Raw genomic sequence first — 56,673 nt, 5'->3', positions numbered from 1 at the left:
TGATTTCGGCCGATGACCTGGATGACGCCGCCCAGAAGATCGTCAAGGCGGTGCAGGGCTAGCGCCATGCGCTGGTGTCCCGCCCTTTTGCTCCTCTTGGCCTGCGCGACGCCCGCCGTCGCCCAGGGCAAGACCAAGGTGCCCCAATCGGTGCAGGTCCTCGAAGTTTGCGAGGCCTTTGCCACCGATAATGTGCTGGCACGCGAAAATGCCGAAGAGCAGGGCTGGACCATCTATGAAGAGGACGGCGAAAGCCCCTATGTCCGGTTCTATTCGGGCGAAAAGGATGTGCCCGGCATTGGCTATGCCGAAATGACCGTGCTGGTCGAGGGCTATCCCGGCAAGATTTTTGGCTATTGCCGGGTCGACGTCTCCGAGCCGACCGGGGATGCCGTTGCCGAGATCGAGCCCATCGACGCGCTCGAGCGTTATGAGGGCATGACGACCAAGAATGACGACGGCATGTTCGGCAGCTTTACCGGCGCGGATGATCCCGACACCCTGCTGCTGGCCCATCACAGCGAAACCAGCTTCGTGATCCAGTTGACGGTGATCAAGCCGCAGACAGACGCGGTTGTGCCATGAGTGTACCCCGCAAGATCAATCTGGTGCAGGCCGCCACCGACACGATCAAGGGTGTCTGGCAGCCCCATATTGCCGGCGATATCAACGACAGCCAGGTCAAGATCGCCAAGTTTGGCGAGGTGTTTGACTGGCATGCCCATGCCAATGAGGACGAGGGTTTTCTCGTGCTCCAGGGCCGCATCGCCATCGACTTCCGCGACGGGGTGGTGGAATTGGGCGAGGGGGAATTCCTCGTCGTGCCCAAATCCGTCGAACACCGTCCGCGCGCACTGACCCATGAGCCGATCGTGCTTATGGTCGAGCCATCCACCACCATCAACACCGGCACTGCGACGTCCAGCACGCGCACTGTCACCGAACTCAACCGACTATAGGAAAATCCATGTCCATCCTGGTCAATAAAGATACCAAGGTTCTCGTACAGGGCCTGACCGGCAAGACCGGCACGTTCCACACCGAGCAGGCTTTGGCCTATTACGGCACCAAGATGGTGGGTGGGGTTAATCCCAAAAAGGCCGGCGAAATCTGGACCTCGGGCATTGATGGCTCGGCCAGCCTGCCGGTTTTCGCCACCGTTGCCGAAGGCAAGGAACGCACCGGCGCCAATGCCTCGGTCATCTATGTGCCGCCAGCCGGCGCTGCTGCTGCCATCGAAGAAGCCATCGACGCGGAAATCCCGCTGATCGTGTGCATCACCGAGGGCGTACCGGTGCTCGACATGGTGCGGGTCAAGGCCAAGCTCGACAAGTCCAAGTCGCGCCTGATCGGGCCGAACTGCCCGGGCGTGCTGACGCCAGAAGAATGCAAGATCGGCATCATGCCGGGTTCGATCTTCTCCAAGGGCAGCGTGGGCATTGTTTCCCGCTCGGGCACGCTTACTTATGAAGCAGTGTTCCAGACCACCAATGAAGGCCTTGGCCAGACCACCGCCGTCGGCATCGGCGGCGACCCGGTCAAGGGCACCGAGTTCATCGACATGCTCGAAATGTTCCTGGCTGACGAAGCGACCAAGTCGATCATCATGATCGGCGAAATCGGTGGCTCGGCCGAGGAAGACGCAGCCCAGTTCCTGATCGACGAAGCCAAGCGCGGCCGCAAGAAGCCGATGGCCGGCTTCATCGCGGGCCTGACGGCACCGGCCGGTCGCACCATGGGCCATGCTGGCGCCGTAATTTCAGGCGGTAAGGGCGGCGCCGAAGACAAGATCGCGGCGATGGAAGCCGCCGGCATCCGCGTCTCGAAGTCGCCGGCCCGGATTGGCCGGACCTTGGCTGAAGTGCTGAAGGGCTAAGATCGGAGTACCCCCTCCTAGCCTCCCCCTGATAGGGGGAGGGACAGGCCGGTGGGTGGCTGCGATGCGGGCAAGCCCCGATGCAATTCCTCCCCCTATCAGGGGGAGGCTAGGAGGGGTATCCCCTTCACGAATGCGACCAATGTCGGTCGCGCTTCGGACACAGAATGGTGCTAGCCGTTGCTGGGTTCGGATGACGAAATATTGAGCCGCGGCCCTGCTCAGGGGTCGTTACACTTAACAGGATACTAAGGATAAGCGGTCAGTATCCGACACGAAATTGAGGACCGCGTTGAGACCGGCTTGCCGGTTCGTTGAGAAGGATGGCGGGGCGTGGGCCTCGCGACAAAAAGCGATGACACGACAGGAAAAGAACGACACGTTCTTGCTGACCTCGTTCCTCTATGGTGGGAACGCCGACTACATCGAACAACTCTATTCCCGCTTCAAGAGCGACCCCGACAGCGTCGATGAGACCTGGAAGAGCTTTTTCGGGCGGCTCGATGATAATGACAGCGACGCGCACAAGAGCGCCGACGGCCCGAGCTGGGGCCGTAAGGACTGGCCGCAGAGCGCCAATGGCGAACTGGTCAGCGCGCTGGACGGCAATTGGGGCGAAGTCGCCATCAAGACCGAAAAGGCCATCGCCAAGAAGGCCGAGGCCATGGGCGTGGCCAAGGCCAGCGTTGCCGATGTGCTGCAGGCCACCCGCGATTCCATCCGCGCCATCATGATGATCCGCGCCTATCGCATGCGCGGGCATCTGCATGCCGATCTCGACCCGCTCAAGATGAAGGAAGACGAGCCGGCGCCCGAGCTCGATCCCAAGAGCTACGGCTTCACCGAAGCCGATTACGGCCGCAAGATCTTCATCGACAATTATCTGGGGCTGGAATACGCCACCATCCCCGAAATGCTGACGATCCTGGAGCGCACCTATTGCGGCACGCTCGGCATCGAATTCATGCATATCTCCGATCCCGAAGCCAAGCAGTGGATTCAGGAACGGATCGAAGGGCCGGACAAGGAAATCACCTTCACGCCCGAGGGCAAGAAGGCCATCCTCAACAAGCTGGTCGAATCCGAAGGCTTCGAGAAGTTCATCGACGTCAAGTATACCGGCACCAAGCGCTTCGGCCTTGATGGTTCGGAAGCCACGATCCCGGCGCTCGAGCAGATCATCAAGCGCGGCGGCGCGCTGGGCATCAAGGACATCGTGCTGGGCATGGCTCACCGCGGGCGCCTCAACGTGCTGACGCAGGTGCTACAAAAGCCGCATCGCGCGCTGTTCCACGAGTTCAAGGGCGGCGCCTTCTACCCCGACGACGTCGAGGGTTCGGGGGACGTGAAGTACCATCTGGGCGCTTCATCCGACCGCGACTTCGACGGCAACAAGGTTCACCTGTCGCTGACCGCCAATCCCTCCCATCTCGAGATCGTCGATCCGGTGGTGCTGGGCAAGGCGCGCGCCAAGCAGGACCAGCATATCGCGCCCGATGGCAAGCTGATCAACATCGCGACGGACGGCAAGCCCGACCGCTCGATGGTGCTGCCACTGCTCATCCACGGCGATGCGGCCTTTGCCGGCCAGGGCGTGGTTGCCGAATGCCTGGGGCTGAGCGGCCTCAAGGGGCACCGCACGGGCGGCTCGATCCACTTCGTCATCAACAACCAGATCGGGTTCACGACGGCGCCGATGTATTCGCGCTCCTCGCCCTATCCGACCGATGTCGCCAAGATGATCGAGGCGCCGGTGCTGCATGTGAACGGGGATGACCCGGAAGCTGTGGTCTTTGCCGCCAAGATCGCCGTCGAATACCGGCAGAAATTCGCCAAGCCGGTCGTCATCGACATGTTCTGCTATCGCCGCTTCGGCCATAACGAAGGCGACGAGCCCAGCTTCACCCAGCCGCTGATGTATTCCAAGATCCGCGCGCATAAGTCGACGCTGGATATCTATGCGGCCAAGCTGGTGGGCGAAGGCCTGCTGACCCAGGCTGATGTCGACAAGCTCAAGGCCGATTGGCGCGCCAAGCTCGACGCCGAATATGAAGCCGGCCAGGATTATCGTCCGAACAAGGCCGACTGGCTCGATGGCGTGTGGAAGGATTTCCGCCCCGCCGACCAGGAAGGCCCGCGCCGTGGCGACACCGGCGTCGAGATCGACCGACTGGTCAAGATCGGCACCGCGCTGACCCGCGTGCCCGAGGGCTTCAACGTGCACCGCACGGTCAAGAAGTTCATGGACAATCGGCTCGCCGCCATTGAATCGGGCGAAGGCATCGATTGGGCAACGGCGGAAGCTTTGGCGCTCGGCACGCTGGTCACCGAAGGGCACCCGGTGCGCCTGTCGGGGCAGGATGTCGAGCGCGGCACGTTCAGCCAGCGGCATTCGGTGCTGAACGACCAGCAGGTCGACAACAAGACCTATACCCCGCTCAATAACCTCGCCGAAGACCAGAGCCGCTACGAGGTCATCAATTCGATGCTCTCGGAAGAAGCGGTGCTGGGCTTTGAATACGGTTACTCGCTGGCCGAGCCCAAGGCGCTGACCATCTGGGAAGCCCAGTTCGGTGACTTCGTCAACGGCGCCCAGGTGGTGATCGACCAGTTCATCTCCTCGGGTGAGCGCAAGTGGTTCCGCATGTCGGGCCTCGTGATGCTGTTGCCGCATGGCTATGAAGGGCAGGGGCCGGAGCATTCCTCCGCCCGTCCCGAGCGCTTCCTGCAGCTGTGCGCCGAAGACAATATGCAGGTTGCCAACTGCACGACGCCGGCGAACTATTTCCATGCCCTGCGCCGCCAGGTGACCCGCGACTTCCGCAAGCCGCTGATCCTGATGACGCCCAAGAGCCTGCTGCGCCACAAGCGTGCCACTTCGGGCCTGGTCGAAATGGGTCCGGATTCCTGCTTCCATCGCCTGCTCTGGGACGATGCGGAAGCCCCCGGCGCCCCCAAGACCTCGATTAAGCTCAAGAGCGACGATCAGATCCGCCGCGTCGTGCTGTGCACCGGCAAGGTCTATTATGACCTCTTGGAAGATCGCGAGAAGAAGGGCATCGACGATGTCTATCTGCTGCGCATCGAACAGCTCTATCCGTTCCCGGCCAAGGCGCTGCTGGACGAATTGAGCCGCTTCCAGAATGCCGAGATCATCTGGTGCCAGGAAGAGCCCAAGAATATGGGTGCCTGGGCCTTCATCCAGCCCTATGTGGAATGGGTGTTCGACCAGATGGGCCGTACCGGCCAGCGCGTGCGCTATACCGGCCGCCCGGCTTCCGCCTCCACTGCTACGGGTCTGATGCGGACCCATCTTGCCCAATTGCAGGCCTTCCTCGACGAAGCCCTTGGCAGCTAAAAGGACACAATAATGTCGACAGAAATCCGCGTACCGACCCTGGGCGAAAGCGTGACCGAGGCCACGATCGGCCAGTGGTTCAAGCAGGTTGGCGACAGCGTTGCCGCCGACGAACCATTGGTCGAGCTGGAAACCGACAAGGTCACCATCGAAGTGCCGGCGCCCGCTGCCGGCGTGCTCGAAGCCATTTCCGCCCAGCCGGGCGAGACGGTGGATGTGGGCGCATTGCTCGGCGCCATTGGTGGGGCCGGGGCAGTTGTTACGCCCAAGCCGGCCGAGGCGCCTAAGCCCGCTGAAGCCAAGGCCGAAGTGCCAGCCGCCAATGCGGCCGGTCCCGAGCCGGTCAAGCCGGAACCTGCGGCCGCGACCAGCATGCCGCCCGCCCCCTCCGCGCAGAAGCTGATCAACGAGAAGGGCCTTAACGGCTCCGAGATCGATGGTTCGGGCAAGCGCGGCCAGGTGCTCAAGGAAGATGTGCTGGCTGCCATCGCCAAGCCAGCCGCCGCGCCTGCGGCCAAGGCTGTCGAAGCCAAGGCACCGGCCGCGCCCCGCGCTCCAGTTGCCGCGGACGACGCCGCCAAGGAAGAGCGGATCAAGATGACCCGGCTGCGCCAGACCATTGCGCGCCGCCTCAAGGATGCACAGAACACTGCCGCCATGCTCACCACCTTCAACGAGGTGGACATGAAGCCGGTGATGGACCTGCGTAATTCCTACAAGGAGCTGTTCGAGAAGAAGCATGGCGTTAAGCTGGGCTTCATGGGCTTCTTCACCAAGGCAGTCGTGCACGCGCTCAAGGAGATCCCGGCGGTCAATGCCGAGATCGATGGCGATGACCTGATCTACAAGAACTACGCCCATATCGGCGTCGCCGTCGGCACCGACAAGGGTCTTGTCGTGCCGGTGGTGCGCAATGCCGACCAGATGAGCATTGCCGAGATCGAGAAGGAAATCGGCAATCTGGGCAAGAAGGCTCGCGACGGTCAGCTCTCGATGGCTGACATGCAGGGCGGCACCTTCACCATCTCCAATGGTGGTGTCTATGGCTCGCTGATGTCGACACCTATCCTCAATGCCCCGCAGTCGGGTATTCTGGGCATGCACAAGATCCAGGAACGTCCGGTCGTGGTTGGCGGCCAGGTCGTCATCCGCCCGATGATGTATCTGGCGCTGTCCTATGATCACCGCGTGGTTGACGGCAAGGAAGCCGTGACCTTCCTCGTGCGCGTCAAGGAAAGCCTTGAGGCACCCGAGCGTCTGGTGCTCGACCTCTAATCGCCTTATTGAAATGCAGAGAGTAAGGGTCCGCTTCGGCGGGCCCTTTTTGTTGGCATTATCGTGATCGAGGTTGTTCTCGGTGCTAACAGTCTGTTAACGCCAAGGCCTCAGATGACACACTGTGCTGTTCAGATTTTTTCGGAGTAGACCGCCTGGTGCGTCCCCTGTTTTTCCCGGCCCTTTTTTGCCTTGCCGCACTTATCCCCGCTGTCCGGGCGCAGGAGAATGCCGACGCGGCACTGGTCGGCGAGCTGATGGCATTCCAGGGCTCCAAGGCCATTGTTTCGGCCATGACCACCCATTGCTACGAGACCACCGGGCTCAACAGCGCCTATAAAACTGCCAATGATAACTGGTACTTACGCAATATCGGCTTCCTCGATCTGGCCGATCGGGTGATCAACAAGCTGGGCGGCGCCAGCCCCGGCCAGATCGAAGCCGCCGAGACCTATGGCGGCACCCAGATCATGAGCGCCTTCAACCAGGCCGAAGACAAGGACGCCTTCTGCCGCTCCTTCCTCGAGCGGGTAGATAGCGGGGCGCTCGATATCGACAAGCAATTGTCCGGAATTCTCAAGCGCGCTCAAGACATTGCGGCCCAATAGCCCATTCCGGCAAGGGGCAATGCCGAGCACACGCGTTGCCCGGCGGAGCAGGCTGGTGTAACTGCTGTGGCACAATGACTCGGCGGTGCCCGTGATGGACTTTCCCTGGCTTGAATTTGCCGGCCTGATGCTGGCCTTCGGCATCAATGCGGTCATCCCCGGCGCCGATTTCGCCATGGTGCTGCGCCAATCCATCGCCCATGACCGCCGCGCCGCGCTCTTCACCTCGGCCGGGATAGCGACTTCAATCCTGGTCCATGGCAGCTATACCCTGCTCGGGGTCGGCGTGATCGTTGGGCAGTCGCTGCTATTGTTCAATATTCTCAAATGGTTGGGCGCGGCATACCTGGTGTACCTGGCCGTCTCGGCTCTGCGCAGCCCGCCACCAAAAGCGCCCGAAGCTAGCGATCTGACTGGCGCCAAGCGCGGCGATCTGGCGGCTTTCGCCCTGGGCTTTTTGACCAACCTGCTCAATCCCAAGGCGGTGCTGTTCTTTCTGGCGCTATTCACGAGTCTGGTTTCCGCCCATACCCATATGGACGTCAAAGTTATCTACGTGCTGGCGATGAGCCTTATGCTTTTTGCCTGGTTCGCATTGGTCTCGGTTTTCTTTACGACACCTTCTGTACGGCAAGGCTTTTTCCGGTTCGGCCGGTGGTTTAATCGGGTAACCGGCATTACATTCATCCTGCTGGCGGTTCGCGTGGCGATCGCACAGCAACACTAGGCACCTCTTTGTAATCGGGGCATCAGAATGGCAGACATCTTCGACCTCACCATCATCGGCTCGGGCCCGGGCGGCTATGTCGCCGCTATCCGCGCAGCGCAGCTGGGGATGAAGGTTGCCGTGGTTGAGAAATGGCCGACCCTGGGCGGCACCTGTCTCAATATCGGGTGTATCCCGTCCAAGGCGCTGCTGCATGCCTCCGAATTGTTCGAGGAAGCCGGCCACAGTTTCAAGGCGCTGGGCATAGATATCCCCGCCCCGGTGCTGAACCTGCCGCAGATGATGAATCATCGCATCGAAACCGTCGCCGCCAATGTCGGCGGGGTGGATTATCTCTTTAAAAAGAACAAGATAACCGTGTTCCGCGGCACCGGCACCATTGCCGCGCCGGGCAAGGTTCTGGTCACGCCGCAGTCGGGTTCTGCCCAGACTGTCGAGACCAAGAATATAGTTATCGCCACCGGTTCGGTATCGGCTAACCTGCCGGGTATCGAGATCGACGAGAAGCAGATCGTCAGCTCCACAGGCGCACTGACCCTGGACAAGGTGCCGAACAGGCTGCTGGTGATCGGCGCCGGCGTGATCGGGCTCGAGCTGGGCTCGGTCTGGGCGCGGCTTGGCGCCAAGGTGACGGTGGTCGAATATCTCGACCGAATTCTGCCTGGCATGGATAGCGAAGTGGCCCGCCAGTTCCAGCGCATGCTGCAAAAGCAAGGCATGGATTTCAAGCTGTCGAGCAAGGTTGCCGGCATCGACAAGCAGGATGACGGCTCGCTCAAGGTGCGGGTCGAGCCGGCCAAGGGCGGCGACATGGAAATCCTCGACGCCGATGTGGCGCTGGTGGCCATTGGCCGCAAGCCATATACCGAAGGGCTGGGGCTGGACATCGTCGGCGTGGCGCTGGACGAGCGTGGCCGTGTCCGCGTCGACGGGCATTACAAGAGCTCGGTCGACGGCATCTATGCCATTGGCGACGTCATCGCCGGCCCGATGCTGGCGCACAAGGCCGAGGACGAGGGCATTGCCGTCGCTGAAATCCTCAGCGGTCAGGCCGGCCATGTGAACTATGCGGCAATCCCCGCAGTGGTTTATACCAATCCCGAGATCGCCTCGGTCGGCAAGACCGAAGACGAGCTCAAGGCCGATGGCGTCGAATACAAGATCGGCAAATTCCCCTTCACGGCCAATGGTCGCGCCAAGGCGATGCTGGCGACGCAGGGCTTTGTGAAGATCCTGTCCGACGTCAATACCGATCGGGTGCTGGGCGCCCATATCGTGGGCAAGAATGCCGGCGAGATGATCCACGAACTGGTCGTGCTGATGGAATTCTCCGGTTCCTCCGAGGATTTGGCCCGGAGCACGCATGCGCACCCGACCCTGTCGGAAGCGGTACGCGAAGCGGCCTTGTCGCTGGGCGATGGCGCTATTCACATCTGATCGGCGAAATCTGGTCGTTTCAGAACCCCGGCACCTGTCGGGGTTCTTTTTTTTGCCCGCTGCATTCTTCCATACCAGATTGATGCAAGGTAGAAGGGCGGAGGTTCCGTTGCGTTTGGAGGATCGCGTGAGCACCGATTACGATATTTCGCTGACGGTCGAGGCGCGGCGATGAGCGACCTTTCGGCGTTCAGCCTTTCGGGCAAGACGATTATGGTGACCGGCGCCAATACCGGCATCGGGCAGGGCATTGCGGTGTCGATCGGACGGGCCGGTGGCCGGGTGATCGGCGTAGGCCGCTCCTCCATGGCGGAAACGGCGCGGCTGGTGGGTGACGGCTTTGTCGGCGTCGCGGCCGATCTGGGCTCGGCCAAGGCGGCGCAGACCATGTTTGAGACCGCCTGGGTCGAGCACGGGCCGATCGATGGGCTGGTCAACAATGCCGGCATCATTAAGCGGGTCGACGCAGTGGACTTCACCGAGGAGGACTGGGACAGCGTGATGGACATCAATCTCAAGACGATGTTCTTCCTCTGCCAATCCTTCGGGCGCAAGGCGCTGCAGCGGGGCCATGGCAGTGTGGTCAATATCGCCTCGATGCTGAGCTTTCAGGGCGGCATACGGGTCGCGAGCTACACCGCTTCCAAGAGCGGCGTGCTGGGCATTACCAGGCTCCTCGCCAATGAGTGGGCGGCCAAGGGCATCAACGTCAACGCCATTGCGCCGGGCTATATCGAAACCAACAATACCGAGGCGCTGCGGGCGGATCCCGACCGTTCGGCCTCGATCCTGGGCCGCATTCCGGCGGGCCGCTGGGGCGAGCCATCCGACATTGGCGATGCGGCGGTGTTCCTGCTGTCGCGGGCGTCCAAATATATGCATGGCGCCGTCGTCCCGGTGGATGGCGGATGGCTCGCACGATGAGGAGAGAGCGATGAGCAGACAGGCAGTTTTTGCGCAGCCGGGGGCGACGGACTGGACCGAACTGGCGCCGGGCAACAGGCGCCGCGTGTTGATCCACACGCCAGAGCTGATGCAGGTGGAATTCGGCTTCGAGCAGGGCGCAGTGGGCGCGTTGCATTCGCATCCGCACATCCAGGTGAGCTATGTCGCCGAGGGCCGGTTCGAGGTCACCATTGGCGGCAAGACCGAAGTGGTCGAGCAGGGCGGCAGCTTCATCGTGCCCAGCGGGATCGAGCATGGCGTAGTGGCGCTGACCGAGGGGCGCCTGATCGACGTCTTCACCCCGATGCGGCAGGATTTTCTGTAGCTTCTACCCAATTTCCGCCAGCATCGCTGCATAAGCCTGCTCGTGCTTCCCAGCCCAGTTCGCCTTGCCCGGTTCGGTCAGCCGGCCGCGCCGTGGTGGGATGAAGCTATAGATCCCCCGGATCGGTTCCTCGCGCCATTGCAGGTTGAAGGCGGCATATTTGGGGAAGAATTCCATGTCGGAATAGGGCAGGTGGTCATGCACCCACCAGGCCATGGCTTCCCAATCGCCGGTGCGCTGGTAACAGGGGATGAAGCGGTTGACCACGACGCAGGCCGTGGCGCCCATGCGGCCCTTTGCGTCGCGGCGGTCCCAGATATGGCCGGCGAAGTTGCTGTCATTGCTGCCGCAATTGAGCTTGTTGGCATTGCCGAAGCCATTGACCTCGGGCGAGCGATAGGACGAACGCACCGAAATGCGGCCGAAGCGGGCTTGCAGCGGTTCGAGCAGGGTTTCGCACAACACCTTGCCGGCGGCGATGGCAAGGTCGGGGTCTGATGGAATGTTCTGAAAACCATTGATGGCGGCGATTTCCGAATAGAGGAAGTCGCGCATGAAAAAACTCTCCGACAAGCGGATGCGGCCGAAGTCTTCGAGACCCCTGACGGATTTGGGCTGGCGCATGGCTCTGCCTCCGGTTGATGCATGCGGCATTGTCTTGAGGTAACGTTGGCGCGACAACCCGGTTTCGACGCCACTAGGACGATCCAATGCTTGAAGCGATGTTCTTTATCGCCATTGCCGCCGAGGCGATGACCGCAGCGCTTGCAGCCGGGCGGCGCAAGATGGACTGGTTCGGCGTGTGCCTATTGGCCTGCGTCACCGCATTGGGTGGCGGCACGGCGCGCGATATCCTGCTGGGGCATTACCCCCTCTATTGGGTGCACAATCCCTATGTGCTGCTGCTGGTGTGCGGGGCGGCGCTGCTGACCATTGCCATGGCGCGGGTGGTGGACCGCTTGCGCTGGCCCTTCCTGCTGCTCGATGCGCTGGGGCTGGTGGTGTTCACTATCGTCGGGTGCAACGTGGCCATCGAGATGGGCCAGCACCCGCTGATCGTCATCGTCGCCGGCATGGTCACCGGGATTGTCGGCGGCATATTGCGCGATGTGCTGTGCAATGACGTGCCGCTGGTGTTTTCGAGCGAGCTCTATGCGACCGTGTCCATCGTCACCGGCGTGATCTATTATTTTGGGCTCCAGGCTAATTTGCAGCAGGACCTGGTGATGCTGGTGGCGATTGCCGTCGGGTTTGCCTTGCGCGTCGTGGCGCTGATCCGGAAATGGGAAATGCCCAAATTCGTCTATGACAAGGATTTGCGATGATGCCACAACGCATCGTCCTGTCGCGCCGGGCTGGGTTCGACCTGCAGGCGATCTCGCACGCATTGAATGGACTGCCGGCCCAATCCGTGGCGCGGCCGGGGCGGTGGGGCAATCCGTTCACTATTGACGATGTTGCCACGGAACTGGGCGTTGATCGGGTCAAGGCACAGGCTGAAGCGATAGCACGCTATGGACGCTGGATACGCGGAGAATTGGTGACAGAGCAAACGCCGCCAGCTCTTGCGGAGATCCGCGGCGCACTGGCGGGGCGGAATCTGGCCTGCTGGTGCAAGGCAGGAACACCCTGCCACGCCGATACGCTAATCGCGCTGGCGAACGGCTGACCGGACTATTTTCGACGATTATTGCCGATTTTGTCCTAAATACTGCATCTGACCGCGGCATGATTTACCACTTGTCAAAGTGTTAAGATCACTGTCGGCCTTCGGCATCGGCCGGCTCGAGGCACCACCATGGATCCATTGGCTCTGTTCCAGCGAACGATGGCATGGTTCACGCCGCAGGAATTGCAGCGCGACCTGCATACGCGCAAACGCGTGCAGATGTTCGTCATGAGCCACATGTTCGGGCCGATTATCGCCACGCCGATCCCGCTGTTCCTGTGGTTCGCCGACCCGACGCCCATGCCGCATGTGCTGATCCTGGCGGCGTCGATCTATGCCTTCTGGCCATTCCTGGCGCTGCTGAAGCTGTTTCCGCGCGCCTATACGCAATTGGCCATGCTTTCGGTGCTGAACCTGACCTTCTGTATCCTGTGGGGCACCTATAATTATGGCGGCACCAGCTCGCCCTTCCTCGTCTGGCTGGTGCTGACGCCACTGCTCGCCTTCATGTATCTGGGCGCGAGCTGGACGGCGCGCATCTTCGTGTTCGCACAGTTCACGCTAGGGCTTGGCGCGCTTTATATCTTCTATCTTCTAGGGGATTTTCCCAGCCACATCCCGGTCGAGAACATGGTGGTGGCCGGCGTGCTGTCGGCGCTGGGCTGCAATATCTACGTGTTCATGATGGCGGCCTATTATTCGAGCGTGGTGGATAGCCAGTCCGAATTGATCCGCGAAGTCGAGCGCCACCAGGAAACGCTCAAGGCGCTGACCCTGGCCAAGGACGAGGCGGAGCGGGCCAATGGCGCTAAATCCGAGTTCCTCGCCAAGATGAGCCACGAGCTGCGCACCCCGCTCAATGCGGTGCTCGGCTATTCGGAAATCCTGCTCGAGGATGCCGAGCTTGACGGACGGGGCGAGCAGATTGCCGACCTGCAGAAGATCAGCGCGGCGGGCAAGCACCTGCTGGCCATGGTCAATGACATCCTCGATATTTCCAAGATCGAGGCCGGCAAGATGTCCCTGCATGTCGAGACGGTCGATCTGGATCTGCTGATCAACGAGGTGGAATCCACCGCAAGGCCGCTGGCGATCAAGAATGCCAATAGCTTCGTGGTCGAGCGCCATGGCGAATTGGGCACGATACGGTGCGATGCGACCAAGCTGCGGCAGGCCATTTTCAACCTGCTCTCCAATGCCGCCAAATTCACCCATAATGGCAGCATCACGCTCTCCATCCTGCGCCGCCCCGAGGCTGGGCAGGAATGGATCGAGATCGCGGTGGCCGACACGGGGATCGGTATCTCGGCACAGCAGCAGAAGGCGCTGTTCAACAACTTTGCCCAGGCCAATCCCAAGATTGCCGCGGTCTATGGCGGTACGGGGTTGGGGCTGTCGCTGAGCCAGAATCTGTGCCGGCTGATGGGCGGGCAGATCGATGTCGAGAGCGAGCTGGGCAAGGGGTCGTGCTTTACCATCCGCCTGCCGGCGCAAAGCGAGGAAGCGGCGCATGATCCGCTGGCCAATGTCCGCGGCGCCATCGTGCCGCTGCATGGCGAGCATGTGCAGGATTTCAACGATCGTATTTCGGGCACCGGAAGCAGCGAGCGGCAGCGCCTGCTGATCATCGACGATGATCGCAATTTCCTCGAAGTCGCCGAGCGCTTGTTTGCCAAGGAAGGGGTGACACCCATCTGCACCGATGCGCCGCAATCGGCGCTGCAGATTGCCCGCACGGTCAAACCCTCGGCGATCTTCCTCGATATCCTGATGCCGGGCTTTGATGGCTGGGACGTGCTGGCGGCGCTCAAGGCCGATCCCATCACGCGCGATATTCCGGTGCTGATGATTTCGATCCTGTCCGAGCGCAGCAAGGCGCTGGCGGCGGGGGCCGATGGCATTCTGCTCAAGCCGCTGGATGGCGACAAGGTCCGGACGGCCATTGCCAGCCTCAAGGCGGCGCGCGGGGCGAGGCCGCCGCGGGCGGTCAACGAATAAGCGGGAGAGCGCTGATGGCACTGGTGCTGATCGTTGAGGACAATCCCATCAATCGCGACGTGCTGGGCCGACGGCTGGAGCGGCGGGGCTATGCCATCCGCTTTGCCGAAGACGGCCCCAGCGGCATTGCCGCTGCGCTTGAATTGCTGCCCGACGTTATCCTGATGGATATGGGCCTGGGCGAGATGGATGGCTGCGAAGCCACACGCCGCATCCGCGCCAATCCCGAAACGGCGGCGGTGCCGATCATTGCGCTGACGGCGAGCGCGTTCGAAACCGATCGCGTCAAGGCACTGGCCGCCGGCTGCATCGATTTCGACACCAAGCCGGTGGACCTGCCGCGTCTATTGAGCAAGATGCAGGCCGTGCTGGGGCCGAAAACCCCGGCAGCGGCGTTTATCGAGGGGTAGGCTGACCTGCCTCCCGGTAGCCTCTATTACGGGGCCTCGGGTGGCTCTCATCCTCTAAATCCCTCCCCACAAGGGGAGGGATATCGATCGGGGCTCGCGTTGGAACCGGTTATTCTGCGGGAATGCTGCTGGCTTCTTCCATCCGCTCGCTGATGCGATGCGGAGCTTCGTGGCCGAGCCGGTATTCCATGTCCGCGTCATGCATGGCCTGGGCGAGGATTTCCACCACCTGGTCGATATCCTCGTGGGTATGGGCGGCCATGACCTGGAAGCGGAAGCGGGCGCCGCCCTGCGGCACGGCGGGGTATTCGACGAGGTTGGCAATGCCGCCCATGGCCATCAGATGGCGCGAGGCAAAACGGCCCACGCTTTCCAGACCCAGGCTGACCGGAACAATAGGCGAAGGATTGCCCAGCACTTCGAGGCCGGCAGCCGTCATTTCCTGGCGCAGATAGAGGATATTGTCCATCAGCTTGCGGCGCAGGGCGCGGCCTTCGCCGGAGGTCACGATATTGAGCGCGGCCAGGATGGTGGCCGCCTGCACTGGCGAGAGGGCGTTGGAGAAGGTGTGGGTGGCGCTGTAATATTTGAGATATTCGGCGGTCGCCTTGTCGCGAACGGCAATGAAGCCACCATTGGAGCCGAAGGTCTTGGAGAAGCTGCCGATGATGATGTCGGCGGCGTCGAGCATGTTCTGCAGGCCCAGATGGCCCAGCCCGTCTTCGCCCATCGAGCCCATGTCATGGGCGCAATCGACCAGCAGGGTGGCGTCGTATTTGTCGCAGAGCGCGCGCATGGCGCCCAGATCCGGCGTGTCGGAGTGCATGGAGAACAGGCTCTCCGTCACCACCATGATGCCGTTTTTGGTGTCGGTGGCGCGGATGCGGGACAGCTTGCGCTCCAGCGCCTGCAGATTGAGGTGGCCGTGATGGTGCACGTTCTGCGTCGCGGCCTTGGCGCCTTCCTGCAGGCACGAATGGGCCAGGATATCCATGACCACATGGTCATTGGCGCGCACAAAGCCCTGTACCGAGCCATAGCCGGCGGCCCAACCGGTGGGATAGAGCACGATTTCGCGGCCGCCGATGAAATCGGACAGAGCGCGCTCCAGGCGGAGCGAATTGGTGGTGTTCCCCAACAGCGCCGCGGAGCCGGCGCTATGGACGCCATATTCGCCGATGGCCTCGATGGCCGCCTGCTTCACGGCCGGATGGGAGGAGAGGCTGAGATAATCCTGGCTGGCGAAGTTGATGCCCGAAAATTTCTGCCCGATATCGCTGCGGGCTTCGCAGCGGGCCTTGGGGGCAGTGGAGGTCGAGCGGGCATAAGGCCACAATTCATGCTGGCGGCGCAGATTCTGCCACTCGTAAAAACCGGCTACGCGGCTGATGAGGCCGGGTCCGGCGGGGGCACGAAAATCTCGCAGGCTGCCCTTCAAAGCGGCCTCTGGCGCGGATTTATACTTACTCTCCATGACGCTCTCCTAATCTGACTTACAGGCCTTACTCTGGCGAAACTACGGAGGGCGCTTGAAAAACCTCCGCCACCACCTCTGGTCGAGTGCAGCGCAGCTTTTTAACAATTCTTTAACCTTTGTTTAAAATGCAATGTTTTGTTAACTTTGCATAGAGCCTGTCAGAGAGATTTTTAGTAAGGTTAACGCGCGTCAAAGCGCCCGCTCACTTGCGTTCTGCAAATGGCGGGGTCGGTTCTTCGCTATTTCGTGATCGGGCAGAAACCGTCTGTTTGGCGGGTGCTAGTCTTCGAGGAGATAGCCGCCGGCCCGGGTGGGCAGTATTTCGCCGCCGACAATCTTGGCGATTGCAGCGCCACGGGCGACATATTTGGCGCTGGCGCGCGACAGCACGAAACCCTCGGTGCCGGCCAGGATGGGGCGGCGGGCGAGGAAGGCCTGCGGGCCATCCATGGCGATCAGATCGGCGATAGGCTGGCCCTTGGCGACGCGGTCGCCCAGTGCGACGTGATAGGCGAGCAGGCCCGGCGCGTCGGTGCGCAGCACTTCGGTGGCTTCGAACGGTGTGGGCCGAGGCGCCGAGGGCGGGGCTTCGACATCGGCGGCGATGAGGCCACGGCTGGCGAAGAAGCCGAACAGGCCCTCGGCATCGACCTTGCCCAGCGCGTCGAAACTGTCGGCGCGGCCGCGATATTCGAGCGTTGCGGTTTCAGCGCCATTGGGGATGGGGTGGCCGGGATTGGCGAGGCGCGCCTTGCGATAGAGCGAGGGTAGCACTTCGTCGAACGAGCCGCCGCCGCTGTCTTCGGCGGTGAGAGTGGCGGCGACGCCCATCCAATCGGCCAGATCCTGCAGGCCCGGCATCAGTTCGGGCGAGGTGAAGATATGCATCAGGCTATCGTCGTCGCAATGCAGGTCGAGCACGATATCGGCGTCATGGGCGGATTTGAGCACGAAGAGGCGCAATTGCTGAGCGGCCGAGCCCGCTGTCTGCGATGCGATCCAGGCGCCGACGGCTGCGCGGATGGTGGCGATATTGGCCTTGGGATCAGTGCCGAGCTTGCCCGCGATGGCGTCGGCAACCAGCGGATAGAGGTCGGGCCAGCGGCGGTTGTAATTCACGCCGGTTTCGATGTCGTAGCGGCCGATATGGTGGCGCAGCGAGCGATTGGCGAGGCCCAGCGGATTGACCGAGGGGAAAATGACGAAGCGCGCCTTGAGCTGGCCCGCCGCGTCGGCTTCGGCCAGCATGGGCAGCAGATGATGCAGCGCCATGGTGCCGGGTTGCTCGTCAGCGTGGAGGGCGGCCTGCAGATGCACCTTGGTTTCAGCAGTTTGCGGGCCTGCCGTGTACCAATAAAGCTTGGTGGAGGTGCCGGGGGCGTCGCCGGCAAAGACCGTCTCGTGCAGTTGCAAAGTCATGGGCTCAGCGGATCCATTTTGGCTGGAAGCGCATGCGCGGCGGTGCCGGCATGTGTCGCATCAACCTCTGGTAGACCAGCCCGAACAGGAAGAAAACCACTAGCGAGACGGCAAGGAAATAGAGGGCGGCGACTGAAAAATGCAGGAACGCATTATAGTCGCGCTCGAACAATTCCTTGGCGGTGATCATCAGGTCCTTTTGCAGGCCGATGACCGGCAGGGCAAAATAGACGATGGCCGTGGCGTGGAACAGGAAAACCACTTCATTGGTATAGGCGGGCCAGGCGAGCCGGATGAGATTGGGCCAGATTACCTGGCGGAATTGCTGGGCGCGGGACATGCCATAGGCGCGGGCGGCCTCGACCTCGCCGCGGGGCACGGCGCGCAAGGCGCCATGGAAGATTTCGGCAGTATAGGCGGCGGTGTTCAGCGTCAGCACCAGCGGGCCGATAAACAGCGGATGCAGCACAAACCAGGACACGCCCCAGGGCTTCCACAGGCTGACATTGAACGAGAGCGCCAGCGAATAGAACATGAAGAACTGGATGAACAGCGGGGAGCCGCGAAAGGCATAGACAAAGGCGCGGCTGGGGCGCGACAGCCATGGATTGGATGATGCCTTGCCCAGCGCCAGTCCGATGGCCAGAACGAAGCCGATGGGGATCGATGCAGCGGCAAAGTAGATGTTGAACAACACGGCGGGGGCGAAGAGGGCCAGTTCCTGGATGAAGCGTTCCATCACTGCGCCTCGCTCAAGATGCCGCGCCCGGCGCGGCGCATGATGGCATTGAAGGCTTTTTCGGAGATCAGGGTCACCAGGATATAGAAGACGAAAAGCACGAGATAATAGCGCCAGCGCCAATCCTCATGCACCAGCCCCACCGTGGGCAGAAAGTTGGGCGCGCCGAGCCGGTCGGCCCACAGCACGATATCGGCGATCTGCAGCAGCGAAAGCAGGGACGTCGCCTTGACGATCAGCATCCACACATTGGACAGGCCCGGCAGGGCATAGACCCACATCTGCCTGATATGGACCCGCCACAACACCTGGGCGGCCGACATGCCATAGGCGCGGGCAGCCTCGAGCTGACCATGCGGCACCGAACGCAGCGCGCCGTGAATGACATTGGTGGCGAAGGCGCCATAGACCAGGCCCAGCGAGACGGAGGCCAGGATGAGATATTCGGGCGTGCCGAGAAACCAGTTGGCTTCCTTGCAGGGTGGCCAGGCGGCGGTCTGGGCGGCAATAGCCTCGGGCGAACAGACCTGGGTGGCGACGACCCATTCGACGGCCTGCTCGAAGGCGAGCGGGAAGAACAGGAAGAACAGCACGTCGGGCACGCCGCGGACGATGGAGGAATAAATGGTGCCGATCAGCCGCAACGGAAAGAAGCGCGAATTCTTGAGCGTGGCCCCGATCAGCCCGAAGACCACGGCGAGCGTGCCGCCGGCGAGCGCAGCGAAAATGGTGAACTGGAAGCTCGCATACCAGGTGAGATGCTTGCCATTGGTCAGGTAGGAGAACCAGTAGGCGATGTCGTCGGTCATGCGCGGTATGCACCAGCTTGCCTTCTCCCCGTGTGGGAGAAGGTGCCCCGAAGGGGCGGATGAGGGGGCTGCGGTCGTTCAGCAATCGGCATATGCGGAGATAATCCCCTCATCCGTCTCGACCTTCGGTCGATCCACCCTCTCCCACAAGGGAGAGGGAAGACCGTGCTTGTAGGCTAGCCCGGCTTACTCGGCGAAATAAGGCCCGCGGCCTTCGAACCACTTGGCGATCAGGGTGTCGAGGGTACCGTCGGCCTTGAGGGCGGTGATGGCGGTGTCGAACTTGCCCTTGAGTTCGGCTTCGTCCTTGCGCACACCGGCGCCCACGCCGTCGCCAATCAGGATGTCCTCGCCAACGAATTCGAGCGTACCGCCCGAGGCGGTGACGACGGGTTCCAGATAGGCGGCGTCAGCCAGAATGGTGTCGAGATTGCCGGCGGCAAGGTCGGCCATGGCCTGGTCGGCCGTGCCGAAGGACACGACGGTATTGTTGCCGGCCAGGTTTTCCTGGGCATAGGCGGCCTGGATGGTGCCGCCCTGCACGCCGACGCGCTTGCCCTCAAGGGCGGACGGATCGATGGCTTCGCCAGCGGTGGCGACGAATTTGGACGGATCGGGCGGGAAATAGTTCTGGGTGAAATCGATGGTTTCCAGCCGCTCGTCGGTGATCGACATGCCGGCCATGATCACATCGTAGTTGCCTGCGAGCAGGTTGGGGATGATGGAATCCCAGTCATTGATGATGAATTCGCAGGTAAGGGCGGCCTTTTCGCAAATGGCATTGCCCAGCTCGATTTCAAAGCCGGCCGGCTTGCCGGCATCATCGAGGAAGTTCCACGGGGCATAGGCGCCCTCGGTGGCGATGCGGACGGTTTCCTGGGCCTGGCTCGCCGAGGCCAGCGACAGGATTGCCGCAGCGGCAAGGATAATCTTCTTCATCTTCACGTCTCTCCGTTGAATGTTGTTATGGCGCCGCAATGGCTCAGGTGTGGCTGGCGGCATTGAGGAATTGTCTGAGGCGGGCCGATTTGGTGGCGCCGAATACCTGGTCGGGCGTGCCCTCCTCTTCGATCAGCCCCTGGTGCAGAAAGATCACCCGGTCGGACACCGAGCGGGCAAATTCCATGTCATGGGTCACCAGCACCATGGTGCGGCCCTCATCAGCCAGAAGCTTGATGACACGCAGCACCTCCACCTCCAGCTCGGGATCGAGCGCAGAAGTGGGTTCGTCAAACAGCATGACGCGGGGATTGATGCACAGCGCCCGGGCAATGGCGGCGCGCTGCTGCTGGCCGCCTGAAAGCTGGCTGGGGTAATTCGATGCCTTGGCGCCGATCCCCACCTTGTCCAGCATGGCCAGCGCTTCGGCTTCGACCTCGGCGCGGGCGCGGCGCTGCACGATCAGGGGCGCCTCCATGACGTTTTCGAGGATCGTCATATGGGCCCAGAGATTGAACGACTGGAACACCATGCCCAGTTCGGAGCGGATGCGGCGGATCTGGTCTTCATTGCCGATATGGCGGCGCTTGCCGCTGCCGCGCAGCTCGATTTCCTCGCCATCGATGGCGACACTGCCCTGGTCGGGCACTTCGAGCATATTGATGCAGCGCAGGAGCGTGGATTTACCGGAGCCGGACGAGCCGATCAGCGAGACGACTTCGCCTTCGCGGGCGGTGAAGGATATGCCCTTGAGAACTTCAAGGTCGCCGAAAGACTTGTGCAGGTCGTGAATGGCCACGACCGGCCACTTCTCAGCCCCTGCGGGCTTCGATTGTGCCATGCTCACCTGTTACCCGCTTGGGCGGGTTTCCTGACTGGTGACTGCCTTATTATGAGGCGGGCAGTCTTGACCGCCTGCAACAAAAGCAGAAGTGCGGCAGATGGCAAGCGAAATGCGCAAGGACGCACAATTGTGCTGGGATCAGACGGCGAATTGATCGGTGGGAACGCTGAGACGGTAGGAGACGTGGTCGGCATCGACGGTGAAGAGCGCCTCCCCGCCCACCGATAGCGGCACGACATGTTCGAGCACCATGGTGCCGAAGCGAGCCGGCTCGCGGCCCTTGGCATGCTCGATGCCGGTTTCCTGCCATTCGATGACCAATTGGCGGTCGTCGGCCGACAGCTTGGCATCGATCCAGATATGGCCCGCCCCGATATGGGCGAGGGCGCCGTGCAGGGCAGCATTGGCGGCAAGCTCGTGAATGGCCAGGCCAATGTGCAGCGCAGCATTGGGGCCGAGTACGGGGTTTTCCCCGGTCATGCGGGTCTTGCCCAAGGCCAGGGGGCCGATACGGGCGAGTTGGGACGTGACCAGCGATTGCAGATGTGTGCCGCGCCAATTGCTTTCGGTGACCAGGTCCTGCGTGCTGGACAGGGCATGCAGCCGTCCGCGGAAACGGTCGAGAAATTGCTGGATGCTGGTGCTGTGCCGGGCGGTCTGCATGGCGACTGACTGCACGATGGCCAGGAGGTTCTTGGAGCGATGGCTGACTTCGCGCAGCAATTCGTTGACCGCAGCTTCCCGACCGCGTTCTTCGGTGACGTCGGTCACGATGGTGGTAACGCCATCGGCGTCGGGCAATAACTGTGCTTGAAACTGCTTGCGGTGGATCGGATCGGACAGTTCGAACCCGACACGTTGGGATTGGCCGGAGCTGAGGCAGGCATCGAAGGCGGTGATGATCTGGCGGGCGAGCGGGAGGGCCAGAAAGTCGGCCTCCCGGTATCCAACTACATCGCGGCCGGTCCACTCTTCGGGCAGGTTCTCGGCGAGGTCGTAGGTATGATCGCGGCGCTGGTGCAGCACACTGATGCCGCGACCGTTCAACCCGGCCGAAAGCGCGCGCACCCACATTTGCAGCTGACGCTCGGTTGATGCCGAAGACATAGGGATGGTCCTTGCATTGTCAGCGGGATACAAAAGGCGGCTGCGCCGGAGCGGAGCCGCCTTTGGGTTCAGCGTATCGGTCGTCATGGCTAGACCCGGCGGATCAAGCCGATGACGAGCGAGATGACGAGGAAGGCCAGGAAGAGGAAGAACAGAATCTGGGCGATACCGGCCGACGCGCCAGCAATGCCGCCAAAGCCGAGAACGCCGGCAATCAGGGCGATGACGAAGAAGACAAGGGCATAGTAGAGCATGAGAACTCTCCTCTGATTAGCTTGTCAAAACAACGTGCAGGCCGGTGAAGCGGTTCCGATGGCGCAAATAAAAAGGCCGGGAAAACCCGGCCTTTAGCAGATATTGCCATGACGAAACGCCGTGCCTCACGCCGCGGCGCGGGAGCCTTCGTCAAAGAACAGTGCCTGGCTGATCAGGGCCTTGACCATGTCCGGATTGAAGGGCTTGGTGACGAGGAATGTCGGCTCCGGGCGTTCCCCGGTCAGCAGGCGTTCGGGGAAGGCGGTGATGAAAATCACCGGCACCGAATGGGTGTTGAGAATGTCGTTGACCGCATCGATCCCCGAGCTGCCATCGGCCAATTGAATATCGGCCAGGATCATGCGCGGATGGGTCTGGTTGAACAGGTTGACCGCTTCCTTATGGGTGCGGGCGACGCTGACCACCTTGTGGCCCAGGCTCTCCACCAATTGCTCAATATCCATGGCAATCAGCGGTTCATCCTCGATGATCATGATTTCGGTCGCGACCTGGCGGGAAATGTCGACCGAGGCCTCGTCGAGCAGATCGGCGAACTTGCTGTCGCTGACGCCGAGGATTTCGGCGGCCTGGGCATGGGTAAAGCCTTCCACGGCCACCAGCAGGAAGGCCTGGCGCGGCTTGGGGCCGAGATTGGCGAGGTTGCGCGCCGCGCGTTTTTCCCAGGCAAAGCTGGAGGCCGGCTCGGGCACGGGAATAGCTGAGGACGAGAAGAGGGCGGAGAACAGCTTATAGAGTGCGATACGATCGCTGGACGCTTCGGGAAACAGAGAAATGTCGGCGATGAGAGCTTCGAGAGTTGCCGCTACATAGGCGTCTCCGGACGTCTGCGATCCGGTTACGGCGCGGGAAAACCGCCGTAGATACGGCAAATGCGGAGCAATCCGCGTGGACAAAGTCATATAAGAACTCCCAATGACGCTTAGATCGTGGACCCACGAAACCCTTAAACGGGTGGAGAATGCAAAAGTTCCGCCAGTGTGGAACTTTTTGAGCGGTTGCACATTTAGCTCGCCAAAGGGCCAACTTGGACGGCAAAGACATAGGCATGATAAAGGACAAACTGGTGACCCAGCAACGTATGCGAACGCAGACGGGGCGGGCAGATGATGGGCTGGGTCCAAATTCGGACATCGGCGCGCGTTTGCGTGCACTCTATGGGGCCGTGCAGGACGAAGGCGTTCCCGACCAACTTCTCGATTTGTTGGAAAAGCTCGATAGCGCCGAACAGGCGCAAAAGGCCAAGACCGCCTCTCGTGACGGGGAGTAACGGCATGACCGCCGAACCGACCTCGTTCAAGCGCGAGATGCTTGCCACATTGCCCAGCCTGCGCGCCTTTGCCGTCTCCCTGACCGGCAAGCACGACAAGGCGGACGATCTGGTGCAGGACACCGTCATGAAGGCCTGGGCGAAGCAGTCCAGCTTCGAGATGGGAACCAATATCAAGGCGTGGCTTTTCACCATCCTGCGCAACGAATTCTATAGCCAGATGCGCAAGCGTGGCCGCGAAGTGCAGGATAGCGATGGCGCCTTCACCGAACGGCTTTCCGTACATCCGTCGCAATATGGCTCGATGGACATGCAGGACTTCAAAAAGGCCCTGGCCCAATTGCCCGACGATCAGCGCGAAGCGGTGATCCTGATCGGGGCCTCCGGATTTTCCTATGAGGAAGCCGCCGAGATTTGCGATTGCGCCATCGGCACGATGAAGAGCCGCGTCAGCCGTGCCCGCACGCGTCTGCAGGATATTCTCAAGATATCCGGCGAAGCCGATTACGGTCCCGATGCCGTCTCGGCACAGGTGACCACGCACAACCACTCGTTCTAAGCCGATTGGGTGAGCGCCAGCGTGATGGCGCTCACCAGGTCAGCCTCGGGAAATGGCTTGACCAGGATGGGCGCTCCGGGCGCATCCGCCAGGCCGGCATGCAGTGCGTGATCTGCAGTGGTGATGATCAGGCGGATGCCGGCGGCGGTGAGACCACGCAGCAATTCGATACTGTCGGGTTGATCGGCACGGAATTCGACAATAGCCAGCTGATAGTCCGGCCAGCGCTCGCGCAGCGACAAGGCCTCAGCCACGCTACGGGCGCAGACGCATTGGCCGACATTGCGGTCTTCCAGCACGCGCTGAATATCGAGTGCGATGAGAAATTCTTCCTCGACAATGAGGACCGTCTGTCCGGTGAGCATTGGCCTGTCCGTAACGCTAAAGCCACCACATGCGGCCAGGCGTTTTCACTGTCATTTAAATTTGACATGTCGCGGAACGGCCACTTGCTGGTATCGTTGTTTGTGGCAGCGTCGCTACCTTCCCCTTAATGGTGCCAATTGAGTCTTGTTCTTACCGGGTCCGCCCGCAGCGTGTCGTGTGAGCACTGCCCGCTGCATGCGATGCCGCAGTTCCGCGCGTTCACGCCTGAGGAACTCAAATTCATCGCATCGTTCAAAATCGGCGAACTGAATGCGGAAACCGGCTCGGTGGTGCTGCAGGAGGGTGCCCACAATGCCCATCTTTATACGCTGCTGTCGGGTTGGGCCTTTCGCTACAAGACCCTGGAAGATGGCCGGCGCCAGATCCTGAATTATATGCTGCCGGGAGATTTGCTGGGCCTGCAGGGCTCGGTGATCGGGGACATGGAGCATTCGGTCGAGGCGCTATCGCCAGTGGTGCTCTGCGTGTTCCGGCGCGACAAGCTGGACGAACTGTTCCGCAATCATCCGGGATTGGGCTTCGATATTGCCTGGCTCGCCTCGCGCGAGGAGCGCATGCTGGACGAGCACTTGCTGAGCATTGGCCGGCGCAGCGCATTGGAGCGCGCAGCCTATCTCCTGGCATTCCTGCATAAGCGGGCCGAAGCGGTGCAAGCCAGCAAGGGTGAGCCCATCGTGCTGCCGATCTCGCAATTGCATGTGGCCGACACGCTGGGCCTGTCGATCGTGCACACCAACAAGACCTTGCGCAAACTGGCCGATCGCGGGCTGATCCGCTGGCTGGACCGGACTTGTCGAGTGCTCGATGTGGCAGGGCTGATGGAGCTTGCCGGGTGGGAGGGACCCTCAGAACGCCGCCGGCCATTGATCTGATGGCTATGGCCGCAAAACCGCCATCGCCATGGTGCATGGCTCAGCTCACGATTCTTCCAGAGGGGCGCGGCCGTCCTGAGCTTTCCGCTGGACTGCCGGGATGATGATGGCCGAAGCACGCAATCAGGAACGCGACACCAAGCCGCCGCGCCGGGCGAGGCCCAGGCTTGCCGTGCTGGCATCACTGGCGCTGGTCGTGCTCGCAGCGGCAGCGGCGCTTATCATGACGGCGGGCATTGATCGGCAATTGGTCGATGTCACCCAGACCTATGAGGTGCGTAACCAGGCGCGCGAGCTGACGATTGCGCTGACCGAGGCGGAAAGCGGTCAGCGCGGTTTTATGCTGACGCAGGACCAGAAATATCTCGAGCCTTATCGGCGTGCGGTTGCCGGCATCGACACGCGGATCAAGACGCTGGTTGCCATTACGGCCGCGGACACAAGGCAGGCCGACCGGGTGGCAGCCATCTCGGACTCGATCTCCATCAAACTGGCCGAGATGGCGCGGACGGTTGATCTGATCCAATCGGGCCGTCCGGGTGAGGCGCAGACGCTGATCGAAAGCGGAATGGGCGCGCGACTGATGGACGAATTGCGCAGCGGACTCGAACAGTTCATCGGCGAGGAAAATGCCAAGCTGCTGGAGCGCAACAAGGGCATCGATCTGTCGCGCCGTGCTTTGGTCGTGGCCATCATCGTGGCGCTGGCGGGGGCTGCAATCCTTTCCTATTCGCTGTTGTCGCGCACCCAGCGCCAAGTCAGCGCGCTGGCCGAAAGCCGGACGCAATTGCTGACGCAGAACGAGGCGCTGGAAGCCCAGGTGCGGGAGCGCACCCAGGCCATCGAGGAAGCGCGCGAGCATGCCGAACATGAGCGCCAGCGTGTCGAAGCCCTGTTGCGCGATACCAATCATCGGGTCGGCAATTCGCTGGCGACCGTTTCGTCCTTGCTCGGACTGCAGCTCATGCGCACCGACTCGGATGAGGTGCGCGAGGCGCTGGAAGCCGCGCGGGCGCGGGTGCATGCGGTGGCCTCGGCTCATCGGCGGCTGCGGCTGGGGGACGATCTGGAAACTGTCAGCGCGGCGGAATTCCTGAGCGCGGTGCTGGACGATCTGCACGACACCGCCACCACGGCCAAGGCGGTGACGCTCAAGGGCGACTTTGCCCCGGTGGAGATTGGCGCACGTGACGCCACAACGATCGGCATCCTGGTGGGTGAATTGGTGACCAATGCGCTCAAGCACGCGTTTCCCGATGGCAGGCAGGGCCACATCGCGGTGAGCTTCAAGCGCGACGCGGCCAATGTGCCGACGCTGCGAGTGGCCGATGACGGGGTGGGCATGGCGGCCGAGCGAACGCCGGGAGAGGGTGGTCTCGGCTCGGTGATCGTCAAGCAATTGGCCAATCAGTTCGACGGCAAACCGCACTATGAACGGGGCCCCAATGGCGGCATTGTGGTGACGGTGCCGCTGCCCGGCGTCGAGAGGGCGGCCGCCAGCTAATGCCAGTCCCGCTCCGGAGATCGCCATGCGTATCGTAGCAATCCTCAACCGCGATGGCGGTACGCTGCGGACGATGGATCTGGAGGCTTTTGGCAAACAGGCGGTGGAGATTTTCAGCCGGAACGGTCATGCGCTCGAATGCCGGATTGTGGCTGGGCGCAATGTCGAAACCGAGCTGCGCCGTGTCGCGGACACCAGGGGCATCGATGTCATGCTCGCAGCCGGCGGCGACGGCACGATTTCGACGGCGGCGGGGATTGCCTTTGAAAGCGGAATGCCACTGGCGGTATTGCCGGCTGGTACAATGAACCTTTTCGCCCGGGCACTGCAATTGCCGCTGGATTTGACCGCGGCTATGGAAGCCGTTGCTGCCGGCGAGATTGGCGCGGTGGATATCGCCACGGCCAATGGCCGGGCTTTCGTGCATCAATTCGGCGTCGGCGTGCATGCCAGGCTGGTGCGCATTCGCGAGCGGATGACCTATCGCAGCCGCATCGGCAAGATGCTGGCGAGCCTGCGCGCGATTGCCGAGGCTGCGGTGCGGCCGCCTGAATTCGAGGCGGAAATTCATACGAGGAACGGGCGCGAGCGACTGCGAGTCTCGGGCATCGCGGTTTCCAACAATCTGTTGGGCGATGGGCATATTCCCCATGCCGACCGGCTGGATGCGGGCTTGCTGGGCGTCTATATGGCCGCGCCGATATCCACCTGGGCGCTGATCCGGCTGGCGGTGGATGTGCTGCTGGGCAAGTGGCGGACGAGCGACGCGGTCACCGAGCAGGAGGTCGAGCAGGTGACGCTGAGTTTTCCCCGGCGCAAGCACAATGCCCATGCGGTAATTGATGGCGAATTGATCAAGTTGGCGCCTTCGGTCACGCTCAAGGTGCATCCGGGCGCGCTCAAGGTATTGCTGCCCAGGCCCACGCAAGCGGGCGCCGGCTGATTTTTTTCCGGCTTGGGAACCATATTGCTTGACCCGAGTTTAACGGCATCGGGCCTAGCTTTGCCCCTGGTTTGACAGAAATCAAGTCGCAGTCAGGCTCGAGTCCGCAAGGCTTCCGGTTCTCCGTTTGCGTCTTGCTCTGGTTTGAATGCGCATTTGTCGCGGAAGCGTCAGGACGAAAAGTGACAGAAGTGAATTCCTCCCTTCCGGACGATGTCCGCAAGGTTCTGGATGATCCAGGCCGCCTGCAGGCGCTGGCAGCGCTGGAGGTTCTCGGTACAGATCCCGATGCCGATTTCGACCGCCTCACCCGGGTTGCGGCCCATATCTTTGGCGCCGAAATCGCGCTGGTGACGCTGATCGACAAGGAGCGGCAATGGTTCCGCGCCTGCCATGGCACTGACCTTACGGGCACATCGGCCAGCGACTCGTTTTGCGCGCATACGCTGGCCGGGCCCGAGGCCATGGTGGTGCTGGACGCCACGACCGATCCGCGTTTCATGCACAATCCATTGGTGGCGGGCGAAACTGGAATACGGTTTTACGCCGGAGCGCCGATCGTCGTTGCCGGGCAGCGCCTGGGCTCGCTTTGCGTTCTTGGCAGGACGGCGCGGAACGCGGTCGAACCGGCATTGCTCGATCAGCTTGTCGATCTGGCGGGTCTGGCCTCGACGCTCTTTGCCCTAAAGGACGAGGCTCGAGTGCGGGCGCGCACGGCGGCGGCACTGCTCCGCGAAGAATGGCGCCATGCGCTGACGCTGGAAGCGGGCAATGTGGGCAGCTGGATTTGGGATATCCGGACCGGGGAAGTGGTCTGCAACGACATGTTCCGGCGGATGTATCACCTGCCCGAAAGCGGCACGATCCAGTTCGAGCAGGTGCTCGATACGGTTCATGCCGGCGACCGCGCCGCCATTGAAGACAGCATCCAGGCCAGCCTCAATGATGGCGTCGATTTTGCCGCCGAAGTGCGGGTGGAGCCCACGATCCGGTGGCTGACCATGCGCGGGCGGGTCTATCAACGCGATGCCGAGGGCCGGGCGCTGGTCATGATGGGGGCCTCCACCGACATTACCGAGGCCAAGCAGAGCGCCGAGCATACGCGGCTCCTGCTGCGCGAGCTCAATCACCGGGTCAAGAACACGCTGGCCATGATCCAATCTGTCGCTCGCCAGACAATCCGGCAGAATCCCGATCCCAAGGCGTTCATCGAAGCGTTTTCCGGCCGTCTGCGCACGATTTCGGATGCGCATGTGCTGCTGGCCGACCGCGACTGGAGCGGGGTGCATCTTTATGAGGTGATTGCCTCCCAGTTGGGCCCAGATTTCCTGGAACATCCTGACCGCGCCACAGTCAACGGACCGGACATGATGCTGCCGGCCGACCATGCGGTTGGATTGGGATTGATCCTGCATGAATTGACCACCAATGCGCATCGCCATGGCGCCTGGTCCACCAATCGGGGCGTGGTCAATATCGATTGGGAAAAGCGGGAAGCGCCGGTACCGGGGCTGATGCTGCGCTGGCGTGAGAGCGAGGGGCCGGCCGTGGCCCCGCCGCGCGATTATGGCCTGGGGACCAAGTTGATCGAACGCAGCCTGGCCAAGGTGCTCGATAGCGATGTCAAGTTGCGCTTCGATCCCGGCGGGGTCGCCGCCGAGATCTGGATGCCGCTGCCGGTCGAACAGGTTTAAGGCGGATCAATCGTCGTTGTCGTCGGCGTTGCGGACCAGCAGGAATGCTGCCAGCGCCGCGGCAGGAAGGCCCAGCTTGCGGATGACAGGCGAGCGCAAGAGCACCGGCAATGCGGTCAATGCAGCGGTCGTGACGAAGGCGCCGGTTTCGCTGGAACGGCGGCGTTCGACGGTGCGGCGTTTCCGGTTGCTCTCCCCGATCTGTGCGCCGGCAAAGACGGCCAGCGCCAGTACGAGAAAAACGCCGCCCAGGACCAGCGCCGCATAGATCGGTCCGATCTGGGTGGCGAGAGCAAAAAAGCCCGCCGCCACGAGGAAGAAGCAGCCCAGCAACAGGAAGAGGCTGATCACCGCATAGACAATCGCGAGCTTCTTGGCCCGATCGGTAATCGCCTCGACCTCGATGCCGAGCAGGGCCGCGAGGGGGACCAGTAAATTCATGATGCCTAGCGCCGCGAGAGCAGAGCGAGAATGAAGCCGATGCCCACCGCGCTCGCCACCGCGGTCAGCGGCTTTTCGCGAATGGTGTCCTTCAGCTGCCGCTCAAGTTCCCCGGCCTGGTCCTGCACGTCCTCGATGACGTTCTGGCCCTGACGTTGCAGATGGCGGGCTTCGCTTTTGGCGACGTCCTTGACTTCATTGACCTTGTCGCTGCTGAGGCGGGCCAGGGTTGCGGCGATCCCCTTGAGGTCGTCCTGCAACTGGGCGATCTGGTCTTCCAGGTGCTTTTCCTTGGCTCGGCTGGACGCGGCACGCGGGGCCCCGTTGGATGTCTTGCCGCGGGTGGGTGCCATTTCAGGGGTATCAGCCATTAAACGCTCCATAAGTTGATGTCACTCAACGCCATAACGGGCGGTAGGTTCCGGGCCTGGAGCCAGGACAGAAAGACACCCCGGTACGCGTTGAGCGTATCGGGGTGACCAGGGGCGGGTGAAAGGGGGGCGACCTTCAACCCGCGGGGCGCATTCCACTAACGTGGACTCCAATACTGGTCGCGCCCTTTATCGGCTGTGCGTCAAATTCGTCCCATCAATACCAAAATGAGGATAACGACGAGGACGACGCCCAGAATACCGGATGGCCCATAGCCGAAGCCGCGCGAATAGCCCCAATTGGGCAATGCGCCGATCAACAGCAGAATAAGAATGATGATGAGAATTGTGCCTAAGGTCATAGGACGTATCCTTCTTTTGTTATTGTGACGCTAAGGTCGCCGGGTCAAAGCAATGCGAGAAGCAAGCCGGTGGCGACGAGCAGAATAAGAAATGCCGGCGTCAGTGCCTTGAGCACGTCGGCATAGTGGGTCCGGCCATCATAGCTTTCGGTCGACCAGGCCATATTGGCGCGGGCGTCTTCAAGTGCCCTGATTTCAGCATGTGTCATGTCGACCAATACCTTCAAAAAGCCGCGCTTTATTACGCTTGCTCTAAGAACGGCGAGGAAGGGATTTTAGTTCCGCATGCCTGTCGAAACAGGTTTGGCCGGCTCTATTCGACGCGGATCACATCCACCGATTGGGTGGTTTCGTGCGAACCATGGGTCTTGAGCACACCCACAATCGGGGAGATGTCGGCATAGTCGCGGCCATGGCCGATCGAGATGTGGTCGCCGCCCGCGATCATGGCATTGGTGGGGTCGAATTCGACCCAGCCCATGTGCTGGCCGCACCAGACGCGCACCCAGGCATGCATGGCGTCGCTGCCTTCGAGCCGCGCCTTGCCGGGCGGGGGATTGGTGCGCAGGAACCCCGAAACATAGCCGGCAGGAATGCCGGCGCCACGCAGGCCGGCGATCATCACATGGGCAAAATCCTGGCAGACGCCTTTGCGTAGCGCGAAGGCCTCAGCGGGCGTTGTCTGCACGTCCGTCGCCTTGGGGTCGTAGATGAAGTCGCGATGGATCGCCATGCAGAACTCATTGGCGGCGGCCAGCACGGAAGGGGCGTCGGCCATGACATTTCTGGCATAGGCGGTGATGGCCGGCACGAGCTGCACGCTGCCGGATTCGGCGAGGAAATGGTGTGGGCTATCGGGTTCGACCGACCAGAACCGGGTCACTTCCTGCCGCAGGCGCTCGACGGTCGGCGATAGATCCGCGGGGGGATGAATGTCCTCCACCTGCACACGGGCGGTCAGGCGGATATCGAGATGATCATGCGGGGTCAGATAGGTGATGGTGGTGACCGCATTGCCGAAGAAATCGGTGAAGGCGCTTTCGCGCTGCGGGCGTGGCTCGAAGGACAGGCTTGCCGCAATGACGCGCTGGGTGCCGGGCACGCTGATCGGGGCGACCCGGATGAGGTGGCGGCCGCCATGCACCGGGGCGTCGTAGTCGTAATGCAGGTCGAGGCGGACATCATAAAGCATGGCGCTACACGAAATAGGCTGCGGCCACGAGGCTGGAGAGCACGCCGATATCGGCGGCCAGCTTGTCGAGACGGTCAGGAGTCATGTCGGCGGGGTCGGCAATGCGCAATTCGGTGTGCAATTGCAAAGCGGCCCTGGCGGCGGGCGAGAGTTGGCCGTCATTAATGCCGCCGGGCAGCATTTCGATCTGCTTCTGCAATTCGGCCAATTGGAACAGCACCGAGCGCGGATTGAGCGGGTCTAGCGTCAGCAGATCAACCGCGCTCTGCGTGCCGGCGCTCACCGAATAGCGGCGGCGATGCGACATGACGCTATCGCCGATTTCGAGCAGCATTTCGAGCGAGCCGTCGGGCGCGTCCTTGTCGGTAAACCAGGCGGTGGCGCGGGCGATCTGCATGGCACGCTCAAGGCGGCGGCCCAGTTCGAGGAAACGCCAGCCGGCAAAGCGGTACATGTTTTCATGCACGAGGCCGGAAAAGCCCGCCAGCTTGCGCAGCAATACGGTCATGGCGCGCGTGGCGTCGTCGCCCAGCTCTACGCGGGTGGCAAAGCGCTGGGCGGTTTTTTGCAGATCGACCAGGGCCAGCCAGCCATCGGGGGAGAAGCGGTCGCGGATCTGGCCGGCGCTGTGGACGGCGCTATCGATGGAGGTCAGCAGGCCGAGCGGCATGGCGTCGGCGGCGTCGACATCGATGGTTTCAAGGAATGCCGCGCAATGGGTAAGGATCGGCAGGTCGGTTTTGGACAGCTCGGCCTGGCGGGCATTATAGGCGCGCAGGATGCGGACAGTGGCTTCGCAGCGCTCGGTATAGCGGCCCAGCCAGATCAGGTTATCGGCCGCGCGGCTAGGCAGGCTGCCGGGCGAGTTCCGAACCAGCTTCTGGCCGTCGCGCGGCAGCAGCGAGACCTGCTCCACCGGCTTGGACGACACCACCCAGACGTCAGCCGCCTGGCCGCCATGTTGCATGGCGATAGCCGAGGCGTCGCTGGTGGAGCCGACCCGGGCAAAGCCGCCGGGCATGATGGTCCAGCCATTTTCGGTGCGGGCCGCATAGACGCGCAGGGTGATGGGGCGCGGCTCCAGCTTGCCATCGACATAGACCGGGGCGGTGGACAGTTGCACCTGTTCCTGGCCGACATAATCGGCCCCATTGGTACGGATGCGTTCGAGCAGGGCCTCGCGCTGGTCGGCCGGCACGGCGGCGCCAAGCATGGTGCCGCGCTGGTCATCGAAGGGGAGCGTGGTGGCGAAGGCCGGGCCGATCAGCAGCTTGTCGAAATTGTCGAGCACATGCTTTTGCTCGCCCGGCTGGCCGCACCACCAAGTGGCGATTTCGGGCAGCAACAGATTGGTGCCGAGCAGCTTTTGCGCGAGGCGCGGCATGAAGGCGGCCAGGGCGCGGGTTTCGAGCAGGCCGGTGCCCAGCGCATTGATCATGGAGATCGAACCATGGCGCAGCGCCTCGACCATGCCGGGCGTGCCGATGCGGCTATCGTAGCGCAGCTCCAGCGGGTCGACGAAGGAGGCATCCATGCGCCGCCACAGCACGGTGACCGGCTTCAGGCCGGCAACGGTGCGCACCATGACGCGCTCGTCTTCGACCACCAGATCCTCGCCCTCGAGCAGCATGAGGCCGAGATAGCGGGCGATATAGGCGTGTTCGAAATAGGTTTCGTTGAGCTGGCCCGGCGTCAATATGCCGACGCGACCACCATCACGCTTGGCTTGGGCGAACAGCGTATCGCGGAAGGCGCGGAAGAAGCCGGCCAGCCGCTGGATGTTCATATCGGCATAGATATCCGAAAGCGCGCGGGTGGTGGCGACGCGGTTTTCCAGCGCAAAGCCGGCGCCAGAGGGGGCCTGCGTGCGATCGCCCAGCACCCACCAGGCGCCGTTGGGGCCTCGGCCCAATTCGAAGGCGCAGAAATGCAGATAATGCCCGCTTGCGGGTTTGACACCAACGAGAGGGCGCAGGAATTCGCCGTTGCGCGCCACGAGTTCTGGCGGCAGCAGGCCCTGTTGCACCAGGGTATTGTCGCCATAGACATCGGCGATGACGGTTTCGAGCAATTCGGCGCGCTGGACCAGGCCAGCGCTGATCGTGGCCCATTCGGTCTCGTCGATCAGCAGCGGAATCTTGGCCAGCGGCCAATCGCGCTGCTTGCCTTCGGCGCCGTCATATTTGCGATAGAACACGCCGGCATCGCGCAGATATTGATCGGCGCGCTCGAAACGGGCGGCAAGCTCGGTGGGGCCGAGCTTGTCGAATGCGGCCATCAATTCAGCCCAACCCGGACGGATGTTTCCAGCCGCGTCCACCATTTCGTCGGGCACGCCCGGTTGCAGCCGGTAATCAGCAACAATGCTGGGACCGGCAGGGGGCTTGCCTCGGGGCTTTTGATTCCGTGAGTTCATAACTTCACCAGAAGCGCGGAGGCCGGCGCAGGTCAAGCGTTAGCGGGAATTCGTCCGCAGGCTTTTCTGCGCGCAGATCATAGCCGCCCGGTGTGTAATTATGCGGCACGAAGCGGGCGAGGCGTCGCGCCTCGGCTTCATTGCCATTGACCGGGAAGGTTTCGTAATTGCGGCCGCCGGGATGAGCGACGTGATAGGTGCAGCCCCCGACCGGGCGGCCGGTCCAGGTATCGTAGATGTCGAACACCAGTGGCGTATTGACCGGCATGGCCGGATGCATGCCCGAGGCGGGCTGCCAGGCCTTGTAGCGCACCCCGGCAATGGCGGAGCCCGCCGTATCGGTCTTGCGCAGGGGAATGGGCCGCTGATTGCAGGTGACGGCGTAGCGCTCGGGATTGAGCCCATCGAGCTTGACCTGTAGCCGCTCGACCGAGCTATCGACAAAGCGCACGGTGCCGCCAATGGCGCCTTGCTCACCCATGACATGCCAGGGCTCAAGCGCCTGGCGCAGTTCCAAGCGGACGCCGTCATATTCAACCTCACCGCAGAAAGGGAACCGGAATTCGAGCTGGGCGGCGAACCAGGCCGGGTCGAGCTTGAAGCCGTGGGTGTCCAGATCGGCAAGGATATCGAGGAAGTCCTGCCAGACATAATGGGGCAGCATGAAGCGATCATGCAGGGTTGTGCCCCAGCGGGTGAAACTGCCCTCCAGCGGATCGGTCCAGAAGCGGGCAATGAGGGCACGGATCAGCACTTGCTGGGCGAGGCTCATGCGCGCATTGGGCGGCATTTCAAAGCCGCGGAATTCGACCAGACCCAGCCGGCCGGTGGGGCCATCGGGTGAATAGAGCTTGTCGATGCAGATTTCCGAGCGATGGGTATTGCCGGTGACATCAACCAGAAGGTTGCGGAACAGTCGATCGACCAGCCAGGGCAAAGGCGGCAAGGCGCCCGACGCGGGATGGGGCACCTGCGCCATGGCGATTTCGAGTTCGTAGAGGCTGTCGTGGCGGGCCTCGTCGAAGCGGGGCGCCTGGCTCGTGGGTCCGATGAAGAGGCCCGAGAACAGATAGCTCATCGCTGGGTGGCGCTGCCAATGCAGCACGAGCGACTTGAGCAGATCGGGCCGCCGCAGGAAGGGGCTGTCGTCGGGCACGGCCCCGCCCACGACCACATGATTGCCGCCGCCCGTGCCGGTATGGCGGCCATCGATCATGAATTTGTCGGCGCCCAGCCGCGACAGGCGGGCCTCTTCATAGATGGCCGTAGTGGTGGCGACGCAATCGTCCCAGTTCGACGCGGGGTGGATATTGACCTCGATGACGCCCGGATCGGGCGCCACGCGGATGACATTGAGGCGCGGATCGTGCGGCGGGGAATAGCCCTCGACATGCACGGGGAAGCCGATGGCTTTGGCTGATGCTTCGACGGCGGCGATCAGCTCGAGATAGTCCTCGAGTTTTTCGACCGGCGGCAGGAAGACGCAAAGGCGATGATCGCGGATTTCGGCGGTGACGGCGGTGCGCACCTCGCCCTCGATCTCGCTGATTTCCTGCTCGACCCGGTCCTGCTGTTCAGTTGCGGCCGTGAAGGACGAGGTGGTCTGGGCGCGTGGATCGGCTTCGATGCCGGAGGTTTTGCGCGACAGGATTTCCTGCGGATCGGGCAGGGGGCCGCGCGGCGCGCCGGGGTCCTGCGCGACGACATGGGGATATTCGGTCGGCTTGATATGCTTGAGCGAGCTCAGCGGCAGCCGGTACCCGGCCGGGCTGTCGCCGGGGGCGAGAAAGAGTTTGCCGCGCCGTGTCTTCCATTTTTCGGTGAGCCAGGGGCTCGATGCGGCGGCATTCCAGCGCTGCACCGGCAGGACATAGCCGGTGGGATTGGTGAGGCCCCGTTCGAACACTTTGGCGATGCGGGAACGCGCTTCTGGATCGGCTAGTTCGGAATTGGCCGGATCGACATTGGCGGGCAGATTGGCTTCTTTGAGCAGCCATTCGCCGGGGTCTTCATAGGCCTCGTCGATGGTTTCTCCGGTCAGCCCAAGATTGTTCGCGAAGGCAGCGAGGAATTTGCGGGCATCTTCATGGGTCGCTGCGGTCTTGACGCCTTCACGCGCCACCAGCGCTTCATCCTGCCAGACGGGTTTGCCATCGACGCGCCAATAAAGCGAGAAGGTCCAGCGCGGCAGAGTTTCGCCGGGATACCACTTGCCTTGGCCATAATGCAGCAGGCCGGTTGGCGCGAAGCGCTTGCGGAGTCGGCGGATCAGATCATCGGCGAGGGCGCGCTTAGTAGGGCCGACGGCACCGGTGTTCCATTCGTCCGCTTCAAAGTCGTCGATGGAAACGAAGGTGGGCTCGCCACCCATGGTGAGGCGCACGTCGTTTTCAGCAAGGACTTTATCGACCTGCTTGCCCAACGCATTGAGCTGGTCCCAGGACGCGTCGGAAAAGGGCTTGGTGATGCGCGGATGTTCGGCAACGCGGGTGACGCGCATGTCGAAGGCGAAATCGACTTCGGCATAGCTGGCAAAGCCCGAGATCGGCGCGGCATTGCGATAATGCGGGGTGGCAGCCAGCGGCACGTGGCTTTCGCCGGTCAGCAGACCCGAAGTGGGGTCGAGGCCGACCCAGCCGGCGCCGGGCAGATAGACTTCGCACCAGGCATGCAGATCGGTGAAATCATGGTCGGTGCCGGCGGGGCCATCGAGCGAGACCAGATCGGGCTTGAGCTGGATCAAATAGCCCGAGACGAAGCGGGCGGCAAAGCCGAGATTGCGCAGGGTCTGGACCAGTAGCCAGCTGGAATCCCGGCAAGAGCCTTTGGCATTGCCCAGGGTTTCCTCGGGCGTCCACACGCCGGTTTCCATGCGCACGATATAGGCAATGTGCTGCTGGATGGAGGCATTGATACCAGTGACGAAATTGACCGTATTCATCGGCGTCTTGTCGATGCCGTCTATAAAACGCTGCAGCAACGGGCCGACTGGCTCGGGCCGCATATAGATGGACAGGTCCTCGCTGACATCCTCGGGATATTGGAAGGGGAAGGTTTCCGCTGTTTCCTCGACGAAGAAATCGAAGGGATTATAGACCGTCATATCGGCGACGAGATCGACTTCGATCTTGAGCTCGGTGACCGGCTCGGGGAAGACGAAACGGGTCAGGAAATTGCCATAGGCATCCTGCTGCGCATTGACGAAATGCAGCGACGGAGACACCCGCAGGGAGTGGCTCAACACCTTGGTTCTGGAATGCGGCGCCGGTTGCAGCCTGATGATCTGGGGCTGGAGGAAGACCGGACGGTCATATTTGTAGTGAGTCAGATGGTAGACGGCGGCTTTGATCGACATGCGTTCCAGTCGCTCACTTCAGGCCACGAATTTTGACTTCCCAATAAGGAGCTTAGCGGGGTTTGGTGTGGAGGGGTATCCCTTAACCCATCGCATCGATCAATTGCCGCTGCCGCAGCATTTCGAGAAAAATTCGGTAATCCTTGTCAAACTGGATGCGGGCGGCCGGGTCGGGCGCACGCGCTGCGCCCGGCTGATGCATGGCCACACAAGCCGCATCGAGGCCAGTATAAAGTCCCGCCGCAGTGGCGGCGACCATGGCCATGCCGAGCAATGTCGCGTCCTGCGCCGAGGATTGCACCACGGTGCAGCCGGTGGCGTCGGCATAGAGTTCCATCAGCAGCGGGTTCTTGGTGTGGCCGCCAGTGATGTGCAGGGTATCGATGGCATAGCCGCGGGTGTTGAGGGTTTCGAGGATATGCCGGACGCCCAAGGCGATGGCGACGCAGCTGCGCCAATAGAGCCGGCAGAGGCTATCGAAATCGCTGTCGAGCGTCAGGCCCGAGATGACGCCCAGGGCAAAGGGATCGCCCAGGGGGGAGCGATTGCCGTGGAAATCGGGCAGGACATGCAGGCGCTTGGCGAGGCCGAGGCCTTCGTTGGCCCGCAGTGTCATGATGCGGTCGGCAATGGCGCGGTGGCGTTCCGGTGTTGGCTCGCCCCCGGCGCCGTGCCAGCGGATGAGGTGATCGAGCAAAGCGCCGGTGGCCGATTGGCCGCCTTCATTGAGCCAGACGCCGGGCAGCACGGCACCATAATAGGGGCCCCAGACGCCCGAGGTGGGGCGGTCTTCGGCGGATAGGGCCATGACGCAGCTGGAGGTTCCGGCGATCAGGGCCAGGTGGCGGTCGATGGTGCCGACATCGCTGGTGAAAGCGCCGAGCAGGCCCAGCGCGCCGGCATGGGCGTCGATCAGGCCGGCGCCGACATGGCAATGGGTGGTGAGGCCCAGATCGGCCGCAGCGGCTGCGGTTAGGGTGCCCAGATCGGTGCCGATGGGGCTGGCGGCCTCGGGTAAGGCAGCGCGGTCGATCATGTCGTCGAGGCCCACCAGCTCCAGAAAGTCCTGTCGCCAGGCGGGGGCGGTATGGCCCAGATAAGTCCATTTGCAGGTGAGGGTGGATTGGCTGCGGGCGAGCGAGCCGGTGGCTTTCCATGACAGGAAATCGGCCAGGTCGAACATCATGCCGGCGCGGGCCCAGGTGGCGGGCATGTGCCGCTTGAGCCACATCAGCTTGGGTACTTCCATTTCCGGCGACATGACGCCGCCGGCAAAATTGAGCACGAGATGGCCCGTGGCCGTGCATTCCTCGGCTTCCGCCAGCGCCCGGTGATCGAGCCAGACAATAGTGTCCCAACGCGCTTCGCCATTGGTGGAGACGGTGAGCGGGGCGCCTTCGGCCGTGCGGACAACGAGGGAGCAGGTGGCGTCGAAGGCGAGGCCCACCACAGTGTCGGGGCTGGCTCCAGCGGTGGCCATGGCGCTGCGTACCGCCGTGCAGACGGCGCGCCAGATGTCCTCGCTGTCATGCTCGGCATGGTTGGCATCGGTGCGGTTCATGGCGATGGGATGCTCGGCGCGGCCCAGCAACAGGCCCTCGGGCGTCAGCACGCCCGCCCGGGCGCTCCCCGTGCCCACATCCACTGCAACCAGGAGGCTTTGCGACAAACTAGAGCGCCTTCTTCTCGGTTCCCAGCGAGCTTACAAGATCGGGCAGGGCATGCATATCGTCGAAAATGCGGTCGGGGTGGAGGGCGGCTATCGTATCGGCCAGCCCGGCAGGGGCGATGTGGCTGCCGCCCAGATAACCGAACACCGCCATGCCGGCGGCACGAGCGGCGGTGATGCCGGCGGGGCTGTCTTCGATGACGAGGCAGTTGGCTGGTGCGACGCCCATGGCGTGGGCGGCGTGGAGGAAGAGATCGGGGGCGGGCTTGCCGTTTTTGACCATGGTGGCGGAGAAGATATTGGGCTCGAACGCGTCGAGCATGCCGGTGAGTTCAAGGCTGATGCGGATGCGTTCGGGTTGGCTGGAGGAGGCGACGCAGAAGGGGATGTTGAGCTTTTCCAATATGTTGGGCAAGCCTCGACTAGCTCGCAACTCGCGGCGATAGAGGGCGTAGAGATCGCTGCGCATAGAATTGAGCGCGGCGGGGCCCAGCGGCATGCCGTGGCTGTCGAGCAGGCTGGCGGAGATTGAGGATAGGGAACGGCCTAGGTAGTCGCGATAGGCCATGGCGGGGGTGATCGCGGCGCCCTGTGCGCCGATGGCGGCGATCAGGACCTGCATGGCGAGGGGTTCGCTGTCGACCAGGACGCCGTCGCAGTCGAAGATAATGAGGTCGATGGTCAACTAGATTTGGCCTTCGAGATAGCGTTCCAGGGTGGCCTTGGTGCCGATTTTCCACAGCGTTTCAAGGGCTTGGGTGAAGGCGGCGACGAAGCTGGGATTGTGGGCGAGCTCGCCATAGATGTCGGCCATTTCGAGCCAGGCTTGGGGATTGGCTTTGGCTTTTTTGGCTTGGGCGGTCAGGCGGTCCCAGTTGGGATCGTTGGGTTCGATGACGGCGCCGCTGTCGGTTGTGCCGTAGCAATAGCGGCACCAGAGGGCACTCACGAGTGACAATCCGTTAACAGACTGTTGACGTTGAGCGCGCTCAAGCGCGGATGGGATGATGAATTTGGGTTGCCGATTGGACCCATCGAGTGCGAGGCGCCGAATGGTGTCGCCGATCTTGGGATTGGCGAAGCGGCGTTGGCAGAGGGCGAAGTAGTCGTCGAGATCGGTGTCGGGGACGGGGGGTACGATTGGGATGATTTCGTCGCGCTCTACCTTGGCGAGGAAGGCGGCGACGAGGGGGTGCTCCATGGCTTCGTGGACAAAGTGGATATCAAGCAGGCCGGCGGGATAGGCGATGGTGGCGTGGCCGCCATTGAGGATGCGGATCTTCATGTGCTCGTAGGGAGCGACGTCGGTAACGAATTGCACGCCGACTTTTTCCAGCGCCGGGCGGCCGGCGGGGAAATTGTCTTCGAGCACCCATTGCTTGAAGCTTTCGCAGAAGACCGGCCAATTGTCCTCGATGCCGAAATTGTCGGCGAGGAGGGTTTTTTCGCGGTCGGAGGTGGCGGGGGTGATGCGGTCGACCATGCCATTGGGGAAGGCGACATTGGCTTTGACCCATTGGGCGAGGGCGGGGTCGATGAGCGCTGCGAGGCCGGCGACGGCGTTTTCGGTGACGTGGCCATTGCCGGGGATATTGTCGCAGCTCATGACCGTGAAGGGGGCGAGGCCGAGGTCGCGGCGGCGGAGGAGGCCGGCGAGGATCAGGCCGAAGGCGGTTTTGGGGGCCTCCATATTGGCGGCGTCGTAGGCGATGTCGGGGTGGGTCGGATCGAATTTCTGGCTGGCGGGGTCGATGTAATAGCCGCCTTCGGTGATGGTCAGCGACACGATGCGGATGGCTGGATCGGAGAGGCGGGCGATGACGGCGGCGCTGTCGCCGGGGCGGAGATAATCGATCATGGCGCCGGTGACGCGGGCGGAGCTGGTGTCGGCTTCCTGCTCGACGACGGTGGTCAGCCAATCCTGGGACTTGAGTTTTTGACGCATGGCCTCGTCGGCTTCGCGGACGCCGGCGCCGATGAGGGCCCAATCATGGTCGGAGCCGGTGGCGAAGAGATCGTCGAGATAGACGGCCTGGTGGGCGCGATGGAAATTGCCGACGCCGAAATGCACGATGCCGGCGGTGAGGGCGTCGCGGTTATAGGCGGGGACTGAGGCCGTGGTGATGGCGGCGAGGGTGGTAGCGGAGAGTTTGGTGGTCATGGCTTAAGCCCCGAAGTCATTCCCGCGAAAGCGGGAACCTCCGTTGAAAGGAAACAGGGGTTCCCGCTTTCGCGGGAATGACCCGGTGGATTGGAAGCTATCCGGTTTGCGGCGCGATGGATCACCGGGACAAGCCCGGTGATGACGATGGGGCGGATGGTTGCCGGGCACATTGAGACTGCCTAGATCGCGTTGCCAGCCGCATCGAACCGGTAGATGCGGGTTTGGTCTGGCGTCAGGTAGACGTCGTCGCCGTGGTTGAAGGTCTGGTCGCCGTCGGTGCGGATGGTCATGAGGCCGAGGCCTTCGACGTGGACATGGAGGAACGTGTCTGACCCCAGCTGTTCGGCGACGCCGACCTTGCCCTTCCAGGTGCCGGCCACGTTTTCGCGGCTGAGCTTGAAGTGCTCGGGGCGGACGCCGATGGAATGGGCGTTGTGCTTGGCGGCTTCGGGGCCATCGACGAAGTTCATTTTCGGCGAGCCGATAAAGCCGGCGACGAAGCGGTTGGCGGGCTTTTTGTAGAGGTCGAGCGGGGAGCCGAATTGCTCGACATTGCCGGCGTTGAGCACGACGATGCGGTCGGCCATGGTCATGGCTTCCACTTGATCATGGGTCACGTAGATCATGGTGGTCTTGAGCTGCTGGTGCAGTTCGGTGATTTCCAGCCGCATGTTGACGCGCAGGGCGGCGTCGAGATTGGACAGGGGCTCGTCGAACAGGAACGCCTTGGGTTCGCGCACGATGGCGCGTCCGATGGCGACGCGTTGGCGCTGGCCGCCGGATAGGGCGCGGGGGCGGCGGTCGAGATAGGAGCTGAGGTTCAGCGTCCGCGCGGCGTATTCGACCTTCTGGTCGATGACTTCCTTTGATGCCTTGGCCATTTTGAGCGGGAAGGCGATGTTGTCGCGCACGGTCATATGCGGATAGAGCGCATAAGACTGGAACACCATGGCGAGGCCCCGGCGCGCGGGGGGTGCCTTGGTCATGTCCTGCCCGTCGAGCAGGATGGTGCCGGATGTGGTGTCCTCGAGCCCGGCGATGAGGCGGAGCAAGGTGGACTTGCCGCAACCGGATGGGCCGACGAAGACGACGAATTCCCCATCATTGATGTCGAGGGAAATGTCCGGAATGACCTGGACGTCGCCGAAGGACTTGTTGACGTGGGAGAGGGAGATGGAACCCATTTTCAATAGTCCTTATTTCACTGCGCCGAAGGTGAGGCCGCGGACGAGTTGTTTCTGGCTGAACCAGCCCATGAGCAGGATGGGGGCGATGGCGAGGAGTGAGGCGGCGGAGAGTTTGGCGAGGAAGAGGCCTTGCGGGCTGGAGAAGGAGGAGATGAAGGCGGTGAGCGTGCCGGCGCGGCCTGACGTGAGGGTGATGGTCCAGAAGGCTTCGTTCCAGGCGAGGATGACGTTGAGGAGGAGCGTCGAGGCAATGCCGGGCACGGCCATGGGGACGAGGACGTGGACGATTTCGTTCCAGAGTTCGGCGCCATCCATGCGGGCGGCTTCCAGGATATCGACCGGGATTTCCTTGAAGTAGGTGTAGAGCATCCAGATGATTATCGGCAGGTTGATCAGCGTCATGATCAGCGTCAGGCCATGCACGGTATCGAGCAGGCGCAGATCGCGGAAGATCAGGTAGATCGGGATCAGGACGCCCACGGCGGGCATCATCTTGGTGGAGAGCATCCACATCAAGACGTCCTTGGTGCGCTTGGTGGGCGCAAAGGCCATGGCCCAGGCGGCGGGGATGCCGATGATCAGACCCAAGAGGATGGAGCCCACCGAGACCAGGATCGAATTGATGGCGTGCTTGACGTAATCGGAGCGATCCTGCACCGCCGAGAAGTTTTCCAGCGTGAAGGTTTCCGGGAAGAAAGTGGGCCGGGCCGCGATGGCTTCGGCCTCGGTTTTGAAGGCGGTGAGGATCGTCCACAGGATGGGCGAGAACAGCAGAAGGGCGACAATCCAGGCGAGGGCAGTGAAGCCGATGCGGGTCTGGGTGGAGACGTTGCGGGCCATGATTTAGCTCCTCCCAAGGGGGATGGACGTCGATATCAAAACAAACCACCGGGTCATTCCGGCGCAGGCCGGAATCCATGGTGAAGGCCATCCCGGCGCTGGATGTCGGCGGATCGCCACGGACCTGGATCCCGGCCTGCGCCGGGATGACATTGTGGATGTGGCGATTGAGGTGCCACGACCTCGTGGTTCGACAGGCTCACCATGAGGTCTACTGAAAGTGAGGGTCATGGCGCTACGCATCCAAGTTCTTCCCTACTGCCCGCATCAGGAAGAAGGCGACGATGTTGGCGATGATGACGGCGACCACGCCTCCGGCTGAACCGGCGCCGATGTCGTTGCTGAGGATGCCGGTGCGGAAGACCAGGAAGGTGATGTTGGTGGAGGCATAGCCGGGGCCGCCGCCGGTGGTGACGCGGATTTCGGCGAAGATGCCCAGCAGGAAAATGGTCTGGATCAGGATGACGATGGTGATCGCCCGGGCCATGTGCGGCAGGATGATATAGTAGAAGCGGTTGAGCGCATTGGCGCCGTCCATTTCGGCGGCTTCGCGCTGTTCCTCGGAGAGGGATTGGAGCGCGGTGAGCAGGATCAGCGTGGCAAAGGGCAGCCATTGCCAGGCGACGATGACGATCACCGAAAACAGCGGATATTGATTGAACCAATCCACCGGCTGCAGGCCGAAGGCCTTCCACAGATGGCCGAGCATGCCATAGCCGGGATGCATGAAGCCGTTCTTCCAGATCAGCGCGGCGACGGGCGGCATGACGAAGAAGGGCGAGATGACCAGGATGCGCAGAATGCCCTGGCCCCAGATCGGTTGATCGAGCAGGAGCGCCAGCAAGGTGCCGCCGATGACGGTAATGGCCAGCACACCGCCGACCAGGATCAGGGTATTGACTAGCGACTGGGTGAAGCTGGGATCGCCGATGACATAGATATAGTTCGCCCAGCCGGCAAAGCCGGTCATCATCGGGTTGATCAGGCTATAGTTCTGGAAGGAGAACCACAGGGTCATCACCAGCGGAACGATCATCCAGATCAGCAGCACGATGACAGCGGGCGCCATCATGATGCGGGAGAGCGTACGGGTTTGGGCGGTGGCCATGGTGTCCTCGGAAACGAGTTGGCGCGGCTGCTTCAGTAGACCTCATCCTGAGCTTGTCGAAGGGCGAGGTCGTGGCACGTTTCGTGGGCCCGACCTCGTGGTTCGACAGGCTCACCATGAGGTCTCATGGGTTTTTGAACCGCCCGGCCGACAGGGGGGACCTTTGACCGGGCGGTTTAGTTTTGGAGAGCCTACTTGATATAGCCGGCGCGGGTCATGTCGCGGGTGGCGGCGTCCTGGGCTTGGGCCAGGGCGTCGTCGGCGGACATCTGGCCGGCGAGGGCGGCTGAGAAGAGCTGGCCGACATTGGTGGCGATCCCGGCAAACTCGGGGATCGCTACGAATTGCACGCCGGTATAGGGCACGGGCTTGACGGTGGGTTCGCTCGGATTGGCCGAATTGATGGAATCCAGCGTCATCTTGGCGAAGGGTGCCGCGGCCTGATAATCGGCATTGGCATAGAGCGAGGCGCGGGTGCCGGGAGGCACGTTGGCCCAGCCGTCCTGTGCGGCGACGGTATCGAGATAGGCCTTGTTGGTGGCCCAATCGATGAATTTTTCGGCGGCTTCGGCATTCTGGCTGCTCTTGGGGATGGCCAGCGACCAGGCCCAGAGCCAGTTGCCGCGCTTGCCCAGGCCGTTATCGGGCGCCAGGGCAAAGCCGACCTGGTCGGCGACGGTGGAGTCAGTGGGGTTGATCACGAAGGAGGCGGCGACCGTGGCGTCGATCCACATGCCGCATTTGCCCTGCTGGAACAGGGTGAGATTTTCGTTGAAGCCGTTGGAGGAGGCGCCGGAGGGGCCGGCATCGGCCATCAGGCCCAGATAGGTGTCGAGGGTGGACTTCCATTCGGGCTGATCGAACTGGGGCTTCCAGTTTTCATCGAACCAGCGGGCGCCGAAGGAATTGGACATGGCGGTGAGGAAGGCCATGTTTTCGCCCCAGCCGGCCTTGCCGCGCAGGCAGATGCCGTTGATGTCATTGGCGCGATCGGTCATGGCGCGGGCGGCCTGGCCGATGAATTCCCAGGTGGGGGCGTCGGGCATGGTCAGGCCCGCTTTTTCCATCAGGTCCTTGCGATACATGACCATGGAGCTTTCGCCATAGAAGGGCGCCGCATAGAGCTTGCCTTCATAGGACAGGCCATCGCGGATGGGGGGCAGCAGATCATCGACGTCATAGGCGGCGTCGGCGCTCAGGCCATCGAGCGGCACGAGCCAGCCCTGCTTGGCCCAGATCGGGGCCTCATAGGTGCCGATGGTCATCACGTCATATTGGCCGCCATTGGTGGCGATGTCGGTGGTGACGTTCTGGCGCAGGGTATTTTCTTCCAGCACGACCCAATTGAGTTCGATGCCAGTATCGGCGGTGAAAGCGGACGACAGGCCCTGCATGCGCACCATGTCGCCATTGTTCACAGTGGCAATGGTGAGGGTCTGCGCGGATGCGGATGTGGCCAGCGCGAGCGTCAAAGCGCCCACGAAAAGGGGTGTAAGTTTCATCAAATTCCTCCCGTACCGGAACGGGCATTTGTTCCAGTTATGAGCAAATACTCGCACATCATGCAGCAGAGTCAAGCGTGTCATGCGCTGGACGCGTGACGTACGTACGGCAGGAAATGGCCTGTTTGGCCGGATTAATGTTTTGGATCAGGGGATTGGCGCTAGGCCAGCAGGCCTTCGGCGGTGGCTTCGTCGGTGATGATGCCGTTCACCAATCGCCGGTTGAGCGTGGCGCGGATGCCGGGCAATTTCTTGCGGCCCATGGCAATTGCTATGACCAGAGAATTTTCGCGGGAGGGAATCGAGGCGGAGGCGACGCGCTCATTGGTGAGGCCCTCGATCAGTTTGCCATCGGCGTCAAAGCTCCAGCCGCAGATTTCCCCGACGGCGCCGGCCTTTTGCAGGGCCTTGAGTTCGTCGTCGGAGATGAAGCCATCGAGATAGAGCGGGGCGTCGGGGCCGATTTCGCCGACGCCGACAAAGGTCACGTCGGCCTGGGCGGCCAGGGCCAGGGTTTCGCGGATCATGGGCTGGGAATGCAACATTTCGCGTTCGCGGGCCGAGGAGGCAATGACGGGCAGGGGCATGGGAAAGCTGCGGGCCTTGACCGTGTCGGCAACGTTGAAAATGACGTTGTAGAAAGCGGCCGAGCCGTCGGGAGCAATACTGCCGGTCAGCGCCACCACCTTGTGGTGCGGGCATTCCATGGGCATGAGCTGCTCGATGGCGGCCTTGAGCGTGCGGCCGGTGCCGATAGCCATGATGATGGGGTCGGGGCGCTTGAGCCAGCGTTCGATTTCGGCGGCGGCGGCTTCGGCAAGGCCGATCGTGGTGGAGGTGCTGGCGGGGTCGGAGGGGACGACTTCCACCAGATCGAGCGCGAAGCGGGATTTGAGGCGCGCGGCGAGGTCCATGCAGCGGCCGATCGGGTGATCGAGCCGGACCTTGATCAGGCCTTCGCTGACCGAGAGGGAGACGAGGCGCTGGGCGGATTGGCGGGAAATGCCGAGTTTGCTGGCGATTTCTTCCTGGGTATTGCCCGCGACATAATAGAGCCAGCCGGCCCGCGCGGCGTCGTCGAGCCGCGTGCTGGGGCTATCGGGTTTGTTGGCCATGCCGATTCCTCGAAATCATGGGGCGGAGTATTCGGCCACAGCTACGTCTTGGGCAAGCCCTGCCGTAATTGGCTGAGGGCGGTGCGGATGTCGCGTTCGGTGTCCTTGAGGTGGAGGCGCATGGCTTCGGCGGCGGCGCGGCTATTGCCTTGTCTGATATTGTCGAGAATGCGCTGGTGGGCTTCGACGGTGTGGGCCAGGGTATGGCCGCGCTGTTCGTGGCCGCGGCGGCTGATGAAAAAGCCTTCGCGCAGTGGCTGGGCCATGGCTTCAAAGAGATAGCCGAGCACGCGATTGCCGCTGGCGAGGGCCACCGCTTCGTGGAAGCCGACATCGAAAGTGTGGAAGGCCAATTCCTGCTCGGGGGTATCGAGGCCGGTGGCGAGGGTTTCGCGCATGCCTTCGAGGGCGCTTTCTATAGCGGTCTGGCCGGCGCGGGTGGAGCGCTTGGCGGCCAGGGTCGCCGATTGGACTTCCAGGGAAAGCCGCACTTCGATCAGGTCGTAGAGCCCTTTGGGATCATAGCGGATGATCGAGGTGAGGAAATCGGCAAAGGCGGCGCCATCGGGTTCGCGCACCACGGCACGGCGGCCACGGGCGAGCTCGAGCAGGCCGCGGCCCTCGAGCAGCTTCACCGCCTCGCGAATCGTCAGGCGGCTGACCTCGTAGCGGCTGGCCAATTCGGCTTCGCTGGGCAGGCTGGTGCCCGGCACCAATTCACCCAGAATCATCTGAGCCAGGTCGTCCGCAACCACGCTTGCCGCCGATTGATCGGGGCGAGCATCCCCCTCGTGATTGACCACTTTTCCTCCTGATATCTGATACCTTTGCATTCGCCGGGGCCGTTTGGACGGCGCCTCATGCGGATGTCCTCCGAAGGCAGACAGACGATATAGGGCGCAGCGATGCACCGCAACTGCGACTATTGTCGGGCAAGACACGGGCTTGTTAGCCACTTCCGACGGAAGCCGCTTTACAAAAGGTATCTGACTATTCTAGCTTCCGGGCGTGGGCTTGGGAGGGCCCAAACGGCAATCGCCGTTCCTTGTGGAGGATTTTCATGCAGCAACGAATGACGGCGTGCCTGCGGGTATTCGCCCGCTGTTACCCGTCGCGGGATCGGTCTCGATTTCCTGCGGTTGCGCCCTGCATGTCGAGCCGGCTCTCCCCTGACGACCATTCCAAAGCTTTATGAACTCGAAATACAAAAAGGGAGTCGAGACGTGAAGGTTTTCAAAACGCTTGCCACCGTGCTGGCTGTCGGCGCAATGGCGCTGACTGCTTCGACGGCGGTCTTCGCCCAGGACAAGGGCCAGATCGGCATTGCCATGCCGACCCAGTCGTCGCTGCGCTGGATCTCGGACGGCAACGAACTCAAGGCCGCGCTGGAAGGCAAGGGCTACACCGTCGACCTGCAATATGCGGAAGACGATATCCCCAACCAGCTCGCCCAGATCGAAAACATGGTCACCAAGGGCGTCAAGGCCCTGGTGGTTGCCTCGATCGATGGCACTACGCTGAGCGCCGTGCTGCAGCAGGCCGCTGACGCCGGCATCAAGGTCATCGCTTATGACCGCCTGATCCGCGACACCGCCAATGTCGACTATTACACCACGTTCGACAATTTCCAGGTCGGCGTGCTGCAGGCCAACTCGATCCTCAAGGGTCTGGGTTATCCGGAAAAGCAGGGCCCGTTCAATATCGAGCTGTTCGGCGGTTCGCCCGACGACAACAACGCCTTCTTCTTCTATGACGGCGCGATGAGCGTGTTCCAGCCGCTGATCGATTCCGGCGTGCTGGTGGTCAAGTCCGGCCAGCAGGGCATGGACACTGTGGGTACCCTGCGTTGGGACGGTGCTGTCGCCCAGGCCCGCATGGACAATATCCTGTCCGCCAACTACTCGGACGGCTCGCGCGTTGACGCGGTCCTGTCCCCCTATGACGGTCTGAGCCGCGGTATCATCTCGTCGCTGCGCGGCATTGGCTACGGCTCTGCCGACCAGCCTTGGCCTGTCATTTCGGGCCAGGATGCCGAAGCTCCGTCCGTCAAGGCAATCATTGCCGGCGAGCAGTACTCGACCGTCTACAAGGACACGCGCGAACTGGCCCGTGTCACTGGCGATCTGGTCGACACCGTGCTGAGCGGTGGCACGCCTGAGGGCCTGGACACCACGACCTACAACAATGGCGTCAAGGTCGTTCCTTCGATCCTGCTGACTCCCTATGAGGTCGACAAGTCGAACTACCAGGAACTGGTGATCGACTCGGGTTACCTGAAGCCGGAAGACGTGCAGTAAGCAGCTAGCTGCCTGAACAAAGGGCCCCGCGGCAACGCGGGGCCTCGTTTTATCTAACAAATTGAGGCACATCGAAATAATGAGCAAATCGATGCACGTACCTCAAAATTCTTGCGAAGGTTCATTGCGTGCCATATTCTCGAGTTGTTGGCTTGGGAGGGGCAAGGCGCAAAGCCGCCAACTGGATAGGTCAAGCAGACCCGGATCTGGTGTCGTGTAATCGGTTCGATCATTGCGCTGTCACAATGCAATGACGAGCCTATTTTTGCGCGTTCCTGAACAAGACTGCACAACATCGTTAGGGAGAAAAGAATGAACATTTTGAAATCGTTCGCCGCCGTCGCTTTGACGGGCGCGTTTGTGCTGGGCTCGGCGGGCCTGGTTGCCGCCCAGGACAAGGGCACGATCGGCATTTCCATGCCGGAGCAGACCACGCTGCGCTGGAATTCGGATGGTGCCGAGCTCAAGTCGGCACTGGAAGCCAAGGGCTATACCGTCGACCTGCAATATGCCGGCGACGATATCCCGAACCAGCTCGCCCAGATCGAAAACATGGTCACCAAGGGCTCCAAGGCGCTGGTGATTGCGGCGCTGGACGGCACCACGCTGAGCGCCGTGCTCGAGCAGGCTGCGGCCGCCGGCGTCAAGGTCATCGCTTATGACCGGCTGATCCGCGACACCGCCAATGTCGATTATTACACCACGTTCGACAACTTCAAGGTTGGCGTGCTGCAGGCCAATTCGATCCTCAAGGGCCTGGGTTATCCGGAGAAGCAGGGCCCGTTCAATATCGAGCTGTTCGGCGGTTCGCCCGACGACAACAACGCCTTCTTCTTCTACGACGGCGCCATGAGCGTGCTGCAGCCGCTGATCGATTCCGGCGTGCTAGTGGTCAAGTCCGGCCAGCAGGGCATGGACAAGGTGGGCACGCTGCGTTGGGACGGGGCGACTGCCCAGGCCCGCATGGATAACCTGCTCTCGGCCTATTATTCGGACGGCAGCCATGTCGATGCCGTGCTATCGCCTAATGACGGCGTGGCACGTGGCATCATCTCCTCGCTCAAGGGCATTGGTTACGGCTCGGCCGATCTGGCCTATCCGATCATCTCGGGCCAGGACGCTGAAATCCCCTCGATCAAGGCGATCATTGCCGGCGAGCAGTATTCCACCGTTTATAAGGATACGCGCGAACTGGCCCGGGTCACCGGCGATCTGGTCGATACCGTGCTGAGCGGGGCTACGCCCGAAGGGCTCGACACGACCACGTATAACAATGGTGTCAAGGTCGTACCCTCGATCCTTCTCACGCCCTATGAAGTGGACGCGGTCAACTACAAGGAACTCGTGGTTGACTCGGGCTACATCAAGGAAGAAGACCTGAAATAAAGACGATTGACCAAACCGGGGGCCCGCAGATAAAGCGGGCCTCTTTCGAGCGACCCTACCGCCGGTGAGTGCAGTATGACCGATACTATTCTAGAGATGCGCGGCATCACCAAGACGTTCCCGGGCGTCAAGGCGCTGCAGGACGTCAATCTCGATGTCCGCGAAGCCGAGATCCACGCCATCGTGGGCGAGAACGGCGCGGGCAAGTCGACCCTGATGAAGGTGCTCAGCGGGGTCTATCCGGCCGGCAGCTATGACGGGCAGATCATCTACAAGGGCCAGGAACAGAACTTCAAATCCATCCGCGACAGCGAGCATGTCGGTATCGTCATTATCCACCAGGAGCTGGCGCTGGTGCCGCTGCTGTCGATTGCGGAAAACATTTTCCTCGGCAATGAACAGGCCAAGGGTGGCGTGATCGACTGGGACGAGACCCGCGATGGCGCGCGCAAGCTGCTGTCCATGGTCGGGCTCAAGGAAGATCCCGATACGCTGGTGACCAATATCGGCGTGGGCAAGCAGCAATTGGTGGAGATCGCCAAGGCTTTGTCCAAAGAGGTCAAGCTGCTGATCCTGGACGAACCGACCGCCAGCCTGTCGGAAAAGGACAGTGCGGCTTTGCTCGACCTGCTGGTCGAGTTCCGGCGCCAGGGCATTACCTCGATCCTGATCTCGCACAAGCTCAACGAAATCAGCAAGGTCGCCGACCGGATCACCGTAATCCGCGACGGCCGCACCATCGAGACTATGAACAAGGAGCAGATCTCGGAAGACCGGATCATCACCTCGATGGTGGGCCGCTCGCTTGATGATCGCTATCCCAGCCGCACGCCGCAGATTGGCGAAGTGGTGTTCGAGGTCAAGAACTGGAGCGTCTATCACCCCCAGCATCGCGACCGGCAGGTGATCAAGAATATCGACCTGAACGTGCGCAAGGGCGAAGTGGTGGGTATTGCCGGGCTGATGGGCTCGGGCCGCACCGAATTCGCCATGAGCCTGTTCGGTAAATCCTATGGCCAGAAGATCTCCGGCGAAGTCTTCCTGCATGGCAAGAAGATCGACACGTCCAGCGTCGGCAAGGCGGTCGCCCATGGCATCGCCTACGCGACCGAGGACCGCAAGACCTATGGCCTCAACCTGATCGACCACATCAAGAACAATACGACCCTGGCCAATCTCGGGGGCGTGTCGCGCTTTGGGGTGATCGACGACCTAGCCGAACTCGACGCGGCCAATGATTATCGCAAGAAAACCAATATCCGCTCCTCGAGCGTCTATCAGGTGACGGGTAACCTGTCGGGTGGCAATCAACAGAAGGTGGTGCTCAGCAAGTGGCTGTTCGCCAATCCCGAAGTGCTGATCCTGGACGAGCCGACGCGCGGCATCGATGTCGGCGCGAAGTACGAAATCTACACCATCATCAACCAGCTGGCGGCGCAGGGTAAGGCAATCCTGGTCATCTCCTCGGAAATGCCCGAACTGCTCGGCATCACCGACCGGCTTTACGTAATGAACGAAGGCCGCATGGTGGGCGAGATGCCCACTGCCGAAGCGAGCCAGGAAAAGATCATGCGCGCGATCGTTCGCGCGGAAGGGAAGGCATCATGACCACAGAAACTGCCCCGTCGGGCGTCACCGCAACCGGCGAAAAGGTCACGGTTCAGGAGCTCAGCGTCTGGGGCGCCCTGCAGGCCAATATGCGCGATTACGGCCTTATGCTGGCGCTGATCCTGATCATGCTGTTCTTCCAGTATTTCACTGGCGGCGTGCTGTTCAAGCCGGTCAACCTCACCAATATCATCCTGCAGAACAGCTATATCATCGTGATGGCGCTGGGCATGTTGCTGGTCATCGTGGCCGGCCATATCGATCTGTCGGTGGGCTCGGTTTCGGGCTTTGTCGGCGCGCTAGCCGCCATGCTGATGGTGGGCTGGCGCTTCCCGCCCGAACTGGCATTTCTCGCCAATCCCTTCGTTGCCGGCGCGATTTGTATCGTCGTGGGCGCCGTGATCGGGGCGGCGCAGGGCTATTTGATCGCCTATCACAAAATCCCCAGCTTCATCGTGACGCTGGCCGGCATGCTGATCTTCAAAGGCCTGTCGCTGGCCATTCTGGCCGGCAAGTCGGTTGGTCCTTTCCCGGCCGAATTCCAGCTGCTGTCGGCCGGGTTCATCCCCGACCTGATCGGGCCCACCACGCTGGTTGCCGCCAGCGAGGGCGTGCAGCCGGTCGTGCTGCATACCACGAGCCTGGTCATCGCCATTGTCGGCGTGGTCGCCATGGTGGCGTTCGCCATTCACGGCCGCTCCCGCCGCAAGGCCCGCGGCTATGAAAGCGAGCCGTTCGGACTGTTCGTCGCCAAGAACCTGGTCGTGGCCGCCATCGTGCTGTTCTTCGGCTATATGCTGGCTTCCTATCGTGGCCTGCCGAACGTGCTGGTGGTGATGGCGCTGCTGATTGCGCTGTTCGTGTTCATCACCAAGCGCATGACCTTTGGCCGCCGCATCTATGCGCTGGGCGGCAATCTCAAGGCGGCGGCCCTGTCGGGCATCAAGACCGAACGGCTGACCTTCTATGTGTTCGCCATCATGGGTGCGCTAGCCGCTTTGGCCGGCATGATCTATGCGGCGCGCCTCAACTCCGCCACGCCCAAAGCCGGGCAGGGGCTGGAGCTTGACGTGATCGCCTCGGTCTTCATCGGCGGCGCTTCGGCGCTGGGCGGTGTGGGTGCCGTGGCCGGCGCGGTGATCGGTGCTTTCATCATGGGCGTGATGAACAACGGCATGTCGATCATGGGCGTCAACATCGATTGGCAGCAGATGATCAAGGGCATCGTGCTGCTCGCGGCGGTGTTCTTCGATCTCTACAACAAGAACAAGGCCTGATTTTTCAGGCTGAATGACGAGGCCGTCGGGGTGACCCGGCGGCCTTTTCGTTGCCGGCGTTGATCTGGCGGGACGCAGCGGCGATCATAGCGCGCGGTCCCGACTCAAGGCGGGCCGGCGCAACACTGATCGGCTCACCATGCTTACTTATCTCTCCGAGTTCATCGCCCCGTTCTGGGGCCCGGCGCGATTGCTGGCCTCCTATCCGGTGCTGGCGGCATTGGGCGCGCTGCTATCGGCGACGCTGTCGCTGCTGATGCTGCCGCGGGTCTGGCATGTGCTGACCAAGGACAAGGGACGCGCGCATGCGGTGAATGCTGAGGAGAGCGTCGGCAAGCCGGTGGGGGTGGGCATTTTTATCGTGCTGATCACGGTGGGGGTGCTGCTGATCTGCCTGCCGTTTGATCCCAAACTGTATTTTTGCCTGGGGGCGCTGCTGATCGCTTCCGGGGTTGGGTATCTCGACGACAGCAAGCCGGGTGGGCTGAGCGAATTGACGCTGGGGCTGACGGATCTGGCGATCGCGCTGTTTGTTTGCGTGGTGCTGATGAACGGCGCCAATACGGAGATCTGGCTGCCGTTTACCTCGGCGCATTTCACGCTGCCCTGGTGGGGCGGGGTGCTGCTCTATACCCCGGTGGTGTGGCTGTGCATCAATGCGGTGAACTGCAATGACGGGGTGGATGGGGTGTCCGGCACGCTGTCGTCATTCACCATCTGCGTGCTGGGTTTTCTGCTCTATTTTGTGGTTGGCGATGTCAACAATGCGAAATACCTGCTGATCCCGTACAATCCCGATGCGGTCAGTTGGGCGCTGGCGGCGGCGGTGTTTTGCGGGGCCATTCTGGGTTATCTCTGGCACAATGCGCCGCCCAGCGCGGCTTTGATGGGCGATGCGGGGTCGCGGCCGATCGGGCTCTTTGTCGGCATGTGCGTCGTGGTTACCGGCAATCCGGCAACGGTGTTTTTCGTTGGTGCGTTGCTGTTGTTCAATGGCGCCACGGGGCTGGCCAAGGTTGCGCTGATGCGGCTGTTCGGCTGGCGGATATTGGGGTCGATCCGGTTTCCGTTCCATGACCATGTGCGCAAGAACCTGCACTGGTCCAATGCGCAGGTGTTGCTGCGGTTTTTGCTCATTCATGTCGCCAGCATCTGGCTGCTGGTGATCCTGCTGATCAAGGTGCGGTAGGCGTTATTCCGCCGGCTCCCCTATCCCATTGGCCGCGTCCAACTCCCGTTCAAGGCGGGCTTCTTCCTCGACTTTGGGTTTGCTGAAGCGGGCCATCAGGAGGTAGGCGACGGGGGTGAGGTAGAGGGTGGAGACGGCGGCAAAGCTCAGGCCGCCGACCATGACCCAGCCCAGGGCCGCGCGGGCTTCGGCGCCGGCGCCGCTGGCGAGGACCAGGGGCAGGCCGCCCAGGATGGTGGCGATCATGGTCATCATGACGGGGCGCAGGCGGATGTTGGAGGCTTCCTCGATCGCCTCGCGCACCGATATGCCGCGGTCGCGTAGCTGGTTGGCGAATTCGACGATCAGGATGCCGTTCTTGGCCATGATGCCGACCACGAGCACCAGCCCGATCTGGCTGAAGATGTTGAGACTCCCGCCTGTCACCAATAGCGCATAGAGCGCTGCCGCCACGCCGAAGGGCACGGTGGTCATGACGATGACGGCGCTCCAGACGCTCTCGAACTGGGCGGCGAGGACGAGCAGGATGATGACCAGCGCAAAGCCGAAGGTGACGAACAGGCCATTGGTGGATTCGCCCAGCGTCTTGGCTTCAGCCAGCGGCAGGATGGTAGTGCCTTCGGGCAGGATGGGGCGAGCCATTTCGAGCATCTGATTATAGGCATCGCCCAATGCCATGCCGTCTTCGAGGCTTGCCGTCACATTGACGGCGCGGCGCTGGGCCTCGCGCCGCAGGGTGGGGGGCACGGCGGATTCGGTGATGGTGGCGATGGTGGACATGGGCACATAGCGCCCGTCGCCGGTGCGCACGAACAGGCTTTCGAGATCGCGGGGGTCGTTGATGGGGTTGCTGGTCGAGACCATGCGCACGGTGTAGCTGGTGTCATCGATGAAGACATTGCCGATATCACTGCCATCGATCATGGCCTGCATGGTGGAGGCCAAGCCATTGATATCGATGCCCAGCGCGTCGGCGCGTTCGCGATTGACCACCAGGGTCAGCTGCGGCTGGGTAGTGTCGAAATTGACGGTGACCCGGCCGAAGCGGCCGTCTTCTTCCAGCAGGTCGGCGATGGATTCGGCGGTGTCGGCGAGCACCGTATAGTTGGAGCCAACCACGGCAAATTGCAGGCCGGAGCCGCCGCCCCGGATGCCCAGGCTATTGCCCTGACCGACAGAGGCGCGCACGCCGGGCACCTGGGCCATCAGCGCGGTGATGTCGGTGGCGATCTGCTGCTGGCTGCGGGCGCGTTCGGACCAGGGGGCGAGCGTCAGGGTCAGCGAGCCGCCACTGCCCCAGCCGGAGAGCACGAAAATGGAGCGCACTTCGCCGCTGGCGACGAAGGGCTGCAGCATGGTTTCGACCGTGGTGAGCTGGGTGCGGATATAGTCGAGGCTAGCGGTGGTGGGGGCCTGAATGCGCAGCTGGATTTGCGAGCGATCCTCGGGCGGGGTGATTTCCTGGCGCAGATTGCCATAGACGAAATAGGACGAGGCCGCGAAGAGCAGGGCGATCAGCACCACGACAAAGGGGTTGGCCAGCGCGACGCGGAGCGAGCCGCGATAGAAGCGGGCGCAGGCGCGGCCAAAGGCGCCCAGAATGCCGCCATGGCTTTTGTGCTCGCCCTGTTTGAGGAAGCGCGAGGCGATCATCGGGCCCATGGAGAGGGCAACGATAGAGGAAAGCAGCACGGCGATGGCGAGGGTGAAGCCGAATTCGCGGAATAGCC

The 56,673-nt window shown here is 62.2% G+C and carries 54 protein-coding genes (2 of these 54 cut by a window edge); 26 read left to right on the top strand and 28 right to left on the bottom strand.

The annotated features are described in order from the left end of the window. The 11 genes from sucC to ACI3KW_RS10005 all read left to right on the top strand — a co-directional run. Positions 1–62, top strand: the 3' portion of a protein-coding gene (gene sucC / locus ACI3KW_RS10055) for an ADP-forming succinate--CoA ligase subunit beta (protein WP_262166115.1). The gene continues 1,132 nt to the left of window position 1, outside the view; only the last 62 of its 1,194 coding nucleotides appear in the window; its start codon lies off the left edge, out of view; its stop codon occupies positions 60–62. Between the two features lie 4 nt (positions 63–66). Next, complete coding sequence (locus ACI3KW_RS10050; protein ID WP_404847949.1) at positions 67–585, top strand: hypothetical protein; 519 nt, start codon at positions 67–69, stop codon at positions 583–585. After that, on the top strand, positions 582–959 hold the full coding sequence (locus ACI3KW_RS10045) for a cupin domain-containing protein (protein ID WP_404847948.1): 378 nt from the start codon (positions 582–584) through the stop codon (positions 957–959). The genes ACI3KW_RS10050 and ACI3KW_RS10045 overlap by 4 nt, the downstream gene beginning before the upstream one ends. Positions 960–967: 8 nt before the next feature. Continuing rightward, positions 968–1,876 carry a succinate--CoA ligase subunit alpha gene (gene sucD, locus ACI3KW_RS10040; protein WP_262166120.1) on the top strand — a complete coding sequence of 303 codons (909 nt, stop codon included), beginning with the start codon at positions 968–970 and terminating at the stop codon, positions 1,874–1,876. Positions 1,877–2,231: 355 nt separating this feature from the next. Then, positions 2,232–5,234, top strand: a complete 3,003-nt coding sequence (locus ACI3KW_RS10035) for a 2-oxoglutarate dehydrogenase E1 component (protein ID WP_404847947.1) — start codon at positions 2,232–2,234, stop codon at positions 5,232–5,234. Positions 5,235–5,246: 12 nt separating this feature from the next. Beyond that, a complete protein-coding gene (gene odhB / locus ACI3KW_RS10030; RefSeq protein WP_404847946.1) occupies positions 5,247–6,509 on the top strand; it encodes a 2-oxoglutarate dehydrogenase complex dihydrolipoyllysine-residue succinyltransferase in 1,263 nt (420 codons plus the stop codon). Between the two features lie 158 nt (positions 6,510–6,667). Further along, entirely contained in the window at positions 6,668–7,117 is a 450-nt protein-coding gene (locus tag ACI3KW_RS10025; RefSeq protein ID WP_404847945.1) for a hypothetical protein, read from the top strand. A 94-nt stretch (positions 7,118–7,211) separates the two neighbouring features. After that, the gene (locus ACI3KW_RS10020) at positions 7,212–7,844 is read left to right on the top strand and encodes a LysE family transporter (protein WP_404847944.1); all 633 of its coding nucleotides are present in this window, start codon (positions 7,212–7,214) and stop codon (positions 7,842–7,844) included. Between the two features lie 27 nt (positions 7,845–7,871). Next, complete coding sequence (gene lpdA / locus ACI3KW_RS10015; RefSeq protein WP_262166129.1) at positions 7,872–9,281, top strand: dihydrolipoyl dehydrogenase; 1,410 nt, start codon at positions 7,872–7,874, stop codon at positions 9,279–9,281. Positions 9,282–9,452: 171 nt separating this feature from the next. Beyond that, positions 9,453–10,205 (top strand): 2-dehydro-3-deoxy-D-gluconate 5-dehydrogenase KduD, encoded by a 753-nt coding sequence (gene kduD / locus ACI3KW_RS10010; RefSeq protein WP_404847943.1) that lies wholly within the window; start codon positions 9,453–9,455, stop codon positions 10,203–10,205. Positions 10,206–10,215: 10 nt separating this feature from the next. Beyond that, a complete protein-coding gene (locus ACI3KW_RS10005; protein ID WP_404847942.1) occupies positions 10,216–10,551 on the top strand; it encodes a cupin domain-containing protein in 336 nt (111 codons plus the stop codon). A 3-nt stretch (positions 10,552–10,554) separates the two neighbouring features. On the opposite strand, the gene ACI3KW_RS10000 is transcribed toward ACI3KW_RS10005, so the two are convergent. After that, the gene (locus tag ACI3KW_RS10000) at positions 10,555–11,175 is read right to left on the bottom strand and encodes a hypothetical protein (RefSeq protein ID WP_404847941.1); all 621 of its coding nucleotides are present in this window, start codon (positions 11,173–11,175) and stop codon (positions 10,555–10,557) included. A gap of 86 nt (positions 11,176–11,261) precedes the next feature. On the opposite strand from ACI3KW_RS10000, the gene ACI3KW_RS09995 reads away from it, so the two are divergent. The 4 genes from ACI3KW_RS09995 to ACI3KW_RS09980 all read left to right on the top strand — a co-directional run bounded on the left by ACI3KW_RS09995 (position 11,262) and on the right by ACI3KW_RS09980 (position 14,628). Then, entirely contained in the window at positions 11,262–11,876 is a 615-nt protein-coding gene (locus tag ACI3KW_RS09995; protein WP_404847940.1) for a trimeric intracellular cation channel family protein, read from the top strand. After that, positions 11,876–12,220, top strand: coding sequence for a DUF4326 domain-containing protein (locus ACI3KW_RS09990; RefSeq protein WP_404847939.1), 345 nt, complete (start codon positions 11,876–11,878; stop codon positions 12,218–12,220). Before ACI3KW_RS09995 ends, ACI3KW_RS09990 begins: the two co-directional genes overlap by 1 nt. Before the next feature lie 129 nt (positions 12,221–12,349). Next, entirely contained in the window at positions 12,350–14,218 is a 1,869-nt protein-coding gene (locus tag ACI3KW_RS09985; protein ID WP_404847938.1) for an ATP-binding protein, read from the top strand. 14 nt (positions 14,219–14,232) lie between these two features. Then, on the top strand, positions 14,233–14,628 hold the full coding sequence (locus tag ACI3KW_RS09980; RefSeq protein WP_404847937.1) for a response regulator: 396 nt from the start codon (positions 14,233–14,235) through the stop codon (positions 14,626–14,628). Between the two features lie 109 nt (positions 14,629–14,737). Here ACI3KW_RS09980 and ACI3KW_RS09975 read toward each other — a convergent pair whose 3' ends face one another. The 9 genes from ACI3KW_RS09975 to ACI3KW_RS09935 form a co-directional block, all read right to left on the bottom strand. Beyond that, complete coding sequence (locus ACI3KW_RS09975) at positions 14,738–16,102, bottom strand: aminotransferase class I/II-fold pyridoxal phosphate-dependent enzyme (RefSeq protein WP_404847936.1); 1,365 nt, start codon at positions 16,100–16,102, stop codon at positions 14,738–14,740. A gap of 282 nt (positions 16,103–16,384) precedes the next feature. Next, positions 16,385–17,524 carry a succinylglutamate desuccinylase/aspartoacylase family protein gene (locus tag ACI3KW_RS09970; protein ID WP_404847935.1) on the bottom strand — a complete coding sequence of 380 codons (1,140 nt, stop codon included), beginning with the start codon at positions 17,522–17,524 and terminating at the stop codon, positions 16,385–16,387. Between the two features lie 4 nt (positions 17,525–17,528). Further along, the gene (locus tag ACI3KW_RS09965) at positions 17,529–18,263 is read right to left on the bottom strand and encodes an ABC transporter permease (RefSeq protein ID WP_404847934.1); all 735 of its coding nucleotides are present in this window, start codon (positions 18,261–18,263) and stop codon (positions 17,529–17,531) included. Further along, complete coding sequence (locus tag ACI3KW_RS09960; protein ID WP_113121438.1) at positions 18,263–19,072, bottom strand: ABC transporter permease subunit; 810 nt, start codon at positions 19,070–19,072, stop codon at positions 18,263–18,265. The genes ACI3KW_RS09965 and ACI3KW_RS09960 overlap by 1 nt, the downstream gene beginning before the upstream one ends. 186 nt (positions 19,073–19,258) lie before the next feature. Further along, complete coding sequence (locus tag ACI3KW_RS09955; RefSeq protein WP_404847933.1) at positions 19,259–20,011, bottom strand: transporter substrate-binding domain-containing protein; 753 nt, start codon at positions 20,009–20,011, stop codon at positions 19,259–19,261. 43 nt (positions 20,012–20,054) lie between these two features. Continuing rightward, on the bottom strand, positions 20,055–20,852 hold the full coding sequence (locus ACI3KW_RS09950; protein WP_404847932.1) for an ABC transporter ATP-binding protein: 798 nt from the start codon (positions 20,850–20,852) through the stop codon (positions 20,055–20,057). Positions 20,853–20,993: 141 nt separating this feature from the next. Next, positions 20,994–21,962: a sensor histidine kinase gene (locus ACI3KW_RS09945; RefSeq protein WP_404847931.1), complete on the bottom strand. Its 969-nt coding sequence runs from the start codon at positions 21,960–21,962 to the stop codon at positions 20,994–20,996. 89 nt (positions 21,963–22,051) lie between these two features. Next, positions 22,052–22,216: a DUF1328 domain-containing protein gene (locus tag ACI3KW_RS09940; RefSeq protein ID WP_035102914.1), complete on the bottom strand. Its 165-nt coding sequence runs from the start codon at positions 22,214–22,216 to the stop codon at positions 22,052–22,054. A 126-nt stretch (positions 22,217–22,342) separates the two neighbouring features. Next, positions 22,343–23,137, bottom strand: a complete 795-nt coding sequence (locus ACI3KW_RS09935) for a response regulator (protein ID WP_113121442.1) — start codon at positions 23,135–23,137, stop codon at positions 22,343–22,345. A gap of 146 nt (positions 23,138–23,283) precedes the next feature. On the opposite strand from ACI3KW_RS09935, the gene ACI3KW_RS09930 reads away from it, so the two are divergent. Next, complete coding sequence (locus ACI3KW_RS09930; RefSeq protein WP_262166156.1) at positions 23,284–23,505, top strand: NepR family anti-sigma factor; 222 nt, start codon at positions 23,284–23,286, stop codon at positions 23,503–23,505. 4 nt (positions 23,506–23,509) lie between these two features. After that, complete coding sequence (locus ACI3KW_RS09925) at positions 23,510–24,064, top strand: RNA polymerase sigma factor (RefSeq protein ID WP_113121443.1); 555 nt, start codon at positions 23,510–23,512, stop codon at positions 24,062–24,064. Here ACI3KW_RS09925 and ACI3KW_RS09920 read toward each other — a convergent pair. Then, positions 24,061–24,429 (bottom strand): hypothetical protein, encoded by a 369-nt coding sequence (locus ACI3KW_RS09920; RefSeq protein WP_404847930.1) that lies wholly within the window; start codon positions 24,427–24,429, stop codon positions 24,061–24,063. The genes ACI3KW_RS09925 and ACI3KW_RS09920 overlap by 4 nt on opposite strands. Positions 24,430–24,630: 201 nt before the next feature. On the opposite strand from ACI3KW_RS09920, the gene ACI3KW_RS09915 reads away from it, so the two are divergent. From ACI3KW_RS09915 to ACI3KW_RS09900, 4 genes are all read left to right on the top strand, one after another. Next, positions 24,631–25,323, top strand: coding sequence for a Crp/Fnr family transcriptional regulator (locus ACI3KW_RS09915; protein ID WP_404847929.1), 693 nt, complete (start codon positions 24,631–24,633; stop codon positions 25,321–25,323). Positions 25,324–25,429: 106 nt separating this feature from the next. Next, positions 25,430–26,827 (top strand): sensor histidine kinase, encoded by a 1,398-nt coding sequence (locus tag ACI3KW_RS09910; protein WP_404847928.1) that lies wholly within the window; start codon positions 25,430–25,432, stop codon positions 26,825–26,827. Positions 26,828–26,852: 25 nt separating this feature from the next. Beyond that, positions 26,853–27,770, top strand: a complete 918-nt coding sequence (locus ACI3KW_RS09905) for a diacylglycerol/lipid kinase family protein (protein WP_404847927.1) — start codon at positions 26,853–26,855, stop codon at positions 27,768–27,770. A 191-nt stretch (positions 27,771–27,961) separates the two neighbouring features. After that, complete coding sequence (locus tag ACI3KW_RS09900) at positions 27,962–29,464, top strand: sensor histidine kinase (RefSeq protein ID WP_404847926.1); 1,503 nt, start codon at positions 27,962–27,964, stop codon at positions 29,462–29,464. Positions 29,465–29,470: 6 nt separating this feature from the next. Here ACI3KW_RS09900 and ACI3KW_RS09895 read toward each other — a convergent pair whose 3' ends face one another. The 16 genes from ACI3KW_RS09895 to ACI3KW_RS09820 all read right to left on the bottom strand — a co-directional run bounded on the left by ACI3KW_RS09895 (position 29,471) and on the right by ACI3KW_RS09820 (position 47,989). Next, positions 29,471–29,905, bottom strand: coding sequence for a hypothetical protein (locus ACI3KW_RS09895; RefSeq protein ID WP_262166169.1), 435 nt, complete (start codon positions 29,903–29,905; stop codon positions 29,471–29,473). 5 nt (positions 29,906–29,910) lie between these two features. Beyond that, positions 29,911–30,276: a YqjD family protein gene (locus ACI3KW_RS09890; protein ID WP_162740187.1), complete on the bottom strand. Its 366-nt coding sequence runs from the start codon at positions 30,274–30,276 to the stop codon at positions 29,911–29,913. Positions 30,277–30,479: 203 nt separating this feature from the next. Beyond that, entirely contained in the window at positions 30,480–30,638 is a 159-nt protein-coding gene (locus ACI3KW_RS09885) for a DUF3309 family protein (protein WP_113121451.1), read from the bottom strand. 44 nt (positions 30,639–30,682) lie between these two features. Then, positions 30,683–30,847 carry a hypothetical protein gene (locus ACI3KW_RS09880; RefSeq protein WP_162740188.1) on the bottom strand — a complete coding sequence of 55 codons (165 nt, stop codon included), beginning with the start codon at positions 30,845–30,847 and terminating at the stop codon, positions 30,683–30,685. Positions 30,848–30,951: 104 nt separating this feature from the next. After that, positions 30,952–31,830, bottom strand: a complete 879-nt coding sequence (locus ACI3KW_RS09875) for a transglutaminase N-terminal domain-containing protein (RefSeq protein WP_404847925.1) — start codon at positions 31,828–31,830, stop codon at positions 30,952–30,954. Positions 31,831–31,834: 4 nt separating this feature from the next. Then, a complete protein-coding gene (locus tag ACI3KW_RS09870; protein ID WP_404847924.1) occupies positions 31,835–34,246 on the bottom strand; it encodes a circularly permuted type 2 ATP-grasp protein in 2,412 nt (803 codons plus the stop codon). Between the two features lie 4 nt (positions 34,247–34,250). Further along, positions 34,251–37,601, bottom strand: coding sequence for a DUF2126 domain-containing protein (locus tag ACI3KW_RS09865; protein WP_404847923.1), 3,351 nt, complete (start codon positions 37,599–37,601; stop codon positions 34,251–34,253). A gap of 82 nt (positions 37,602–37,683) precedes the next feature. Further along, positions 37,684–39,270: an FGGY-family carbohydrate kinase gene (locus tag ACI3KW_RS09860; RefSeq protein WP_404847922.1), complete on the bottom strand. Its 1,587-nt coding sequence runs from the start codon at positions 39,268–39,270 to the stop codon at positions 37,684–37,686. A gap of 1 nt (position 39,271) precedes the next feature. After that, positions 39,272–39,955, bottom strand: coding sequence for an HAD family hydrolase (locus ACI3KW_RS09855; RefSeq protein WP_404847921.1), 684 nt, complete (start codon positions 39,953–39,955; stop codon positions 39,272–39,274). Beyond that, complete coding sequence (locus ACI3KW_RS09850) at positions 39,956–41,431, bottom strand: mannitol dehydrogenase family protein (RefSeq protein WP_404847920.1); 1,476 nt, start codon at positions 41,429–41,431, stop codon at positions 39,956–39,958. A 182-nt stretch (positions 41,432–41,613) separates the two neighbouring features. Next, positions 41,614–42,618, bottom strand: a complete 1,005-nt coding sequence (locus tag ACI3KW_RS09845) for an ABC transporter ATP-binding protein (protein ID WP_404847919.1) — start codon at positions 42,616–42,618, stop codon at positions 41,614–41,616. A 12-nt stretch (positions 42,619–42,630) separates the two neighbouring features. Next, positions 42,631–43,461, bottom strand: a complete 831-nt coding sequence (locus ACI3KW_RS09840; RefSeq protein WP_404847918.1) for a carbohydrate ABC transporter permease — start codon at positions 43,459–43,461, stop codon at positions 42,631–42,633. Between the two features lie 235 nt (positions 43,462–43,696). Next, complete coding sequence (locus tag ACI3KW_RS09835; RefSeq protein WP_035102930.1) at positions 43,697–44,569, bottom strand: carbohydrate ABC transporter permease; 873 nt, start codon at positions 44,567–44,569, stop codon at positions 43,697–43,699. Positions 44,570–44,760: 191 nt separating this feature from the next. Further along, a complete protein-coding gene (locus ACI3KW_RS09830; protein ID WP_404847917.1) occupies positions 44,761–46,071 on the bottom strand; it encodes an ABC transporter substrate-binding protein in 1,311 nt (436 codons plus the stop codon). Positions 46,072–46,232: 161 nt separating this feature from the next. Further along, positions 46,233–47,186 (bottom strand): sugar-binding transcriptional regulator, encoded by a 954-nt coding sequence (locus ACI3KW_RS09825; protein WP_113121461.1) that lies wholly within the window; start codon positions 47,184–47,186, stop codon positions 46,233–46,235. A gap of 41 nt (positions 47,187–47,227) precedes the next feature. Then, entirely contained in the window at positions 47,228–47,989 is a 762-nt protein-coding gene (locus tag ACI3KW_RS09820; RefSeq protein ID WP_162740189.1) for an FCD domain-containing protein, read from the bottom strand. A 465-nt stretch (positions 47,990–48,454) separates the two neighbouring features. Here ACI3KW_RS09820 and chvE (ACI3KW_RS09815) point away from each other — a divergent pair, with 465 nt between their 5' ends. The 5 genes from chvE (ACI3KW_RS09815) (at position 48,455) to ACI3KW_RS09795 (ending at position 54,943) form a co-directional block, all read left to right on the top strand. Continuing rightward, complete coding sequence (chvE, locus tag ACI3KW_RS09815) at positions 48,455–49,483, top strand: multiple monosaccharide ABC transporter substrate-binding protein (RefSeq protein WP_262171991.1); 1,029 nt, start codon at positions 48,455–48,457, stop codon at positions 49,481–49,483. A gap of 321 nt (positions 49,484–49,804) precedes the next feature. Continuing rightward, a complete protein-coding gene (chvE, locus tag ACI3KW_RS09810) occupies positions 49,805–50,869 on the top strand; it encodes a multiple monosaccharide ABC transporter substrate-binding protein (protein WP_262171993.1) in 1,065 nt (354 codons plus the stop codon). A gap of 75 nt (positions 50,870–50,944) precedes the next feature. Then, entirely contained in the window at positions 50,945–52,477 is a 1,533-nt protein-coding gene (gene mmsA / locus ACI3KW_RS09805; protein ID WP_404847916.1) for a multiple monosaccharide ABC transporter ATP-binding protein, read from the top strand. After that, entirely contained in the window at positions 52,474–53,754 is a 1,281-nt protein-coding gene (mmsB, locus tag ACI3KW_RS09800; protein WP_390888765.1) for a multiple monosaccharide ABC transporter permease, read from the top strand. Before mmsA ends, mmsB begins: the two co-directional genes overlap by 4 nt. Before the next feature lie 139 nt (positions 53,755–53,893). Continuing rightward, entirely contained in the window at positions 53,894–54,943 is a 1,050-nt protein-coding gene (locus ACI3KW_RS09795; protein WP_404847915.1) for a hypothetical protein, read from the top strand. A gap of 3 nt (positions 54,944–54,946) precedes the next feature. Here the strand turns inward: ACI3KW_RS09795 and ACI3KW_RS09790 are convergent, their stop codons facing one another. Further along, positions 54,947–56,673, bottom strand: partial view of an efflux RND transporter permease subunit gene (locus ACI3KW_RS09790; RefSeq protein ID WP_404847914.1) — the 3' portion only. Its footprint extends 1,387 nt past the window's final position; only the last 1,727 of its 3,114 coding nucleotides appear in the window; its start codon lies off the right edge, out of view; it ends in the stop codon at positions 54,947–54,949.

This window comes from Devosia sp. ZW T5_3 (assembly GCF_044987315.1).
Taxonomy (GTDB): domain Bacteria; phylum Pseudomonadota; class Alphaproteobacteria; order Rhizobiales; family Devosiaceae; genus Devosia.
Note: the sequence above shows the minus strand (reverse complement) of the source record. Positions and strands in the feature narration are given on the sequence as shown.

What these genes read in the sequence shown, in the direction of transcription:
- ACI3KW_RS09975 (WP_404847936.1), bottom strand. Translation starts at nt 16,102, where the DNA reads ATGGAGAGTAAGTATAAATCCGCGCCAGAGGCCGCTTTGAAGGGCAGC.
- mmsA (WP_404847916.1), top strand. Translation starts at nt 50,945, where the DNA reads ATGACCGATACTATTCTAGAGATGCGCGGCATCACCAAGACGTTCCCG.
- ACI3KW_RS09910 (WP_404847928.1), top strand. Translation starts at nt 25,430, where the DNA reads ATGGCCGAAGCACGCAATCAGGAACGCGACACCAAGCCGCCGCGCCGG.
- ACI3KW_RS09950 (WP_404847932.1), bottom strand. Translation starts at nt 20,852, where the DNA reads ATGGCACAATCGAAGCCCGCAGGGGCTGAGAAGTGGCCGGTCGTGGCC.
- ACI3KW_RS09925 (WP_113121443.1), top strand. Translation starts at nt 23,510, where the DNA reads ATGACCGCCGAACCGACCTCGTTCAAGCGCGAGATGCTTGCCACATTG.
- ACI3KW_RS09960 (WP_113121438.1), bottom strand. Translation starts at nt 19,072, where the DNA reads ATGACCGACGACATCGCCTACTGGTTCTCCTACCTGACCAATGGCAAG.
- ACI3KW_RS09965 (WP_404847934.1), bottom strand. Translation starts at nt 18,263, where the DNA reads ATGGAACGCTTCATCCAGGAACTGGCCCTCTTCGCCCCCGCCGTGTTG.
- lpdA (WP_262166129.1), top strand. Translation starts at nt 7,872, where the DNA reads ATGGCAGACATCTTCGACCTCACCATCATCGGCTCGGGCCCGGGCGGC.
- mmsB (WP_390888765.1), top strand. Translation starts at nt 52,474, where the DNA reads ATGACCACAGAAACTGCCCCGTCGGGCGTCACCGCAACCGGCGAAAAG.
- ACI3KW_RS10035 (WP_404847947.1), top strand. Translation starts at nt 2,232, where the DNA reads ATGACACGACAGGAAAAGAACGACACGTTCTTGCTGACCTCGTTCCTC.
- ACI3KW_RS09875 (WP_404847925.1), bottom strand. Translation starts at nt 31,830, where the DNA reads ATGCTTTATGATGTCCGCCTCGACCTGCATTACGACTACGACGCCCCG.
- ACI3KW_RS09945 (WP_404847931.1), bottom strand. Translation starts at nt 21,962, where the DNA reads ATGTCTTCGGCATCAACCGAGCGTCAGCTGCAAATGTGGGTGCGCGCG.
- sucD (WP_262166120.1), top strand. Translation starts at nt 968, where the DNA reads ATGTCCATCCTGGTCAATAAAGATACCAAGGTTCTCGTACAGGGCCTG.
- ACI3KW_RS09905 (WP_404847927.1), top strand. Translation starts at nt 26,853, where the DNA reads ATGCGTATCGTAGCAATCCTCAACCGCGATGGCGGTACGCTGCGGACG.
- ACI3KW_RS09840 (WP_404847918.1), bottom strand. Translation starts at nt 43,461, where the DNA reads ATGGCCCGCAACGTCTCCACCCAGACCCGCATCGGCTTCACTGCCCTC.
- ACI3KW_RS09845 (WP_404847919.1), bottom strand. Translation starts at nt 42,618, where the DNA reads ATGGGTTCCATCTCCCTCTCCCACGTCAACAAGTCCTTCGGCGACGTC.
- ACI3KW_RS09970 (WP_404847935.1), bottom strand. Translation starts at nt 17,524, where the DNA reads ATGACTTTGCAACTGCACGAGACGGTCTTTGCCGGCGACGCCCCCGGC.
- ACI3KW_RS09850 (WP_404847920.1), bottom strand. Translation starts at nt 41,431, where the DNA reads ATGACCACCAAACTCTCCGCTACCACCCTCGCCGCCATCACCACGGCC.
- odhB (WP_404847946.1), top strand. Translation starts at nt 5,247, where the DNA reads ATGTCGACAGAAATCCGCGTACCGACCCTGGGCGAAAGCGTGACCGAG.
- ACI3KW_RS10000 (WP_404847941.1), bottom strand. Translation starts at nt 11,175, where the DNA reads ATGCGCCAGCCCAAATCCGTCAGGGGTCTCGAAGACTTCGGCCGCATC.
- ACI3KW_RS09915 (WP_404847929.1), top strand. Translation starts at nt 24,631, where the DNA reads ATGCCGCAGTTCCGCGCGTTCACGCCTGAGGAACTCAAATTCATCGCA.
- ACI3KW_RS09930 (WP_262166156.1), top strand. Translation starts at nt 23,284, where the DNA reads ATGATAAAGGACAAACTGGTGACCCAGCAACGTATGCGAACGCAGACG.
- ACI3KW_RS09830 (WP_404847917.1), bottom strand. Translation starts at nt 46,071, where the DNA reads ATGAAACTTACACCCCTTTTCGTGGGCGCTTTGACGCTCGCGCTGGCC.
- ACI3KW_RS09870 (WP_404847924.1), bottom strand. Translation starts at nt 34,246, where the DNA reads ATGAACTCACGGAATCAAAAGCCCCGAGGCAAGCCCCCTGCCGGTCCC.
- ACI3KW_RS09825 (WP_113121461.1), bottom strand. Translation starts at nt 47,186, where the DNA reads ATGGCCAACAAACCCGATAGCCCCAGCACGCGGCTCGACGACGCCGCG.
- ACI3KW_RS09880 (WP_162740188.1), bottom strand. Translation starts at nt 30,847, where the DNA reads ATGACACATGCTGAAATCAGGGCACTTGAAGACGCCCGCGCCAATATG.
- ACI3KW_RS09885 (WP_113121451.1), bottom strand. Translation starts at nt 30,638, where the DNA reads ATGACCTTAGGCACAATTCTCATCATCATTCTTATTCTGCTGTTGATC.
- ACI3KW_RS09995 (WP_404847940.1), top strand. Translation starts at nt 11,262, where the DNA reads ATGCTTGAAGCGATGTTCTTTATCGCCATTGCCGCCGAGGCGATGACC.
- kduD (WP_404847943.1), top strand. Translation starts at nt 9,453, where the DNA reads ATGAGCGACCTTTCGGCGTTCAGCCTTTCGGGCAAGACGATTATGGTG.
- ACI3KW_RS09795 (WP_404847915.1), top strand. Translation starts at nt 53,894, where the DNA reads ATGCTTACTTATCTCTCCGAGTTCATCGCCCCGTTCTGGGGCCCGGCG.
- ACI3KW_RS09895 (WP_262166169.1), bottom strand. Translation starts at nt 29,905, where the DNA reads ATGAATTTACTGGTCCCCCTCGCGGCCCTGCTCGGCATCGAGGTCGAG.
- ACI3KW_RS09985 (WP_404847938.1), top strand. Translation starts at nt 12,350, where the DNA reads ATGGATCCATTGGCTCTGTTCCAGCGAACGATGGCATGGTTCACGCCG.
- ACI3KW_RS09865 (WP_404847923.1), bottom strand. Translation starts at nt 37,601, where the DNA reads ATGTCGATCAAAGCCGCCGTCTACCATCTGACTCACTACAAATATGAC.
- ACI3KW_RS09890 (WP_162740187.1), bottom strand. Translation starts at nt 30,276, where the DNA reads ATGGCTGATACCCCTGAAATGGCACCCACCCGCGGCAAGACATCCAAC.
- ACI3KW_RS09835 (WP_035102930.1), bottom strand. Translation starts at nt 44,569, where the DNA reads ATGGCCACCGCCCAAACCCGTACGCTCTCCCGCATCATGATGGCGCCC.
- ACI3KW_RS09990 (WP_404847939.1), top strand. Translation starts at nt 11,876, where the DNA reads ATGCCACAACGCATCGTCCTGTCGCGCCGGGCTGGGTTCGACCTGCAG.
- ACI3KW_RS10020 (WP_404847944.1), top strand. Translation starts at nt 7,212, where the DNA reads ATGGACTTTCCCTGGCTTGAATTTGCCGGCCTGATGCTGGCCTTCGGC.
- ACI3KW_RS10045 (WP_404847948.1), top strand. Translation starts at nt 582, where the DNA reads ATGAGTGTACCCCGCAAGATCAATCTGGTGCAGGCCGCCACCGACACG.
- ACI3KW_RS09955 (WP_404847933.1), bottom strand. Translation starts at nt 20,011, where the DNA reads ATGAAGAAGATTATCCTTGCCGCTGCGGCAATCCTGTCGCTGGCCTCG.
- chvE (WP_262171991.1), top strand. Translation starts at nt 48,455, where the DNA reads ATGGCGCTGACTGCTTCGACGGCGGTCTTCGCCCAGGACAAGGGCCAG.
- ACI3KW_RS09980 (WP_404847937.1), top strand. Translation starts at nt 14,233, where the DNA reads ATGGCACTGGTGCTGATCGTTGAGGACAATCCCATCAATCGCGACGTG.
- ACI3KW_RS09935 (WP_113121442.1), bottom strand. Translation starts at nt 23,137, where the DNA reads ATGACTTTGTCCACGCGGATTGCTCCGCATTTGCCGTATCTACGGCGG.
- ACI3KW_RS10005 (WP_404847942.1), top strand. Translation starts at nt 10,216, where the DNA reads ATGAGCAGACAGGCAGTTTTTGCGCAGCCGGGGGCGACGGACTGGACC.
- ACI3KW_RS09940 (WP_035102914.1), bottom strand. Translation starts at nt 22,216, where the DNA reads ATGCTCTACTATGCCCTTGTCTTCTTCGTCATCGCCCTGATTGCCGGC.
- ACI3KW_RS10050 (WP_404847949.1), top strand. Translation starts at nt 67, where the DNA reads ATGCGCTGGTGTCCCGCCCTTTTGCTCCTCTTGGCCTGCGCGACGCCC.
- ACI3KW_RS09920 (WP_404847930.1), bottom strand. Translation starts at nt 24,429, where the DNA reads ATGCTCACCGGACAGACGGTCCTCATTGTCGAGGAAGAATTTCTCATC.